At 40.6% G+C, this 57,671-nt stretch carries 53 protein-coding genes and 5 pseudogenes; 37 read left to right on the top strand and 21 right to left on the bottom strand.

Features of this window, described 5'->3' with window-relative positions:
- Nucleotides 1-52: 52 nt before the first annotated feature.
- The 4 genes from V7K89_RS03140 to V7K89_RS03125 all read right to left on the bottom strand — a co-directional run bounded on the left by V7K89_RS03140 (nucleotide 53) and on the right by V7K89_RS03125 (nucleotide 2,471).
- Entirely contained in the window at nucleotides 53-1,099 is a 1,047-nt protein-coding gene (locus tag V7K89_RS03140; protein ID WP_335184400.1) for a zinc-dependent dehydrogenase, read from the bottom strand.
- Between the two features lie 65 nt (nucleotides 1,100-1,164).
- Nucleotides 1,165-1,578, bottom strand: coding sequence for a hypothetical protein (locus V7K89_RS03135; RefSeq protein ID WP_335184288.1), 414 nt, complete (start codon nucleotides 1,576-1,578; stop codon nucleotides 1,165-1,167).
- A gap of 37 nt (nucleotides 1,579-1,615) precedes the next feature.
- Nucleotides 1,616-1,960, bottom strand: coding sequence for a PIN domain-containing protein (locus V7K89_RS03130; RefSeq protein ID WP_335184287.1), 345 nt, complete (start codon nucleotides 1,958-1,960; stop codon nucleotides 1,616-1,618).
- A gap of 49 nt (nucleotides 1,961-2,009) precedes the next feature.
- Complete coding sequence (locus tag V7K89_RS03125) at nucleotides 2,010-2,471, bottom strand: helix-turn-helix domain-containing protein (protein WP_335184286.1); 462 nt, start codon at nucleotides 2,469-2,471, stop codon at nucleotides 2,010-2,012.
- Between the two features lie 519 nt (nucleotides 2,472-2,990).
- On the opposite strand from V7K89_RS03125, the gene V7K89_RS03120 reads away from it, so the two are divergent.
- The gene (locus V7K89_RS03120; RefSeq protein WP_335184285.1) at nucleotides 2,991-3,632 is read left to right on the top strand and encodes an alpha/beta fold hydrolase; all 642 of its coding nucleotides are present in this window, start codon (nucleotides 2,991-2,993) and stop codon (nucleotides 3,630-3,632) included.
- A 97-nt stretch (nucleotides 3,633-3,729) separates the two neighbouring features.
- Nucleotides 3,730-4,308: a hemerythrin HHE cation-binding protein gene (locus V7K89_RS03115; protein ID WP_335184284.1), complete on the top strand. Its 579-nt coding sequence runs from the start codon at nucleotides 3,730-3,732 to the stop codon at nucleotides 4,306-4,308.
- A 232-nt stretch (nucleotides 4,309-4,540) separates the two neighbouring features.
- On the opposite strand, the gene V7K89_RS03110 is transcribed toward V7K89_RS03115, so the two are convergent.
- Together V7K89_RS03110 and V7K89_RS03105 are read right to left on the bottom strand one after the other, a co-directional pair.
- The gene (locus V7K89_RS03110) at nucleotides 4,541-5,974 is read right to left on the bottom strand and encodes an efflux RND transporter periplasmic adaptor subunit (protein WP_335184283.1); all 1,434 of its coding nucleotides are present in this window, start codon (nucleotides 5,972-5,974) and stop codon (nucleotides 4,541-4,543) included.
- Between the two features lie 101 nt (nucleotides 5,975-6,075).
- The gene (locus tag V7K89_RS03105) at nucleotides 6,076-9,315 is read right to left on the bottom strand and encodes an efflux RND transporter permease subunit (RefSeq protein ID WP_335184282.1); all 3,240 of its coding nucleotides are present in this window, start codon (nucleotides 9,313-9,315) and stop codon (nucleotides 6,076-6,078) included.
- Nucleotides 9,316-9,770: 455 nt separating this feature from the next.
- Between V7K89_RS03105 and V7K89_RS03100 the strand changes: the two genes are divergently transcribed.
- On the top strand, nucleotides 9,771-11,516 hold the full coding sequence (locus V7K89_RS03100) for an FAD-dependent oxidoreductase (RefSeq protein WP_335184281.1): 1,746 nt from the start codon (nucleotides 9,771-9,773) through the stop codon (nucleotides 11,514-11,516).
- 107 nt (nucleotides 11,517-11,623) lie between these two features.
- Entirely contained in the window at nucleotides 11,624-11,851 is a 228-nt protein-coding gene (gene patX / locus V7K89_RS03095; protein WP_335184280.1) for a heterocyst-inhibiting protein PatX, read from the top strand.
- 640 nt (nucleotides 11,852-12,491) lie between these two features.
- Here the strand turns inward: patX and V7K89_RS03090 are convergent.
- The gene (locus V7K89_RS03090) at nucleotides 12,492-13,376 is read right to left on the bottom strand and encodes a ferritin-like domain-containing protein (protein ID WP_335184279.1); all 885 of its coding nucleotides are present in this window, start codon (nucleotides 13,374-13,376) and stop codon (nucleotides 12,492-12,494) included.
- Nucleotides 13,377-13,751: 375 nt separating this feature from the next.
- Here V7K89_RS03090 and V7K89_RS03085 point away from each other — a divergent pair, with 375 nt between their 5' ends.
- Nucleotides 13,752-13,952 (top strand): hypothetical protein, encoded by a 201-nt coding sequence (locus tag V7K89_RS03085; RefSeq protein WP_094327996.1) that lies wholly within the window; start codon nucleotides 13,752-13,754, stop codon nucleotides 13,950-13,952.
- A gap of 122 nt (nucleotides 13,953-14,074) precedes the next feature.
- Here V7K89_RS03085 and glnA read toward each other — a convergent pair whose 3' ends face one another.
- The gene (gene glnA / locus V7K89_RS03080; protein WP_335184278.1) at nucleotides 14,075-15,499 is read right to left on the bottom strand and encodes a type I glutamate--ammonia ligase; all 1,425 of its coding nucleotides are present in this window, start codon (nucleotides 15,497-15,499) and stop codon (nucleotides 14,075-14,077) included.
- Between the two features lie 358 nt (nucleotides 15,500-15,857).
- On the opposite strand from glnA, the gene apcB reads away from it, so the two are divergent.
- The 5 genes and pseudogenes from apcB to V7K89_RS03055 all read left to right on the top strand — a co-directional run bounded on the left by apcB (nucleotide 15,858) and on the right by V7K89_RS03055 (nucleotide 18,698).
- The gene (gene apcB, locus V7K89_RS03075; protein ID WP_335184277.1) at nucleotides 15,858-16,367 is read left to right on the top strand and encodes an allophycocyanin subunit beta; all 510 of its coding nucleotides are present in this window, start codon (nucleotides 15,858-15,860) and stop codon (nucleotides 16,365-16,367) included.
- Nucleotides 16,368-16,567: 200 nt separating this feature from the next.
- Nucleotides 16,568-16,977 (top strand): annotated as a pseudogene (locus tag V7K89_RS03070) (XisH family protein).
- Nucleotides 16,974-17,309, top strand: coding sequence for a XisI protein (locus tag V7K89_RS03065; protein WP_335184398.1), 336 nt, complete (start codon nucleotides 16,974-16,976; stop codon nucleotides 17,307-17,309). Before V7K89_RS03070 ends, V7K89_RS03065 begins: the two are co-directional and overlap by 4 nt.
- A 135-nt stretch (nucleotides 17,310-17,444) precedes the next feature.
- Entirely contained in the window at nucleotides 17,445-17,879 is a 435-nt protein-coding gene (locus V7K89_RS03060; RefSeq protein WP_335184274.1) for a DUF29 family protein, read from the top strand.
- Nucleotides 17,880-18,698, top strand: a complete 819-nt coding sequence (locus V7K89_RS03055) for a TlyA family RNA methyltransferase (protein WP_335184273.1) — start codon at nucleotides 17,880-17,882, stop codon at nucleotides 18,696-18,698.
- On the opposite strand, the gene V7K89_RS03050 is transcribed toward V7K89_RS03055, so the two are convergent.
- Nucleotides 18,695-18,952, bottom strand: a complete 258-nt coding sequence (locus V7K89_RS03050) for a Calvin cycle protein CP12 (protein WP_335184272.1) — start codon at nucleotides 18,950-18,952, stop codon at nucleotides 18,695-18,697. The two genes, V7K89_RS03055 and V7K89_RS03050, sit on opposite strands and share 4 nt — an antisense overlap.
- A 541-nt stretch (nucleotides 18,953-19,493) precedes the next feature.
- Between V7K89_RS03050 and V7K89_RS03045 the strand changes: the two genes are divergently transcribed.
- Nucleotides 19,494-20,711, top strand: coding sequence for a DUF3466 family protein (locus V7K89_RS03045; protein ID WP_335184271.1), 1,218 nt, complete (start codon nucleotides 19,494-19,496; stop codon nucleotides 20,709-20,711).
- A 113-nt stretch (nucleotides 20,712-20,824) separates the two neighbouring features.
- Here the strand turns inward: V7K89_RS03045 and V7K89_RS03040 are convergent, their stop codons facing one another.
- Nucleotides 20,825-22,180, bottom strand: a complete 1,356-nt coding sequence (locus V7K89_RS03040; RefSeq protein WP_335184270.1) for a GTP-binding protein — start codon at nucleotides 22,178-22,180, stop codon at nucleotides 20,825-20,827.
- A gap of 284 nt (nucleotides 22,181-22,464) precedes the next feature.
- Here V7K89_RS03040 and V7K89_RS03035 point away from each other — a divergent pair.
- The 11 genes and pseudogenes from V7K89_RS03035 (at nucleotide 22,465) to V7K89_RS02985 (ending at nucleotide 31,253) form a co-directional block, all read left to right on the top strand.
- Nucleotides 22,465-23,186, top strand: a pseudogene (locus V7K89_RS03035) (transposase).
- 726 nt (nucleotides 23,187-23,912) lie between these two features.
- Complete coding sequence (locus V7K89_RS03030; RefSeq protein ID WP_335184269.1) at nucleotides 23,913-26,549, top strand: EAL domain-containing protein; 2,637 nt, start codon at nucleotides 23,913-23,915, stop codon at nucleotides 26,547-26,549.
- 181 nt (nucleotides 26,550-26,730) lie between these two features.
- Entirely contained in the window at nucleotides 26,731-27,651 is a 921-nt protein-coding gene (locus V7K89_RS03025) for a histone deacetylase family protein (RefSeq protein ID WP_335184268.1), read from the top strand.
- 41 nt (nucleotides 27,652-27,692) lie between these two features.
- The gene (locus V7K89_RS03020) at nucleotides 27,693-27,902 is read left to right on the top strand and encodes a hypothetical protein (protein WP_335184267.1); all 210 of its coding nucleotides are present in this window, start codon (nucleotides 27,693-27,695) and stop codon (nucleotides 27,900-27,902) included.
- Nucleotides 27,903-27,908: 6 nt separating this feature from the next.
- Nucleotides 27,909-28,091, top strand: a complete 183-nt coding sequence (locus V7K89_RS03015; protein WP_335184396.1) for an ATP-binding protein — start codon at nucleotides 27,909-27,911, stop codon at nucleotides 28,089-28,091.
- A 231-nt stretch (nucleotides 28,092-28,322) separates the two neighbouring features.
- Nucleotides 28,323-28,460, top strand: a complete 138-nt coding sequence (locus V7K89_RS03010; RefSeq protein ID WP_180277588.1) for a hypothetical protein — start codon at nucleotides 28,323-28,325, stop codon at nucleotides 28,458-28,460.
- A 177-nt stretch (nucleotides 28,461-28,637) separates the two neighbouring features.
- A complete protein-coding gene (locus V7K89_RS03005; protein WP_335184266.1) occupies nucleotides 28,638-29,102 on the top strand; it encodes a tellurite resistance TerB family protein in 465 nt (154 codons plus the stop codon).
- Between the two features lie 254 nt (nucleotides 29,103-29,356).
- Nucleotides 29,357-30,712, top strand: a complete 1,356-nt coding sequence (locus V7K89_RS03000) for a UDP-N-acetylmuramoyl-tripeptide--D-alanyl-D-alanine ligase (protein WP_335184265.1) — start codon at nucleotides 29,357-29,359, stop codon at nucleotides 30,710-30,712.
- Entirely contained in the window at nucleotides 30,709-31,044 is a 336-nt protein-coding gene (locus tag V7K89_RS02995; protein ID WP_335184264.1) for a GNAT family N-acetyltransferase, read from the top strand. The genes V7K89_RS03000 and V7K89_RS02995 overlap by 4 nt, the downstream gene beginning before the upstream one ends.
- Nucleotides 31,044-31,094: pseudogene (locus tag V7K89_RS02990) on the top strand (hypothetical protein); the annotation flags it as partial. The gene V7K89_RS02995 and the pseudogene V7K89_RS02990, both read left to right, overlap by 1 nt.
- Before the next feature lie 39 nt (nucleotides 31,095-31,133).
- On the top strand, nucleotides 31,134-31,253 hold the full coding sequence (locus V7K89_RS02985; RefSeq protein ID WP_335184263.1) for a GNAT family N-acetyltransferase: 120 nt from the start codon (nucleotides 31,134-31,136) through the stop codon (nucleotides 31,251-31,253).
- Nucleotides 31,254-31,297: 44 nt separating this feature from the next.
- Here the strand turns inward: V7K89_RS02985 and V7K89_RS02980 are convergent, their stop codons facing one another.
- Nucleotides 31,298-31,627: a hypothetical protein gene (locus V7K89_RS02980; protein ID WP_335184262.1), complete on the bottom strand. Its 330-nt coding sequence runs from the start codon at nucleotides 31,625-31,627 to the stop codon at nucleotides 31,298-31,300.
- Nucleotides 31,628-31,831: 204 nt separating this feature from the next.
- The gene (locus tag V7K89_RS02975; RefSeq protein ID WP_335184261.1) at nucleotides 31,832-32,233 is read right to left on the bottom strand and encodes a fasciclin domain-containing protein; all 402 of its coding nucleotides are present in this window, start codon (nucleotides 32,231-32,233) and stop codon (nucleotides 31,832-31,834) included.
- A 168-nt stretch (nucleotides 32,234-32,401) separates the two neighbouring features.
- On the opposite strand from V7K89_RS02975, the pseudogene V7K89_RS02970 reads away from it, so the two are divergent.
- Nucleotides 32,402-33,335 (top strand): annotated as a pseudogene (locus V7K89_RS02970) (putative 2-dehydropantoate 2-reductase).
- 48 nt (nucleotides 33,336-33,383) lie between these two features.
- Here the strand turns inward: V7K89_RS02970 and V7K89_RS02965 are convergent.
- Nucleotides 33,384-33,611: a hypothetical protein gene (locus V7K89_RS02965; protein ID WP_335184260.1), complete on the bottom strand. Its 228-nt coding sequence runs from the start codon at nucleotides 33,609-33,611 to the stop codon at nucleotides 33,384-33,386.
- Between the two features lie 745 nt (nucleotides 33,612-34,356).
- Here V7K89_RS02965 and V7K89_RS02960 point away from each other — a divergent pair.
- The 3 genes from V7K89_RS02960 to V7K89_RS02950 all read left to right on the top strand — a co-directional run bounded on the left by V7K89_RS02960 (nucleotide 34,357) and on the right by V7K89_RS02950 (nucleotide 38,382).
- Nucleotides 34,357-36,717: a tetratricopeptide repeat protein gene (locus tag V7K89_RS02960; RefSeq protein WP_335184259.1), complete on the top strand. Its 2,361-nt coding sequence runs from the start codon at nucleotides 34,357-34,359 to the stop codon at nucleotides 36,715-36,717.
- Between the two features lie 174 nt (nucleotides 36,718-36,891).
- A complete protein-coding gene (locus tag V7K89_RS02955; RefSeq protein WP_335184258.1) occupies nucleotides 36,892-37,434 on the top strand; it encodes a Uma2 family endonuclease in 543 nt (180 codons plus the stop codon).
- 201 nt (nucleotides 37,435-37,635) lie between these two features.
- Nucleotides 37,636-38,382 (top strand): DUF561 domain-containing protein, encoded by a 747-nt coding sequence (locus V7K89_RS02950; RefSeq protein WP_335184257.1) that lies wholly within the window; start codon nucleotides 37,636-37,638, stop codon nucleotides 38,380-38,382.
- A 136-nt stretch (nucleotides 38,383-38,518) separates the two neighbouring features.
- Here V7K89_RS02950 and V7K89_RS02945 read toward each other — a convergent pair whose 3' ends face one another.
- On the bottom strand, nucleotides 38,519-39,667 hold the full coding sequence (locus V7K89_RS02945) for a DegT/DnrJ/EryC1/StrS family aminotransferase (protein WP_335184256.1): 1,149 nt from the start codon (nucleotides 39,665-39,667) through the stop codon (nucleotides 38,519-38,521).
- A gap of 328 nt (nucleotides 39,668-39,995) precedes the next feature.
- Here V7K89_RS02945 and V7K89_RS02940 point away from each other — a divergent pair, with 328 nt between their 5' ends.
- From V7K89_RS02940 to V7K89_RS02930, 3 genes are all read left to right on the top strand, one after another.
- Nucleotides 39,996-40,772, top strand: a complete 777-nt coding sequence (locus tag V7K89_RS02940) for an ABC transporter permease (RefSeq protein ID WP_335184255.1) — start codon at nucleotides 39,996-39,998, stop codon at nucleotides 40,770-40,772.
- A 115-nt stretch (nucleotides 40,773-40,887) separates the two neighbouring features.
- Complete coding sequence (locus tag V7K89_RS02935) at nucleotides 40,888-41,031, top strand: hypothetical protein (RefSeq protein ID WP_335184254.1); 144 nt, start codon at nucleotides 40,888-40,890, stop codon at nucleotides 41,029-41,031.
- Nucleotides 41,032-41,391: 360 nt separating this feature from the next.
- A complete protein-coding gene (locus V7K89_RS02930; protein ID WP_335184394.1) occupies nucleotides 41,392-41,610 on the top strand; it encodes a hypothetical protein in 219 nt (72 codons plus the stop codon).
- Between the two features lie 159 nt (nucleotides 41,611-41,769).
- Here V7K89_RS02930 and V7K89_RS02925 read toward each other — a convergent pair.
- The 5 genes and pseudogenes from V7K89_RS02925 to V7K89_RS02905 form a co-directional block, all read right to left on the bottom strand.
- Nucleotides 41,770-42,408, bottom strand: a pseudogene (locus V7K89_RS02925) (Uma2 family endonuclease).
- 348 nt (nucleotides 42,409-42,756) lie between these two features.
- On the bottom strand, nucleotides 42,757-44,598 hold the full coding sequence (gene ftsH3, locus V7K89_RS02920) for an ATP-dependent zinc metalloprotease FtsH3 (RefSeq protein ID WP_335184253.1): 1,842 nt from the start codon (nucleotides 44,596-44,598) through the stop codon (nucleotides 42,757-42,759).
- Between the two features lie 113 nt (nucleotides 44,599-44,711).
- Nucleotides 44,712-45,506 (bottom strand): aminotransferase class IV, encoded by a 795-nt coding sequence (locus V7K89_RS02915; protein WP_335184252.1) that lies wholly within the window; start codon nucleotides 45,504-45,506, stop codon nucleotides 44,712-44,714.
- A 17-nt stretch (nucleotides 45,507-45,523) separates the two neighbouring features.
- Nucleotides 45,524-45,943 (bottom strand): GNAT family N-acetyltransferase, encoded by a 420-nt coding sequence (locus V7K89_RS02910; RefSeq protein WP_335184251.1) that lies wholly within the window; start codon nucleotides 45,941-45,943, stop codon nucleotides 45,524-45,526.
- A 96-nt stretch (nucleotides 45,944-46,039) separates the two neighbouring features.
- Nucleotides 46,040-46,825 (bottom strand): hypothetical protein, encoded by a 786-nt coding sequence (locus V7K89_RS02905; protein WP_335184250.1) that lies wholly within the window; start codon nucleotides 46,823-46,825, stop codon nucleotides 46,040-46,042.
- Nucleotides 46,826-47,354: 529 nt separating this feature from the next.
- Here V7K89_RS02905 and V7K89_RS02900 point away from each other — a divergent pair.
- The 3 genes from V7K89_RS02900 to V7K89_RS02890 all read left to right on the top strand — a co-directional run bounded on the left by V7K89_RS02900 (nucleotide 47,355) and on the right by V7K89_RS02890 (nucleotide 49,730).
- Nucleotides 47,355-47,864 carry a hypothetical protein gene (locus tag V7K89_RS02900; RefSeq protein WP_335184249.1) on the top strand — a complete coding sequence of 170 codons (510 nt, stop codon included), beginning with the start codon at nucleotides 47,355-47,357 and terminating at the stop codon, nucleotides 47,862-47,864.
- A 103-nt stretch (nucleotides 47,865-47,967) separates the two neighbouring features.
- Nucleotides 47,968-48,795 (top strand): hypothetical protein, encoded by an 828-nt coding sequence (locus V7K89_RS02895; protein ID WP_335184248.1) that lies wholly within the window; start codon nucleotides 47,968-47,970, stop codon nucleotides 48,793-48,795.
- Nucleotides 48,792-49,730: a hypothetical protein gene (locus V7K89_RS02890; RefSeq protein ID WP_335184247.1), complete on the top strand. Its 939-nt coding sequence runs from the start codon at nucleotides 48,792-48,794 to the stop codon at nucleotides 49,728-49,730. Before V7K89_RS02895 ends, V7K89_RS02890 begins: the two co-directional genes overlap by 4 nt.
- 112 nt (nucleotides 49,731-49,842) lie before the next feature.
- On the opposite strand, the gene V7K89_RS02885 is transcribed toward V7K89_RS02890, so the two are convergent.
- Nucleotides 49,843-51,060: an acetate kinase gene (locus V7K89_RS02885; protein ID WP_335184246.1), complete on the bottom strand. Its 1,218-nt coding sequence runs from the start codon at nucleotides 51,058-51,060 to the stop codon at nucleotides 49,843-49,845.
- A gap of 327 nt (nucleotides 51,061-51,387) precedes the next feature.
- On the opposite strand from V7K89_RS02885, the gene V7K89_RS02880 reads away from it, so the two are divergent.
- Nucleotides 51,388-52,266, top strand: a complete 879-nt coding sequence (locus V7K89_RS02880; protein WP_335184245.1) for a M48 family metallopeptidase — start codon at nucleotides 51,388-51,390, stop codon at nucleotides 52,264-52,266.
- A gap of 137 nt (nucleotides 52,267-52,403) precedes the next feature.
- Here the strand turns inward: V7K89_RS02880 and cimA are convergent, their stop codons facing one another.
- Nucleotides 52,404-54,065, bottom strand: coding sequence for a citramalate synthase (gene cimA / locus V7K89_RS02875; RefSeq protein WP_335184244.1), 1,662 nt, complete (start codon nucleotides 54,063-54,065; stop codon nucleotides 52,404-52,406).
- A gap of 75 nt (nucleotides 54,066-54,140) precedes the next feature.
- Between cimA and V7K89_RS02870 the strand changes: the two genes are divergently transcribed.
- The 4 genes from V7K89_RS02870 (at nucleotide 54,141) to psb34 (ending at nucleotide 57,468) form a co-directional block, all read left to right on the top strand.
- On the top strand, nucleotides 54,141-54,479 hold the full coding sequence (locus tag V7K89_RS02870; RefSeq protein WP_335184243.1) for a 2Fe-2S iron-sulfur cluster-binding protein: 339 nt from the start codon (nucleotides 54,141-54,143) through the stop codon (nucleotides 54,477-54,479).
- A 17-nt stretch (nucleotides 54,480-54,496) separates the two neighbouring features.
- The gene (locus V7K89_RS02865) at nucleotides 54,497-54,886 is read left to right on the top strand and encodes a hypothetical protein (RefSeq protein ID WP_335184242.1); all 390 of its coding nucleotides are present in this window, start codon (nucleotides 54,497-54,499) and stop codon (nucleotides 54,884-54,886) included.
- 132 nt (nucleotides 54,887-55,018) lie between these two features.
- Nucleotides 55,019-57,046: a glycine oxidase ThiO gene (thiO, locus tag V7K89_RS02860; protein WP_335184241.1), complete on the top strand. Its 2,028-nt coding sequence runs from the start codon at nucleotides 55,019-55,021 to the stop codon at nucleotides 57,044-57,046.
- Nucleotides 57,047-57,288: 242 nt separating this feature from the next.
- Nucleotides 57,289-57,468, top strand: a complete 180-nt coding sequence (gene psb34 / locus V7K89_RS02855; protein WP_334917523.1) for a photosystem II assembly protein Psb34 — start codon at nucleotides 57,289-57,291, stop codon at nucleotides 57,466-57,468.
- Nucleotides 57,469-57,671: the final 203 nt, after the last annotated feature.

The following is a 57,671-nucleotide window of genomic DNA, read 5'->3' as shown; positions in this document are numbered from 1 at the left end:
TTTCAGAACTTTAAACTTATAGTTTTAACATCCCATCTCCCTAATCTTCCTTTTACGGATAAATTAAGATTTTATAAGTATCCGCAGTGGGTGCGATCGCAACTTCCACAGCTGCTGATAAATCTTTTAATGGATAGCGATCACTAATCAATGCTTGTATGTCAATTCGCTGATTAAATACAATATCAGCTGATAGATTCTGAAGCCGATAAGATGAGCTGTAACTGCCGATCAAGTCAATTTCCCGACGGTAGAGAATATTCGGGTTAATCGGAATTTCCACCTCATCAGGGAATTCGGCGAAAAATAGGATTTTCCCACCTTTACGGGTACTATCAAGTGCTTGAAAGAAAGCTTTCTCACTCGGAACAGCCAGCAGTGTAACATCAACACCTAGTCCACCAGTTAAGGCAGAGATTTTGGCAGATAAATCAGGATCGCGAGCATCAAAAGCCCCTTCTGCACCGACACTCAAGGCTTTATCAATTCTAGAGGGTAGTAAATCGGTAGCGATCGCTTTTGCTCCAAAATACTTCACCAACATGATAAACATTAACCCAATTGGCCCAGCACCAGTAACTAACACAGTTTGTCCTGGAGCAATTTGGGCTTTTTTCACAGCTTTCAAGCAGCAGTTAGTTGGTTCGACAAAACTCGCTTCTTCAAAACTTATGTTATCCGGAATAGGAATCAACCCACCATTTTCCACAATATGTCCAGGAACCTTGACATAATCAGCAAAACCGCCGCCACTGGCATTAAAGCCTGCGGTTGTGGAAATGTTTTTGTAGACATCACACATGGAAAAATTATCATTTAGGCAGTAGGCACAATGCATACAAGGGATGTGGTGCATCACTGCTACACGTTGTCCAACTTGCCAACCTTTGACATTATTGCCTAGTGCTGCGATCATACCGGCAGTTTCATGTCCAAAAATGCGCGGCGGTTCATACAGCGGATAACGAATTTTTTTTATATCTGACTGACACAACCCCACAACCCGCACCTGTACCAGAACTTCATCTGGTTCCAGATTTGGAACTGGGATATCTTCGTAAGACAGTTGATTAACGCCTCTAAATACCTGTGCTTTCACGTTAGTTTTTTCCCGCTCAACGATACTAGATGTAACATTAGCAGTCAACGTTAAGCTATTAGATTTTAGATTTGTGATTTTTGGATCTTAGCTTGTTCTAGTTGTGTTTCTAAGCTTTGTTCAAATATTTGGAATGCCTTAATGTCCTGTGATAAAAGACTTCCCTGAATTTTTCCATTTTCAACTCGCAGAATTTCCCCTCGGTTGCCTTTAGCCGTAATTGTTAAAATTCCCGCTTTTTGCCAGAGTCTATACCGCTCACCCTCAAAGTATCGACCACCCTCTGTTGCTATTCTTGCAAACTTACTCTTCAAAGTTGTTTTGGCAATTTGCACGATTACATCAGAATATTCATGGAAGCAAATACTACCAGTAAATTTTGTAACATTATTATTTTTTTCTAAGTTATTTAGTAATTCAACAATACTCAAAGGAGGGTTCTTGAGATCCTCTGATTGCTGTCGAATTACTTCAATCATTTTTCCTGGAAATTGCTCATTAAGATAAACCAAAAAATCATCTGGATGCCCAAGCCTCAATATCCCAAGGCTTTAAAGCCTCTGCTGGAAAGTCATCTAGGTTAGCAGTAACAATTACTTCTGCTTTGGCAACTATAGCAGCAGCAACAACATGGTGATCGCCTGGATGATTTGTCATTGAAGCAACTAGCTGTTCTGGTACTTCCACTATTGCTTCAGGAAAATGTATCTTGAGCATTTCTTGAAAGCGTGCAGCCTTGGCATCTGTCATCTTTCCCTTCTTTACAAGGTTGCGAGTAGCACCTTCTAGAATTTCTTGTGAAAAATGAATTTGGTAAAGTTCTGCCTCAGCAGCACGGAATAAGGTATCACATAGAGGCATAGGGTAGATAACGCAGGAGTCCAGAACAACAGAGAAAGGAAGCATCTTGTTAGTCTAATTTGCTACTCTCCTCATCATAGAACCCCTCATCTTGCAGAAATTGAGTGAATTCCTTCAAACCTTCTCGACGCTTGGTGTCTCGCTGTTGTTTATATTTCATTAAATCATCAAAACGAACCCGACGATGCGAACCCACCTTGATGTAATGAATATCACCCTGTTCTAATAACTTGATCAGGTAGGGACGTGATACGTTCAGATATTCAGCCGCTTGTTGTGTCGTCAATTCCTGTTGTTGAGGAATTATAGATATAGCCTTACCTGATGCCATTGCGTGGACAACTTGAAGTAGTACTTGATAAATCGGTTCAGGAATGGTAATTTTTTCTCCGTTAGCCCCTACCAGTTTTGCCTGGGAACCTTTAACGCTCAGTATGCGCTCCAGTTCGATAGATTGAGCTTCTAATTGTGGAGATATTACAGATTCTGAAAGCACGCTATGCTTAGACATCGTGGTTACTTACTTCCTCCTGTGTTGTAGGACGTTGTGCCGTCACTTCTATTCACTATCTTATAATACACACTACATAAACGAAATATCCGAAAAATAAAATAAAATAAAATAAAATAACTTTAGCCTTTGCGACTATGGAGCAGTGGCTCTCCTTCTCAAAAAAGAGCGCTGATAGGCGGGGAAATTTGTGTGATATAGAGAAATAGTCTTGACAGACTAACAATAATTATTTGCAATAATTTTTATAATACTGTAAGCTTTTCTAAAACATATTGAATATTTTTATCAATAAATTTTTATAAGAGGTTTGAAACACTGGTAAGTCTGGCTGGAAAAATCAGCTGGAATCAGATATAGCAACTTGTGATTATTAGTTACACAAATTCTTAATTAGCAAATTGAGAGTTTATTCTATTTACAGGAAAATCAGGATGTCTAAACTGCCGGATGTTCTTTGGTTAAATACAAGCCCTAGTTTGCAATACTTTGCTCAACCACTACTTCGTGTCCGATCTAGTGACAATCCAAGAGTGGAAATATCGCCAAAGCCAAGATGAAGTAAGTTCACTAGATATTGCTGTTGTTCTGCTTCATGACTACCTCAAATCTTGCAATCGACCTGTTCACCTCATTGGTCATAGTACAGGAGGATTACTAGGGCTACTTTATAGCCGTCGCTATCCAGAAACAGTCAAGTCTTTGACGCTATTAGCCGTGGGTGTTGATGCAGCGGTTGATTGGCAAGCTCATTACTATATTCACCGTCAGTTTTTAAGTCGCCAAAAGCTTTTGACTGATATGGTTTACAACTTATTTGGCTATCAGGATGAACGCACTCTCAAGAGTTTGACACATCTGCTGGAGCAAGACTTAGATTGTTCGCTCTCTCCTCATTCTCTGTTTGAGAGGGTGAGTATAAAGGCAAACAAAGTTGCAGTACCTTTGATGGTTTGTGGTAGCTTAAATGACATTATTGTCGAACCAGAGGCACTGCAAGGATGGCGATCGCACTTAAAGGAGGGCGATCGCCTCTGGTCTTGTTTAGAAGGAGGGCATTTCTTTCACTTTTCCCAGTATCAGCTTGTAGGAGAACAGCTACTTGACTTCTGGAAGTTTATACGTGTGTCAGATTCGCTGTATTCCTGTTTGCGACTTTAGACATAAATAAATGATAATACATCTCAAGAATGATTTGTTGAGCAAAACAAATGTGAGAGGTTAATAGTATCCTAAATTATTTGAGGCAAGTCTAGAAATGGTTGTGGCTTTAGATGATACTAAGCGTAAGGCGATCGCTACAGAGCTAGCAGATTTGAAAGCTATACAAGAGTTGCTAATTTCTAATGAACGAAAAGTACTACCTGCTGTAAGCAACGATCAAGAAATTAGCAAACGCCTAAACGACTTTCTCAAAGATGACCAAGAAAACCTCACAGTGATTGAGGGAGTTATTTCAAAATTTGGTGGTGGTTCAGCCCAGCCTAGAGACACTATCGGGCAGTACATTGAGCAAGTAAACCGGATAATAGATGGAGATGAGCTGACAATATACCAAAAGTTTTCTATTCACGAAAGGATTAAGCACCAAGCCGTAATGACTGGTTTAATTATCCATAAGGCTTCTCAGGTGGTAGGTGATGACGTGAAAGAAGCTATTGGGCCGCTCAACCAAGTGAACTTTCAAAATCGCGCTCATCAAGAACAGTTGAAAGGTGTGTTAGAAGTTTTGGGTACAAGAGAACTTACAGGTCAAGACCCAGATCAAGGAGTTTGGGCGCGGACTCAAGATGCTGTTGCAGCTTTGAGGGGTGTGTTTGAGGGTTTGACAAAGTAAATCTAACTCGACACTGCCTTAATTTCTAGTAAGGTAAGTGTTAATTGAGAAATAATCATAATAATCTCTGTTGATTTCAGGAATGCAATCGCGATCGCATTCAGTTTGAGATAAAAACTGGAATGCGATCGCTTTTTTTAGGAAAATATGCCGGAACTCCGGTGAAATTAAGGTATAGTTCAACTGCTCAAGAACTGCTCACTCAGCGATTGATTATTTTTTTGTCAGTCCCTTAATTCTTAATCTTAGGCTTCGATGCAAGTACCTGAACCGATTTACCATTTTGGAGAGCATCAGTAGGATTAGTAATTAACCTAACATTAGGGCTTAAACCAGAGACTACTTCAACTTCAGTACCATAATCTCTTCCCAGCTCTACTTTTTTGTACTTAACTTTGTTTTCCTTTGTCACAGTAGCTACTTGTATACCATCTGCATTAATCACTAAGGTATTAGCTGGTACTAACAAAGGTGGATTGGCACGTTCAGTCTTAAAAGTCACTTCAGCATACATCCCAGGACGCAACACATTATCTGAATTCTGTACTTCAATTTCAGTTAAAAGCGTATTAGAGGTGGCATCTAAAGCATCAGCAGTACGAATAACTTTACCAGAAAAAGATTTTTTCGGTAGCTCACGAACACGAACAAGCGCAGTTTGTCCAGGGTGAATTGATTGAACAGAAGCTTGAGGAACGTTAATTTTGATATGTAAATTATCTGTCTGAGCAATCTTAAATAACCAGGAATTTCCACTATTATTATTACTACCCGCAGAAATTAAAGCTCCTGCATCTATATTACGAGCAGTAATTACGCCTGCAAAAGGAGCAGCAATTTGTTTGAATGATTGTAAAACTGTTACCCTCTGTAAGTTTGACTGAGTAGCATTTTTACTCGCAACAAAAGCATTAATGTTAGCTTTTTGGGAATTAATAGCTGCAAGAGCAGTATTTATACTTTCTTGGTCTGAATTAACGCGAGCAATTAAAGTATCTACATTAGCTTGACTTGCATTAAAAGCACTTTCACGTTCATCAGCAGCTTGTGTAGTCACTGCTCCTTGCTGTTGAAGTAATTGCCAACGTTGCCAAGTTTGACGTGCTAATTTTAAGTTAGTACGTGCTTCGACTAGTTCTGCCTGTCTAGCTTTGAGGTTAGCTTTTGTTTGAGAAAGATTACTTTGCTTTTGTGCTAAATCTGCTTGAACTTGAGAAATATTGGCCTCAGACTTTGCTAATTCTGCACGAGCTTGCTGTACATCCTGGTCAATTTCAGGCGCATCAATTATAGCTAGTAGCTGCCCCTTATTTACGCGATCGCCAATATCTACTAATTTCTTATGTAAATAGCCACTAGTACGGGCATAAATTGTGGTTTCTTGGCTTGCCTGAATACTGCTAGGTAGGACTAATTCTGTAAAATTAGCCGCCAGTTTGGGTTTAACTACATTAACTAAAGAACCTTTTTTTGTTGTAGATTTAGCGAAAGCATTTAATTCTGATTGCTGTTGAATACGAGGTATAATACCAAATGCTAAAAGCCCAGCAATAACAAAAGTAGTCGTACCAATAATGGTGACAAAACTGAGGTGATTTTTTTGAGATTTTGCCGCAATTGAAGTCAGATCAGAAGGCTCGGTTTGGGTGTTTTCTTGAGTATCCATATATATATTTTCTTTTAGATTTGTTGATTTATAAAAATATAAGTAGCTCTGAGATACCAAACTTATCTAATAAATCGGGGGTCTTATTATTCACGAATCATTTAGCGATTGGCTACAGTTAATTTAATAGTAGAGGATAATTCTTCCTCTAAATTTTGGGGTTGTTTTCGGCGCAAAATACTATAAATTACAGGTACAAAAATTAAAGTTGCCACTGTTGCTGCTAATAATCCACCAATTACAGCACGTCCTAAAGGAGCATTTTGTTCACCACCTTCTCCTAAACCAAGAGACATTGGTAACATCCCCATAATCATAGCTCCAGCAGTCATTAAGACTGGACGCAAACGGGTATAACCAGCAGCTAAAGCCGCAGAAACAGCTTTTTCCCCTGTTAGACGTTGCTCATTAGCAAAGGTAACGAGCAAAATGCTATTGGCAGTAGCAACTCCAATACTCATGATTGCACCCATCAAAGACGGTACACTAAAAGTCGTGTTAGTTACAAATAGTATCCAAACAATTCCTGCTAAAGCATTTGGCAGTGCCATCATGATAATGAATGGATCAATCCAAGATTGAAAATTAACTACTATTAGGCAATAAACTAATCCAATTGCAAATATCAATCCTACTTCTAATCCTAGAAAAGATGAATTCATCGTTTCTACTTGGCCTTTCACTATAATTGAAGTTCCACGCGGTAACTTATGTTGAAATTGCCCAACTATTTTATAAATATCGCTAGCGACACCACCTAAATCACGACCTTGAACATTGGCGTAAATATTAAATACAGGCTGTACATTGTAATGATTAACAACAGCAGGAGCTTTACCACGTTTAACAACACCAAGATTGCTTAAAAGTTGTGATGAGCTAGAACCGTTAGCTACAGGAGTATTCTGAATTTTTTCTAGTGAGTTAAGTTTATACTGGGGAACTTGTACTGCTATTAGATAACTAACTCCTTTAATAGGATCAAGCCAAAAATTGGGTGATGTTTGACCACTAGAACTTAATGATGTGAGTAGGTTATTAGCAACATCTCGTTGAGTTAAACCGCTACGTTGTGCTTGAGAACGATCTACATTAATACGTAGGTCTGGGGCATTAACAACTTGATGCAAATGAACATCAACTGCTCCACGAATTTGAGCTATTTGGGTTTGGATTTGGTTGGCAATTTTGTAGTTATCCCGACGATTCTTAGCTGGGCCTATGACCTGAATATCAATAGGTGCTGGTAAACCGAAATTGAGAATTTGGGTTACTATATCCGCAGGTTGGAAAAAGAAAGTTAATTCAGGAAATTGGGCGGTTAAGTTTTGGCGTAGTTGTTTAACATATTGCCAAGTAGAATGATGTTTACCTTCTTTGAGGCCAACAAGAATTTCTCCATCACCAGGCCCTATGGTTGCTGTGTCGCTAAAAGCAAGGTTTACTCCACCTACAGGTAGACCAATATTGTCAAGAATAATTTCTAATTCTTCCTCAGGAATAACTTGGCGAATCTCATTTTCAACTTGAGTAAAAATCTGTTCTGTCTTCTCAAGTCTAGTTCCCGCAGGAGCGCGGACATGCAAGCGAAACTGACCTGCATCTACTTGAGGGAAAAAGTCTTGACCGACAAAAGGTAGTAAAACTAAGGCGCTTACCCAAAAAGCCCCAAACATCGCAAAAACTATACCACGATGATTTAGAGCTTTGGCTAAAGTATTTCGATAGCTTTGGCGAAACTTTTCAAATTGGCGATTAAACTGCTCATGAATCCGCCAGAAAATATTTTTTTTGGGAAGTTGGGTAGATATATGACCATTACCATTATCAGCTAAATTTTCATGTTCAGTATAAAGATGTAGTTCCTTACCAAGCAGAAATTTTGCCAACATTGGTACTACTGTACGCGAGAGTAGATAAGAGGCAAGCATTGCAAAAACAACCGCCATTCCTAAAGGCATAAACAGCGATTGTGCTACTCCTGTTAAAAAGACAATTGGGATAAAAACAATACAGATTGCCAAAGTCGAAACGAAAGCGGGAATAGCTATTTGTTGTGCGCCATCTAAAATAGCTTGTTGCAAAGGTTTTCCTTGTCCCAAATTACGATGGATATTTTCAATTTCTACTGTGGCATCATCAACTAAAATCCCAACTGCTAGAGATAGACCTCCCAAGGTCATAATATTCAAAGTCTGTCCTATCAATCGCAGAGTAATAATAGAACAAAGAATTGATAAAGGGATTGAAATTGCCACAATTAAAGTGCTACGCCAACTGCCTAAAAATAATAAAATCATTGCGGCAGTTAAACAAGCAGCAATTAATCCCTCGGTTAATACTGCGTGGATGGAAGCTTTAACAAATATCGATTGATCGAATAATATTTCTAAATCTAATTCTTTGGGTAATGTAGCTTGAATTTTCGGTAGTCTTTCTTTGACTCTAGCTACAACATCTAAAGTTGAAGCACTACCATTTTTGAGAATAGTTAATAAGCTAGAACGTTTCCCATCTCGACGGACAATATTGTTCTGCACAGCAAACCCATCATGGACTTGGGCAACATCACGTATATAAATGATCGTGCCGTTAATCTGTTTAATTGGTAAATTGTTTAAGGCTTCTAGGACTTGGGGACTACTATTGAGTCGAACACTATACTCGCGATCGCCTAATTTGGCATTTCCCCCAGGTAAGATAAGATTTTGGGCGCTGATTGCGGTTGTAACATCTGTAGCTGAAAGACCTTTGGCAAATAGTGCCTGTGGGTCAATATCTACCATAATTTGCCGAGGTTTACCTCCATAAGGTAACGGTACAGATGCACCTTGAACAGTCGCTAACTGAGTGCGGAGAAAATTATTGCCATTATCGTAAAGTTCTTGCTCTGATAGTGATGTGCTGCTAACACTTAGCTGGAGAATTGGTACATTAGAGGCATTGTAGCGAATAATTAAAGGAGGTGTAATTCCTGGAGGTAAAACTCGGAGAATTGTTTGAGTATTGGAAGTAAGTTGAGCTACTGCTGCTTCAATTTTTGCTCCTGGCTGGAAAAAAACTTTAATGACACTAACACCATTGAGTGATTGTGATTCGATGTGTTCAATATCATTAACCGTGGTTGTAAAAGAGCGTTCACTGGTCGTAACAATACGCTGTTCCATTTCTTCTGGTGAAACACCACCATAAGACCAAATTACACTGACAATAGGAATATTAATTTCTGGAAAAATGTCCGTTGCCATGCGCGTAATAGTAACTACTCCTAAGACAAAAATAAGTATGGAAGTAATTACAAAGGTGTAGGGGCGACGAAGAGCAAGTTTAACAATCCACATTATTTTTTAGTTTAAATTCTTCTTTTTTCTTTAGTCTGTCAGTGCGATTTACACTAAAGCAAATTATTATTTAAATTTTAGTTATTCATTGCTAATTGCCAAATGAATATTTACTGAACGCTTTCATATGCAATCAGCTAGATTAAAAGATTTAGTAAATCCGGTAACTTGATAGGTTTACAGTATTTTATGTGAAATTATCTTTGCATACAGATGTGTAAAATGCAAGACCCTATACTTCATTAAAATAAATATGTAATATTTCATACATACTTGTGCAAGTACCTTGTCAAGCGAGTTTTGATGGTTTGTAGTGAGAACTTAAGTGCTTACCCATCAATTTAAACTTGACAAAAGCTGATTTTTAGAAGTGAATTATAAACTCAGCTGATAAAAGTAGAGCCAAGGATTAACCGAAATCAGCTAGATAGTTAACCCTGGTAGAGGATTTGGTCATGGTTCATCAGACATACATAGCTGATGTCTTAGTTGTCGGTGGCGGAACTGGAGGGACTGCGGCTGCTATCCAAGCAGCGCGACGGGGAGTCAAAACCATTCTGGTGAGTCAATTTCCTTGGTTGGGAGGAATGCTAACTTCAGCTGGAGTGTCTGCACCCGATGGCAACGAATTAGAAGCCTTTCAAACAGGGTTATGGGGTGCATTTTTGCAGGAATTGCGACAACGACAGCCCGGAGGATTAGATAACAGCTGGGTAAGCTTTTTTAGTTACGATCCCCGAATTGGGGCAGAGATTTTTGCTGATTGGGTGCAGGAATTGCCGAATCTGCACTGGATTTCTGGACAAGTGCCAATGGAGGTTTACCGCCAAGGTGATTCTATTACTGGTGTGCGCTTTGCTGATTTTGCTGTCACAGCCAAAATTATTCTCGACGGTACAGAGTTAGGAGATTTATTAGCTTTAGCTGATATACCTTACCGCTGGGGTTGGGAATTGCAATCGGAGTGGGGAGAAGCCAGCGCCCCAGTGACTTTTAACTCTTTAACCCAGAAATATCCTGTGCAAGCGCCCACTTATGTAGTGATTATGCAAGACTTTGGTGAATCAATTGCACCAGAGATTCCGGTTGCCCCTAACTATAATCCATCACAGTTTACAGGTGCTTGGGATGGCTATGGAGCAGAAACATTTTTAAATTATGGACGTTTGCCTGATGGACTGTTTATGATGAATTGGCCAATCTGTGGCAATGACTACGGCGAAGGGGTAGGGCGGTTGATAGAGTCAGATGTATCCAGAAGTGAATTCATCCAAGAATCTCGCTGGCACAGCCAAAATTTTGCTCATTTTATTCAAAAACAGCTTGGTAGTCGCTATGGTTTAGCAAAAAAAGTATTTCCTCACGCCCCTACAGCTTTTGCACTGCATCCCTATTACCGAGAAAGCCGCCGCTTGGTGGGGCTAACTACTGTCCGAGAACAGGATATTTTGCTGATCGCCAAAGGTAGAGTTGCATCTATATTTAATGATGCAATTGCAGTTGGGAACTACGCCAATGACCATCATTATCCTGGCGTTCAATTCCCACTACAACCAAAATCTATCCGCTGGGGAGGACGTTGGACTGGAACTCCCTTTACAATTCCCTACAGTTGTCTAATTCCAGCCACAACAGATGGTTTTTTGGTCTGTGAAAAGAATATTTCTGTCTCCCACATTGCCAATGGCGCTACCAGATTACAACCTGTGGTTATGGGAATTGGTCAAGCAGCAGGGATGGCAGCGGCAATATGTGTTGAGTTAAACTGCCAGCCAAGAGATTTACCTCTTAGAACGCTACAAACGGCTTTATTAGAAGATAATCGCTCAAAAGCGCTAATTCTTCCTTTGTTTAATCTTCCTCCCAATCATTCGGATTGGTGCTACTGGCAACTGTATTACTTAGATAACCCACAAGCCTATCCAGTTAATGGCGATTGCCCTGACTCTGCTTTTGACAACGCATTAATTCAGGAAAGTACCTGTTTCAAAGGGATTTTTTACCGCTTGGAACAGCAGGAATACAAATTCACTGTCACAGCCCCAGCCGCATATCAAGGGCAAAGTTGGCAGCTTGTGACTTTGCGATCGCATATCGACAAGCAATTACGCGCTTATCCCGACGAACAATTAGTTACATTCTGGGGTCGTCACAATCACTCTGGTAATTGGTTATTAGTCGAACATTTAAACAAAGGATAGGAAGAGTTTATTTTCAGTAAAGCAGAATACTTTTTGATTAATTGTCCGGATATTCATTAAAAAGCTAAGTATCAGTGAAGAGGAGAGTTCCAAAATAGACATCTGCTATGCGTGCTGCCATTTCACTTTTAGTCTCGAGTCTGGTGTTCGGCCCCTTAGTTTTTAATTGCCAAGCAATGGTCAATCACTTATCAATAGGGCTGCCTTCCACGCCTACTTCAGAACAGTGGCTCTCGGCGGCATCTGAACAAGCTTCAGATGATGCGCCACGTCATCGCGGTAGTGGGCGCAGAGAAGTGACACAAAAAGCGCGAAATATTTATGCTGTGGTTTAACTACTGTAGAGTAATGCTTCTTTGCCCAAAGGAACAAAATTACCAGAAAACAGGATGTTATGTTAACATCTGTCACACAGTTTTTCTGGCAAAGATATATACAGTTGACACACGAAAGTCTTCAGCGATCGCTTAGTATTTCAACTGCAAGCTTTGTATATATAGTTGGCCTCAATCATGCCGATCAAAATTCCCTAATAGATTTTTTTTCTCATGCATTCAGTAAGTGGTTATATACATAAGCAAGTGACCAATCTTAGCTCCGACATCTGTTTAACGTCCTTTGCCGAAGCATAAAATCTCTTTCGTTTCATCTCTTGCTTATCTAGCGTATGGATTAGCACAAGTAGTATAGATTTATTGCACTTGTTAACAAATCTACTATTCTTAACCTACTTTTGCCTCCTAGTTCGTTCTCTTCGCAGATGGCTCACGACGATATAAATATTAAGAAGGATCTGCCAGATCATCTTAGTCATTTTAATTATTCTACACCCAAGGCCAGATGCAAAATTTTGCATCTGGTTTTTTTAGATGAATTTTAGTTAAAGAAAGAAGTGGGGAGCAGGGGAGAAGTTCAATAAGTTTTTCCCCTCTGCCCTTATGCCCAATGCCCCATGCCCTTTTAAACCGTTGTTTTCTAGCGATTATTTTCTGTTGCCTGGATGCCGTTGAGGAACATTGGCACAAACTTCTCAATAAACGTCTGTGGATCGCGCTGCCAAGCCTTTTGTGCAGCTTGAATTCTAGTAAATTGCAATTCAGGTGCTAGCAAAGTCTGGGGTAAGCGTTCCATCAAGTATTGGGGACGTTGCCAAAGCGGCATGGTATTTGCCACTTCCACCAAGTTGGCAACTCGCCGTAGTTCTGCACCCAAGGTGATATCCATTCCGGATTCAAATGCCGCTTGTTCAATTGCAGTATATTTTCGCTTGGCTTGCTCGACTTTTTGCTGATGTTCTGGACTTTGACGCGCGAGTTCTCCTAGCCAACGATTACCCCATCGGACGTGTCCTGCTTCCTCTGGGAGAATTTTTTCAATCGTTTCCCGAATTTTGATGTTTTCTTCTGTCTGCGGTGCTTGTTTGAGGGCGTGAATGTGAGCAGAGAAATACTCACAGCCCCGTTTTTCGGTGATGTTAATTGCGGCCAAGGCAGCAATTATGCCGTCCTCTAGGTTGTGTTTTGGGTCATAGGTGTCTTTGTCGAGCAGCCGATCAAATTCATCAATATAGGAAGTTCCGGGGGGAGTTCCTATATCGCCTCCCAAATCAATCAACAAGTCAGTTAGCCACATGGCATGACGAGCTTCATCTGAGATGTGATGAGACAAATCCCGCACCAGTTCCCGTGGCTGTCCATTGAGTTGTTCAATTACCTCAGTTAGGTCTTTGCAACTGCGTTGTTCGCTGTAACGGTAGCGGTTGAGGGTAATCAGATGGATTTCGCGATCGCATACCACCCGTTTTAATATATCTCTCGCACTCAAAACATTCTGAAATTTACGTGGGTAAGTGACTGTCATAAATTATGTAAACTTTTGTAAATCTTTATTTAATAGTAACTTAATTTTTACGAGTGCTGTATTTGTGCCGCTTCACCGAAAAAAAGAGTACGAATTACAAGAATTAATCACTTAAGTTGAACTTAAGTGTAAATAAAAGTAACGAATAAATGTTCAGTCTTGGGTAAAGTGTGTTTTTAAGCTCAGACCAATCTGAAGCTAGATGATTTTAGTTATCAAAAGTGGATTGGAGAGATTTTCCTCCAAAACCGGAAAATTTTAGGCAAACAAAATATGATTTTTTGTAAAAAGTAGCTTATGTTACAGAATTTTTGTTATATTAGTCTTGTAAGGAAAGGAAAATTATATATTCACGAAATAGAGAGGACTATGGTTATGTCTATCGCAGATAAATCTCGTGCGTTAATGGTGCGCGAACATCAGCAAGTCAAGAATCGCCAACAATCAATACTGATGCGGGCGGCACAAGAACTTGGTCTTCCTGAAGAAGCATCTCACTACTGGAACCCGATTCAAGGAAAGGTAGATGCTAATACTCGGATGATTTATGGGCCCAGTCATGCTTCCATGAGCTAAATTTCAGGAATTCTAAGCTGGATTTTTTGAGTGAATGTCTCAACTGACAAGTCTGGAAAAAAAGCCACCCTCTACTTTAGGGTGGCAAAACTCATTACTTTTTAGTTAGATACGACTTTTCATTAAGCATCGTAGTAGAGGTAAAACTCGTAGGGATGAGGACGCAGCTGCAACTGTTTGACTTCGTTACCTAGCTTGTAATCAATCCAATTTTCGATAAAGTCTTCCGTGAAAACGCCTGATTCCGTCAAAAAGGCGTGATCTTTTTCCAGTGCTTGCAACGCCAGTTCTAAAGAACCTGGAGTTGAAGGAACTTTTGCCAGTTCTTCTGGAGAGAGTTCATAGATATTCTTATCTAAGGGTTCACCAGGATGGATTTTGTTCTTAATGCCATCAAGACCAGCACAAAGCATTGCAGCAAATGCCAAATAGGGGTTAGATGTAGCATCTGGACAACGGAATTCCAAACGTTTGGCTTTGGGGTTAGTGCCAGATAGAGGAATACGGATAGAAGCAGAACGGTTCCCTTGGGAGTAAGCCAAGTTAACAGGAGCTTCATAACCGGGTACTAGGCGCTTGTATGAGTTGGTGCTAGGGTTAGTGATTGCCAACAAGGCTGGTGCGTGTTTGAGAAGACCACCAATGTAGTACAACCCCATATCGCTCAAACCAGCATACTTATCACCTGCAAACAGAGGTTGGCCGTCTCTCCAGATGGATTGGTGACAATGCATTCCCGAACCGTTATCGCCAAAAATCGGTTTTGGCATGAAGGTAACGGTTTTACCGTATTTCTTAGCAACATTCTTGATGACATATTTGTAAATCATCAACCAGTCAGCCGCTTGGATCAACTTCCCAAACTTGAAACCAAGTTCGCACTGACCACCAGTAGCAACTTCGTGGTGATGCTTTTCAATGGGTACACCTAATTGTGCCATCGTCAACAGCATTTCTGTACGGATATCTTGGAAAGAATCCGTCGGTGAAACTGGGAAGTAACCTTCTTTGAAGCGTGGTTTATAACCCAAGTTGGGTTTGTTATCTGTACCAGCTTTACCGGAATTCCAAGCACCTTCTTGGGAGTCTATGAAGTAGTAGCCTTCGTTGGCGGTTTGGGCAAATCTAGCACTGTCAAAGATGAAGAACTCAGCTTCAGGACCAAAGAAGGCTGTGTCACCAATACCAGTAGAAACCAGGTAATCTATTGCTTTTTGGGCAATAACGCGTGGGCAACGATTGTACCATTCACCCGTGCGGGGTTCTTTAATACTACAAATTATACTTAGCGTTGGGATTTCCATGAATGGGTCGATCCAAGCAGTGTTAGGGTCGAGTACCATCGTCATGTCCGATTCGTTGATCGCTTTCCAGCCCCGAATGCTGGAACCGTCAAAAGGTACGCCATCAGTGAATGCAGTCTCATCGATTTGGTTTTGATACAGTGTCAGGTGCTGCCAAGTCCCTACTGTATCGATGAATTTGAGATCAATCAGTTGAATTTGTTGGTCTCGGATCAATTCCAAGACTTCTTGTGGTGTTGTCATTGTTACTCCTTCTCTACCAATTTCCTAAAGTAATACCAGAATCTTCCAAAGCATCCTAACCCTGCTGATCTCAATTAGACCGTGACACACCTGAAATATCTTAAATACTAGACATTAACGAATTTTGTAGTTTGTGTTACAGATATCTGGATTATTAGGTTATATTAACCTTTCGGCGATCATCTGTACAAAACTGGAAAGTTCATCACATAGGGGTCAACTTTGGCATAGAATCCTTATGTAGTGGATATATTGTTTTTGTGCCGAATCTATTTTTAATAGCACAAAAATTTACTGGTGCATAAGTGCAGCCAAATAAATATCAAACCATAAATAGCAATGATTGGGAGAAGAAGGAATGCGCGATGCGGTAACAAATTTAATTAAGAATTATGACCTAGCTGGTCGGTATTTTGACCGGAATGCGATCGATAGCCTGAAGTCTTACTTTGATAGTGGTACAGCAAGAGTACAAGCAGCAGCGGCAATCAATTCTAATGCGGCTGCACTTGTCAAGCAGGCTGGTTTACAGTTATTTGAAGAACTGCCAGAATTGATTCGCCCCGGTGGAAATGCTTATACGACTCGTCGTTATGCAGCTTGTCTGCGAGATATGGACTACTATCTGCGCTATGCCACCTATGCGCTGGTTGCTGGAAATACCAATGTATTGGATGAACGAGTGCTACAAGGGCTGCGGGAAACTTATAATTCTTTAGGAGTGCCTATTGGGCCTACAGTTCGCGGTATCCAAATTCTCAAGGATTTGATTAAGGAACAAGTGACAGCAGTCGGTGTGATTAATACTGCTTTTGTAGATGAACCATTCGATCACATCACACGCGAGTTGAGCGAGATAGATATTTAGATTTTAAGTGGCAAGGTATCTGCCCCGACATAAACATAAATAGCGATCGCACTTTGGTTTTATGGAGCGATCGCTTTTTTGTGATCTGTAGACGTTGATAAAAGCTTTATTCAAGCTTTTGCCCGCAAAGGGCAAAATCATAACTCTGTAAAATAAATTTGCTAGATTAAAGCTGTATTTTTGGAGCTATCTTTCGACTAATGCCAGCCAGAGACATCTACCACACCGTAGTCATAAAAGCACTTATCGTAGATGGTTGGACAATAACCAACGATCCCTTGTACCTAGCATACGGGGGTAGAGAACTTTACGTAGATATTGGAGCAGAAAGAGTTACCATTGCTGCTGAGAGAGACGAGCAAAAAATAGCTGTTGAAATCAAAAGTTTTCTGAGTCCTTCTCTCGTGAATGACCTCCAGGAAGCTGTAGGACAGTATGAAGTTATCCTAGCGTCCTTAAAGAACTACAACCAAAACGCCAACTTTATTTAGCAGTTCCCAAGCGTGTTTACGAAGGTATATTTTCCGAACGCTTTGGTCAGCTAATTCTTAATAGTATAGGAATAAACCTAATTGTCTTTGACGAGCAACTAGAAAGGATGATCAGATAGATAAGCTAGCTCGGTATCGTGAAATTATTCGTCAGTTGATATTTGACTATGCTAGTCACAAGCCTGATAACGGTCAAATAGAGACAGAAGCAGTCATTGACTTGGAGCGAGACCACTACGAAGTGTTACACATTGGCTGGGATGGAGTGCGCCGCATACATGATTCAGTAGTACATATAGATATTATTAATGATAAAGTGTGGATTCAAGATGATGGTACTTCTAAGCCAGTAGCAGAGGCATTATTAGAAGCGGGTATTTTGCACAAAGATATTGTCTTGGATTTCCATCCTGCTGAACTACGGCAATACACGGATTTTGCTGTATCTTAATTGATGTCGTGTATTCCAAAAAAAATAATACATTCAAGCAAGTAGCGATCGCTAGATTAAATGCATTAGCTTATGCTATCTGAACCAGAACCATCATAAGCCACAATAAAAGTTGCTGATGTTGAGGCACTGACTATGGAAGAATTATTAACCCTAAAAGACTTACTTGTTAAGGGCGATGTTCAAGGAGCATTGATTATAGTTGAAGAATTAGAGGAAATGAGCCGAAATGACATAATTAAGACGATTCGTAGCTATGCAGTGATTTTATTGTTGCATCTGATTAAACAACAAGCTGAAAATTGCACGACTCGCTCTTGGGAAGTCTCAATTCGGAATTCAGTTCGGGAAATTCAGCGAGAAAATAAGCGGCGCAAAGCTGGAAGCTATTATCTCACGCCAGAAGAATTGTTAGAAATTTTAGCAGAAGCTTATTTAAATGCCATTGATGAGGCTTCTTTAAAAGTAGAAGAAGGTCGTTATGAAGCCCAAGAATTAGAAAAGCTGGTTAATCAAGAAGAAATTATTAATCGTGCTTTGGTTTTAATCTTACCAGGAGAGTCTAGTTAATTGGCTAAACAGCGACTAGATACATTATTAGTAGAGTTAAATTTATGTTCTTCTCGCGCCTTAGCACAGCGGCTAATTCAGGCGGGAGAAGTTACTGTTAATCAGCAGTTAGTTGATAAACCTGGTACTGAAGTTGATATTGCAGCTCAAATCAATATTAAAGAGCGATCGCCTTTTGTTTCTAGAGGCGGTGAAAAACTCTCCAAAGCTTTGTCAGTATTTGCCATTTCCGTAGCCGAGCGCATTTGTCTAGATGGTGGGATTTCTACTGGTGGTTTTACTGATTGTCTTTTGCAAGCTGGAGCAAAACAAGTTTACGGTATTGATGTTGGTTACGGACAAGTTGACTGGCTCTTAAGAAACGATCCGCGGGTGATTTTGCGGGAACGCACCAATTTACGGCAACTAAGACCAGATGAGTTATATGGCGAAAATGACCCGATTCCTGATTTGGCGGTGGTCGATGTATCGTTTATTTCTTTAACTAAAATTCTACCTGCTTTGTGGCAACTAACTCAAGCTAACCGAGAAGCTGTGTTGTTAGTCAAGCCACAATTTGAAGTCGGCAAATCCCGTGTGGGTAAAAAAGGTGTTGTGCGTGATCCAAACGACCAAGCTGATGCCATTTTCCAGGTGTTGCAAGCCGCCCATGAATTAGGGTGGAAATACAAAGGCTTAACTTGGTCGCCGATCACTGGCCCTGCTGGGAATATCGAATATCTGTTGTGGTTGGCAATAGAAAGTGAAACACCACCACTTGATTTACAGGCAATTAAGCAAATAACGCAATCAGCAACAACTGATTTACGGAAGAGTTAAAGGTCATATATTAGACACTCTACAGAACCTGGACGGCGATCGCAGTAATTTTCCAAAGAGGTTTTCTTTGATTTTGCTTGGTGTTGGTGGGCTTTCTCAGCTTGCAATTCTTCTACAATGTCCCAAGCTACGGCACAACCAGCAGAATTGCTGCCATTTAGATCGCAAGTTGTCCGGGCTTCAGTAATGGCGTTAACAATGGCTTCTTCAAGATTTGCCGCCCCAGCAGTTTCAAATTTTAAGGTAGTTGTCATGATACTTTCACCTTTAATTTACAGACAGAGATATTAACTGCGAGCTTTTAATGACCTCAATAAGCTCACACTTCTAGTTTAGATAGGCTTCCTACAAGAAGTAGTGGTAAACACCGCCATCTTTTTAGAAAAATTGAGTGTGATTACCCTCTTGTCATCTTTAGATTCAAAAAGGTATGGGAATTCTACTAGTTGCGATCACTAGTAAAGATGGTCATGTTCTCAATCTTGCATCCCAAATTGGGAATGTCAGTCAATTGTCAGAAGATATTGATAGAAGTTGATAAATACTTATAAACGGTAAGAAAGGCGAAACAATTTTTATTTATTCTCAACACTTGTGTTTGTAGTAATTCAAGACTCCCAAAATAACTAATTAATCGTATAAATAAATACTCAACTTATGAGGTTGTACTGTCTCTAAGCATAGCTGCTTAGAGACAGTACCAATACGAATATTCCTTAAAAAAAGTATATTTTTTTAATTACTCAAATAGAGTAAATACTGATAAAACATATAAAAGTAAAGTTTTAATAAAATATGTTGAAGTATACTCTGGGCACTACTGGTATCGGGCTGATCGCCTTAATTATCGGAGAAGTTACAACTCCCCAGCAGGCTGCTGCTATATCTTTGTACTCTATTACCGATCTTGGTTCCTTAAACCCTACTGCTACTGGCTTTGATGCTTTCAGTGCGGCATACGACATTAACAATGCTGGTCAAGTGGTTGGTAATTCAATTCTTCCTAGTACTGATGTTTTCCGCTCTAACGCCTTTCGCACGGCTCCTAACAGTGCAATTAATCCACTGACTGACGACTTAGGTACTTTAGGTGGTAACTCAAGCACTAGCTATGCAATCAATGACTTTGGTCAAGTGGTCGGTGAGTCAAAGAAGTCTGTATATGGATCTGATTATGCTTTTCTCTGGAGTGATGCTACTGGAATGCAAAATCTAGGAACCCTTGGGGGAGAATTCAGCTTCGCTTATGGCATCAATAACTTAGGACAGGTCGTTGGCTCGGCAGAAACGAAGGAAGGAGAATTCCACGCCTTTTTCTATAGTGGGAGTGGAGAATTACAAGACCTGACCACCCTTGAGGGATCAAGCTCTGCAAGGGATATTAACGATTCAGGACAAATAGTTGGCTCTATACAAAGTCAGTCAGGACAAAATCACCCTTTCCTCTACAGTGAGAGTGGAGGATTACAGGACTTAGGCACACTTGGAGGTGAGGAAGGTATAGCTTTTGCTATCAATAACTTCGGACAGGTTGTTGGTAGCGCAGACACTGGAGCAACTTTTGAACCAGACGATCCAAAAGAATGCCCTTGTAATGTTAGGCACGCTTTCCTCTACAGTGGAAGTGGAACACTACAAGACTTAGGTACACTTGGGGGACCAAATAGTGAGGCTACTAATATTAATGATTTTGGTCAAATAGTTGGTAATGCAGGCTCTCCCTTCTTCTATAGTGACGGTAAAATGACTAATTTAAACGATCTCATTCCTGCTAATTCTGGTTGGCTTCTTGGAAGCGCAGATGGGATCAACAACTCTGGACAAATTGTGGGTACTGGTACTATTCAAGACCCTAAACGTAATTATCCTGTTCATGCTTTTCTTTTGACACCTGTTTTGAAACCGACTTCTGTTCCTGAACCCTCAATCATATTGGGTTCATTGACGGCTAGTGCTTTTATAGTCTTAGGCAAAAAATCTAAGCAGCAAGGCAAAGTAAAAGGTGTAGTCTAAGCTGACAACTTCGACTATTTTATAACTGCCGTGTTAGCAAGTTTAATACGGTAGTTTTTACTTTCTGGTTAATTTGAGTTAATAGAAATTTTTCGGAACACAACTCGAAAATCTCAATACTTTATATTTAACTCTTGTCGCAGACGATACATAATTGTGTTTTTGTCAACTTGAGAGAGAATCTTTTGAATGACACTGCTAGCGCCCAATTGTCCCCAAGTGCAGCCTTTTTCAAGATAGACTTGGGCAGCTTTGCCAACAGAATATGCACCATAACCGGCAATACCAGCTTGAGCGATCGCACTGCCAGCAAAAGCAGTAATATTGCTGGGATTGTCACCACTAGTTATTGCGGTCGTACTTTTACCTAAACCCAAAAGAAAACTACTACCTAATTCTCCAAGTAGCAAGCCACCAGAACTAAATATAATCGTTTTTAAAATTTTCCCGGCTTCATAGCTAGTCATCGGCAAACCATATAATCTAGCGAGAGCGCGAATTAAAGCCAAATCGGCAACAGTTCCGCCAAGGATATCCAAAAAGGCGATGGGATTGAGCATTACTGCCAAAGCTTTGTATTTGGTAAATTGCCAAATAATTTCTTCGGCTTCTTTTTCGCGTAAATCGATAGTTTTTTGAGCGATCGCGGCTTCTGCATCTCGTGCTTGGATCAGTGCATTTAAAGCCAAAAGCGATCGCCCTTCCCGATTAAGAATATTCAGAACTGTCTCTTTGAGTTCGTCTACTTGCGGTGGTGGTGTTTCCCATTCATAACTGACACGCCCATCAGCCCATTCAACCCGCACTTCCATTGCTGCTGGTTCCGCCGCCACCATCACAATTTCATCTGGGAGTAGAGGCTTGGTCTGGGGATTCCCAGCACCCAGTTGTTGCAAATTTTGGTAAATCACTGCGCGATCGGTATCTGGGTATAAATCTATCTTGTTAAATACTAAAATCAGGGGTTTTTGTGATTGTCGCAATTCCAGCAGTGCTTGATACTCAGTACGCGTGATATCACCAGAGACGACAAACAAAATCAAATCTGCCTGATGCACTACTTCTCGTGCCATCTCCGCCCGTGACTCACCCGCAATTTCATCTAATCCGGGGGTATCAATTAACTCTACTAATACCTTACCACCGGGTTGCCACCGCACGGAACGCGGCCATTGGGTGACACCGTTTAAGGGCCCAGTTTGTAGAATTTTGTCTCCCAATAAGGCATTTAAAACTGCTGACTTTCCCCGACTCACCAAACCAAAGACGGCAATTCTAATGACGTTTGAATCCAGCTTGTTGAGTGTAGCTCTTAAAGCTTCTAACTCTGGTTTCACCAAACCTAGCAATTCTGGGTTAGATGAAAGCTGTTCTGACTTGCGAAGATATCCATACCAAGAAAGCGCTTGTCTGAGACTGGCGCGGGCACGATTTAAGTGAGTTTCTTGCAGATTACGATAAACCGACATAATATCAACACTTCAGCCTTCACTCTCTCTAAAATGCTCATCCAATGCTCAAAACACTTACTTTCAGTATTTAAACGTAAATAATAGGTATGAGTTCGTACTGCTTAACCATGCTTAATTAATTTTCACTTTCTCAACCCCATTATCAGGGGAAGGAAAAGTTAAACATACCTCTCTATTATCCCTAAGTTGTTGAACTAATATTCTATATATAGTAATCCTATTTGATTTTTGAAAAAGATTACGAGAAAATACGGCTATGTGTATAAGTGTAAGAGTAGACAATACTGAAACAGTATCTACAAACTGTATCACTCCCGGTGAGAGTAGCAACTGCGATCGCAGAACTACAAGAATTTATCGCAGCTTGTCGCGATGCCCGTGAGGCAAGAAAAGCCTTAGCGGTGAAGTTGGTTGTGCCTTGATTACTTGTACGAGGAGATCCAAAGAATTTTAGATGTGTCTTTAGGCTCGATTATTGGTTGGAAGCAAGCTTATGAGCAGGATGGAATGAATGGACTAAAGTTAAACCACAAAGGACGAAAAAGCCACTTGAGTAACGAACAGCCAGAAGAAGTGTTGAGTTGGTTACAAACCAAGGGCTATTGGGAGCTTGGGGAACTGGAATATAAATACTATTGATTACCTGCAATATCTAATAACTGAGTCTGGCGACCAACGATTGCTGATTTTCTGGGATGGTGCCACTTACCACCGTTCCAAACAAATCCAAAGCTTTTTAGACAAATTTAACCAAGGTTTACCACCAGAACAATGGCAAATTCACTACGTTCATTTTGTTCCTAATTGTCCACAGCAAAATCCTATTGAAGATATCTGGTTATAAGCTAAAACATGGGTTCGACGTTTTTGTGCCTTGATTCCTTCCTTCTCACATCTGAAATGGATGTTTAAGTGGTTTATTCGACACACTACCTTTAATTTTATCGCTCTTGGGATGTACGGGTTTTTTTCACGCAATCAAATAGGAATCCTATATATATAAGACATGAAAAGTTCCTAATTTTATGAGGTTGAAAATTAGGTTTTTTCTAAATTTTAAGTAAAGATGTGACTAATGGATAACTAGCTTTTAAAGAGAGAGGCTAAGCCAACATCTATACCTAGCTCAAAGACGGATTGGCTCCGACTTTGTTCAGTTTTAGTTAGGATTGAAATTTCCTCATATAACTCTCTTCTCTACAAGAGGCTGCGCTAACTTGACGCTACGCCTAACTTGCTTCCCTGTAAGTACAATTTTGAAATTTTAATTTTGAATTGTTGATCTGGGTATCCTAAGAAAGACAAGGTTAGATGATGATATAGACAAAGGAGCAAAGTTTATAACTTATGTATGAGTAGAGAAAACAACTAGTATCGCAAGGCGGAAGTCAAAAGTCAAAAGTATTATGTAATGGGCTTTTTAGGGATTTTAAGTGGTTGCTCTATTTACGCCGTGGCGTACTAGAATTTCTATTAAAAAAAACTGATTGAACAATTAGCCAACTCATTCCATAAAAAGAAGAGTGCTTGCGGTCAATCATGAAGGTAAAAGCTGGTCTACACCCTTATACGAATTTTGCGCTGTAGTGGGCTACGCCTACGCAGATGGTTAAGAACTTTTATGAAGCAAATTTTTCCATAAGTGCAGCTTGAAATTCTGGACTTATAAGAGCAGTCTTTTTTAGACTAAGACATAAATATTAATTATATGAGAAATTGAGGAACAGCCATGCAAGGAAATGAGCGGGAAAAAATACGCCATCTGTTGGTCATCCAAGACCTGGAAGGACGGCGAACTGTCCCCTTACGAGAGACTACTTATTCTCTGGGGCGGCATCCTGCAAACACTATTGTCTTGGCTTCCCGGTCAGTATCAATGCAACATGCAATTTTATTGCGAGTAACTGTTCCAGAAACTGACCAATATGGCTTTCAGATTATTGATGGCAACTATAAGGGGAAAGCAAGTACTAATGGCTTATTTGTAAATGGTAATAAATGCTTTTCTCATAATCTTAGGCATGGAGATATCATTGCTTTTGGCAGTAATAAAGCTCAGGCTAAATATTATGCTATTTCCAACATTTCCGAACAAGTATTTTCTGAATCTTTTGATGTTGAAGACTTATCTGGTTTCTTATCAGAGCAAGCCAGTCCTGCCAATCCTTTTCAAACCTTGGCTGTCGATCCGGGCTTTGAAGCAGCTAGTGAGTCTGCCCTAGCTCGCCTAGCATCCTTCCCTGAACTCATTCCCAATCCAATTATTGAGATGGATTTCGAGGGAAGAATTACTTATCTCAATCCAGCCGCAGCGATCAAGTTTCCCAATCTTAGGGAAGTTGGGACAGAACACCCAATCTTAACGGAACTCTTAATTGGAGTTAAGAATCTAGAAAACAATTCTTTTGTGCGAGAGGTGGAAGTAGGTACAGAAGTTTTTGAACAATCTGTTCTTTATCTTCCTGAAAGTGATTTAATTAGAACTTTTATTATTAGGGATATTACAGAGCAAAAGCAAGCTACAGCCGAATTGCGCCAGCGCGATCGCTTGTTACAAGCAGTTGCAGAAGCTGCCAATTATTTACTAGGAGAAATGAATTACGAAACTGGTATCGATCAAGCTCTCGCTGTACTGGGCGAAGCAGCCAAAGCAGATCGTGCCTATCTCTTTGAGAACCATCCCCATCCTGTTACAGAGGAAATAGCAGTCAGCCTACGGTTTGAATGGACACAATCTTGTATTAAATCTACCCATCATCATTGGCAGAATCACCTTTATCAAGCTCCTGGATTAGCCCGTTGGTACACAGTTCTCTCTAGCGGTCAGTCCATTAGCGGAATCACTCAAAAATTTCCGGTCGCCGAACAAGAATTCCTGATTCGAGATGGCATTAAATCCCTTCTGTTGGTGCCTCTTCGCTTGGATAATGATTTCTGGGGGTATCTTGGCTTAGCAGACTGTACCTTTGAGCGTCATTGGTCAAAGCACGAAGAATCTACTCTTTTGACGATGGCCGCTAGTATCATTGGTGCATGGCAACGTCAACAAGTAGAAGAAAAGATTCGCTATCAAGCCCTCCATGACTTGCTGACAGGGTTGCCCAATCGCTTACTATTTAATGAGCTGCTTAGTAAAACTCTGCCCAACGCCACTCGAAATGACGAAAGTTTAGCTGTAATTTTCCTCGATCTGGATCGCTTCAAGGTCATTAATGATACTCTGGGGCACACTCTGGGAGACCAATTGTTACAAAGCGTCTCTCAAAGATTAAAAGACTCACTTAGAGGCGGAGATACTGTAGCTCGTTGGGGAGGCGATGAGTTTACTATTCTACTCCCACAAGTTAATGATATTAAAGAGGTAACTTTGGTGGCGCAGAGAATCTTACAAGCCTTTGAGGATGCTTTTCATCTCCAAGAGCATGAACTTTATGTGACTGCTAGCCTCGGTATTGCTTTACTTGATAATAATAGCCCCGACGCGGAAACACTAATCCAGCACGCAGATGCCGCTTTGTACTACGCCAAGGACAAAGGACGGAATAACTACCAATTCTATAGTGTTTCCCTGAGTGCTAAAAATCCTGAACTCCTGACTTTAGAAAAGAGCTTGCGCTATGCCTTAGAACGCAATGAATTTACGCTGTACTATCAGCCTCGTGTGAACATTGCTACAGGAGAAATTACTAGTATGGAGGCTCTGTTGCGTTGGCAGCATCCAGAGATGGGATTGGTCGCTCCCAGTGTGTTCATTCCCCTGGTCGAAGAAAGTGGATTAATTGTCCCTATCGGCGAATGGACGCTACAGACTGCTTGTAGCCAAAATAAAGCATGGCAAGATGCTGGATTGCCACCGATTACGATCGCTGTTAATCTTTCTCTCAAGCAGTTCCGCCAACCCAAATTGGTAGAGACTATAGCCAAGGTTTTAGAACAAACACGTCTGGAGCCGCGCTTTTTAGAACTGGAAATTATGGAAACCACAGCGATTGAGGACTTGGATTTTACCACAAAGGTGTTAGAGGAGCTACAGCAGATGGGTGTTCATATCTCCATTGATGACTTTGGTACAGGTCATTCCTCGCTCTCACGTCTACAACTTTTGCCACTCCACAATCTGAAAATAGATAAATCTTTCATTCAATATTTGACGCAGGATACCAAAGTAGCTCACATTATCCAGGCCATAGTTACCTTGGGACACAACTTGGGATTAAAGTTAACAGCCGAAGGGGTAGAGAAGGAAGAAGAATTGGAATTCTTGAAATCTATCAACTGCGAGGAGGTACAAGGCTTTTTATTCTACCGCCCACTTTCTGAACACAAAGCAACAGAAGTCCTCGAAAGTATACGACCAACGATCTAGTACCGCAAGGCGGAAGTCAAAAATCACTCATTCAAAAGTCAAAAGTTTTATGGAATAAGCTCTAAAGAGCTTTTCAATGGTCTGCTTGTTTACGTTGTGTTGTACTAGTACAAGGGAAAACTGTTTGTACCAGTAAGGATACAATAAAATTCATTGTCCTGCTGCCGACCTTTTTCGTCCTATGCTGCCAGTCATTTATTCCGAGGAATTTTTAGATCACAAGACTGGAAAATACCATCCCGAAAAACCAGAACGTTTGAGTGCGATCGCCAATGCCCTAAAAGCAGCTACATTTGCAGAGCAAATTACCTGGCGATCGCCTACACCAGCATCAGAACAGCCATCACTGATGTCTTCGTTGGTTAGAGCACATAGCCCAGCCTACATCAAAAAACTGTGGCAAATCGCTTCTAGTGGCGGCGGCCCTTTGGATGGAGATACGCTAGTTTCCCCGCGCAGTTATGATGTGGCATTGTTGGCAGTGAGTGCATGGTTAGATGGAGTTGAGGTTGTGTTGGAGTCGGCTAATCCAGCTTTTGTACTAGCGCGTCCCCCAGGACACCACGCTGAAAGTGATGCAGGGATGGGCTTTTGTCTATTTTCTAATGCCGCCATCGCTGCTTTATTTGCTCTAGAACAACCTGGAATTAACCGTGTCGCCATCCTTGATTGGGATGTGCATCATGGTAATGGTACTCAGGCGATCGTTGAAACTGAAGCACGTATCGCCTACTGTTCCCTACATCAGTACCCATGCTATCCCGGTACTGGAAGATCGACGGAACGCGGCTTTCATAATAATGTATTAAATTTACCAGTACGCCCTGGTAGTGATATTGCTGTATATCAGCCACTATTTGAAAAACAAGTTGTACCGTTTTTAGCTAACTTTCAGGCAGATTTGCTGATTGTGAGTGCTGGTTATGATGGCAATGCCGCAGATCCTTTAGCAAGTATCAATTTGCAGCCAGAAGACTACGCTTTATTTACTGATTATTGTCTGGGGATAACTCGTAAAATTCTGTTTGGCTTAGAAGGTGGTTATGACTTTGATACTCTTTCTCAATCAGTTATAGCGACGATTGAACACTGTTTACTTTAAGCTTGTCTTGTTTATCCCATTTCACAAAATACCCGATATAGATGCCTATGATCGCAGTTACCAAGGGTAATAGCCTCAATCCTCTGCGAAGATTTGGGAACACTGAATACAGACGCAGTTATAGCCGACATACAGTTATGAAAATTTTTCACAAACTGGTTGCAAGCTTTGTTGGTGTTTCCTTATTAACGAGTGTAGTTAGTGCAGTTGCGCTCGCCGACAATGGTTATGCGATACCAGAAATAGTATGATCGCGCATTTTTGATCCTTTTTTCACCACAAAACCCATCGGCAAAGATACTGGTATGGGCTTATCCATCAGCTACAAAATAGTCATGGAAAAACATCATGGCAAGATATGGTGTGATTCTACACTAAGAGAGGGCAGCAAATTTGTGATTGAAATACCAGTTCATCAATCTGAACCAATACCGAGTTGAGACTTTAGGGAAGCAGAGGAAGAAGAACTATTGATTATTGACCAATGCCCAATGCTCCATGCCCTTTTTATAAACTTCATAGAATCTTCAAAAAGAAAAATTTTCAGCAGGGTTCTGAAAGAGCTAAAGTTTTGTTAAGATGCAATTGCTAGCAGTTTCTCAGCGGAATTTACCTGTCGGGGTGTGGAGAAATAAAAAGCACAAGCAGCACAAATTTCAAAAGGTGAAGCAATGACCACCTATATTTTTTTCGATGAAGCCCTACAAATGCTGACCAATGCCTATTTGATATCAGTAGTACTGTTAATGGCAGCTTCTGGTATAGGTTTGGCAGTAATTGAGACAATAGAAAAGACAGGAGAACGCTAAGTTTACAGATGGCAGTGTAGTTCCTGCCAAAAACCTTTGGATACAAGTGTTCGCCGTGAATAAATCCTGGGAACACTAAAGGATGAAAGTCTTATAGCGTTATAGTTTTACCTGTAAATCTACCAAACATACAGGTAACAGTAACGCTATTGGGACTCTAACCAAGGAGCTACTACAATGGGTCTATTCGACGCTGTGTTGGGTACAGAAAGCCAAACCCAAGCAGCACTCAATCCAGCGGAAGCTTTTGCTGTCATTATATTGACGGCAACGGCTTCAGACGGTTATCTTTCTGTTGAGCAAGCAAATTCTATCATTTCTGTGCTATCTCGGATGAAACTTTTTAAAAGTTATCCCAATGAAATGATGAACAGGCTGTTTGACAAAATTTTGGGCATTCTTCAGAGTGATGACTTTAATGCTTTATTTAATGCAGCAAAAGATTCTCTATCTCAAGACTTACGGGAAGCAGCCTTTGCTGCAGCCACTGATTTAGTCCTAGCTGAAAATATTATACCTGAAGAAGGTATTATACCTGAAGAAGAAAAAAACTTCTTAAATGATTTATATCAAGCTTTAGGGGTTTCGCGTGAGATAGCAATACAAATTATAGAAGTAGTCTTGATTAAAAATCGCGCATAGGATAATCGAACATAACTTGTTATGCCCATTGTCCTTAGCTGATTATAACTGTATAAGTAGCTTATAAACAAAGCGTGGCACGGAAGTTGAGCTTCTTTGCCACTATTTTTTGCTGTTCTTTGATTATTTCTTTGCAATAATTCAATATCGTTTAGAGATATTGCATTACAACGTCTCTATTAAATTATCTCATTTCAACAATATTATGTCATAATTCGATTTTATGATTTTGAACTTTAAATTGTAAATTGTTTATGCATTGTTCTGCCACCCTAACCCAACTGGTTGAAGTTATTTTTGCCCATTCTGTAAACTTATCTGAAACTGCTTTAACACAAGTAACTAGCGGTATCCAAACGGATAGCCGTACCTTGAAGCCGGGTGAAGTATTTGTCGCTTTCCGAGGCGATAAGTTTGATGGACATGAATTTGTGCCAGCTGCGATCGCAAAGGGTGCAATAGCTGCAATCGTAGATTTTGAATACAAAAATCCGGGATTCCCTGTATTACAGGTAAAAGATACTCTCAAGGCATATCAAAAACTTGGTAGATGGTGGCGCGATCACTTTAATATTCCTGTAATTGGTGTAACTGGTTCAGTGGGTAAAACTACAACCAAAGAATTGATCGCCGCAGTTTTGGGAACAAAGGGACGAGTTCACAAAACTTATGGAAATTACAATAACGAAATTGGTGTCCCGAAAACTCTCCTAGAACTTGGCGCCGAAAATGACTATGCCGTAATTGAAATGGCAATGCGGGGTAGGGGACAAATTGCCGAACTGACGCAAATAGCACATCCAACAATTGGAGTGATTACCAATGTGGGGACGGCACATATTGAGTTACTGGGTTCCGAAAAAGCGATCGCTGAAGCAAAATGTGAGTTGTTAGCCGAAATGCCTGCTGATAGTGTGGCAATTCTCAACCATGACAATCCTTTATTAATGGCCACAGCAGCGAAAGTTTGGCACGGAAAAGTTTTGACTTACGGCTTTTCTGGTGGGGATATTCAAGGGCAGTTAATTGATAACGATACTATGGAAGTAGCAGGAATCCAACTACCTCTACCTTTACTAGGTCGTCATAATGCCACTAATTTCTTGGCAGCTTTAGCGGTGGCAAAGGTGTTAGGGATCGATTGGGCATCCTTAAAAGCAGGTGTAATGGTGGATATGCCCACAGGGCGATCGCAGCGATTTACCTTACCCAATGATGTGGTAATCTTAGATGAAACTTATAATGCTGCACCAGAAGCTATGATTGCAGCGTTGCAATTATTGGCAGACACACCTGGAAAGCGAAAAATTGCCGTATTGGGTGCAATGAAAGAATTGGGAGAGCGATCGCAGCAGTTGCACCAGCGAGTGGGAGAAACAGTGCAAAAGTTGAATTTAGACAGCTTGTTGGTTTTGGTAGATGGACAAGATACCAAAGCGATCGCTCTTAGTGCCAAGGGTATCCCATCGGAGTGCTTTGCAACTCATGCCGAGTTGGTGGCTAGGTTGAAGACATTTGTGCAAGCAGGCGATCGTCTATTATTCAAGGCCGCCCATTCTGTAGCACTGGATCGGGTAGTCAATCAGTTACGTGCAGAATTTACCAAATGATACCACTAGAAACCCAACGTCTCATACTGCGAGACTTTGTAGAATCAGATTGGCCAGCAGTTCATCAATATGCTGCTGATGCTGAAGTTGTGCATTACTTGACTTTTGGCCCTAATACTGAAGAAGATAGCAAAAACTTTTTGCAAAGAGAGATTTTATTGCAAGGTGAAGAACCTCGTCAGCATTTTGCCTTGGCAGTAACTTTAAAATCCCGAAAGCAATTGATTGGTATCTGTCGCATATCCGTTCAGGATACTGTTAATAAAATGGCTCTATTGGATACTCTTTTGCTAAGGAATTCTGGGGACAAGGATATGCAACTGAAGCTTTAAAAGCAGTTGTATCATTTGGTTTTCAGGAGTTAGGCTTACATCGCATCTTTGCCACTTGTCATCCAGAAAACATTGCCTCCGCACGAGTTATGCAAAAAATTGGAATGCAACGAGAAGGATATTTGCGAGAACACCATTGGATTAAGGGAGAATGGCGAGACTCTTGGCTATATGCCATCCTTGAGCATGAATGGAGAGGCGTCAAATGATGGATGATTTTCGGAAAATATTACCTATAGACGCCCGATAGACTTCAGTTGGAAAGACTAGGACTGTTACTGTAGCGTCTTTGAAAAAGAATTGCTGCGAAATTAGTCACTAAACAGGTGATTGCTAGCCACATCAAGATATAAGTAGGAACCATCACCACGCCAATCATGAACCAAGTATATACGTGCAATATCATTACAGAAGCGAAAAAGCCGGCAATTCCAGCAGATTGCCACACTTGATACGATGGGCGACGTAAGGCTACTAGGCTCATCGTTAAAATTGTGACAATCAAGTTTGCTGGTACAAGAAACGCACAAATACTTATACAGTTGCCACGAGAGAACTCTATTAAGGTGTTAAAATCGAGCATTAATTTTCCTGGGATAGATGTTGGCTTTTTAAGAACTTATATTTATTTTAAAATAACTAAATTTACATTAACAGATGAGTGAGTAATCACATTGCAAACATAACATAAATTAAAATATTGAATTGCGTTTTGATACTACTCAATAGTTAGTTAATTATAAAGATTTTGGATAATGTAGGGTGGAAAACACCCACCCTAGCTGAATTAACCCGGTAAAATCACTGTATCGATAACGTGTACCATACCATTGTCAGCTTCAATATCTGCTGCTAAAACTGTGGCATTTTTTACTTCAAAACCATCAGAAGAATCAATTTTAATCGGTGAACCTTCTACAGAATTAACCGTACCGAGTTGTGCCAAATCAGTTTGTAGCAGCTTTCCTGGAACGACATGATACTTTAAAATCCGCGTTAGCTGGGGAATGTTTTGTAACAGAGTTTGGATAGTTCCCGCTGGTAACTTGGCAAAAGCATCGTCATTTGGTGCAAAGACAGTGAATGGCCCAGGACTTTTTAATGTTTCTACTAAACCAGCAGCCTGCACAGCCGCCACCAGTGTTTTAAACGACTCAGACGTAACTGCAATATCAACAATGTCAGCCATATATTTTACCTAAATCTCTGCAAAAGATTTTAAAGGATAATAAACCTATTTTAAGTTTTATTAAACAAAATAAATTTAAAATTAGGTGTTGAATAAACTATACCTAGACGCGTACTCCCGTCAGACATCACCTTATGATCTTTCTAGGAAAATTCCGTTATAGAAAAAATGTCCGATCGCACGTATGCCATTCTGGGAACTGGAGCATTAGGTGGATTCTATGGCGCTAGACTGCAAAAAGCTGGGTTGGATGTCCACTTTTTGCTCAAGAGTGATTATTAACAGGTAAAGAAATATGGTTTAGTGGTATCCAAAGACGGTGACTTTAACCTTCCCAAAGTCCACGCCTACAACGACGTAGAAAAAATGCCACAATGCGACGTAGTGGTAGTGGCACTGAAGACGATGCAAAACCATTTACTACCAAAGATGTTGCCACCTGTAGTTAAATGACAATGGGGTGGTGTTGGTATTACAGAATGGACTTGGTGTAGAAGAGGCAGTTGCTAAAATTGTTAGTAATGTAACTGTTATCGGTGGATTATGCTTTTTATGTTCTAACAAAGTGGGGCCAGGGCATATACACCACCTAGACTACGGGGAAATTACCTTCAGTGAATATACTCCTAATTATTAGCCTAGTGGGACAACTCAGAGGATGCAGCAAATTACTGATGACTTTGAAAGCACTGGTATTTTAATTGAATTAGCTGAAGATTTACTACTAGCACGTTGGAAAAAGTTGGTGTGGAATATCCCGTACAATGGGCTTTCTGTGATTCTCAACGCTAGAACAGATGAATTAATGGCGCATGAGTACACTAGCAAGTTAGTTGAACAGTTGATGTATGAAGTAGCGGTGGGGGCGAAAAGTTATGGGCGGATTATTAGCGATCGCTTCATTCAAACAATGCTCGATTATACTGTCAAAATGACACCTTACCGCCCCAGTATGAAAATTGACTACGACGAACACTGTCCCTTGGAGATAGAAGCAATTTTTGGCAACCCATTACGGAAAGCCCAAGCAGCAGGTGTGAATTTAGTGCAGATTAGCTGTTTATACCACCAGTTGAAGTTTTTAGATGCTAAGGGAAGATAAGAGAGGCAATTATTAATCCTAACTTTTAACTTGCCACTCCCCCAATTTTTAACGTAAGGATTCAAAAATGATTGCTGTTGTCATTAAACACAACAGGATAATTCCCAGTGGAAACAAAAACTGTTGTAAAAGGTACAGCAATATAGGTATCATTTGTAAGATACCCAAACCACTAGATAAAACGTAAGCGATCGCAATGCCAAACAGTACCAACAAAAAATATTTCAAGGATTTAGAGGCAAAACGAAATAAAAGCGTATCCTGATTTGTGTCCATAGTTGTACTCGCGAAATTAGTTAAATTTTTATTGGTGAATATTCTTTTTTATTATCTCAATTCTCTTTAAAAACAAGGCTATAGAGAATCAACAGTATTCGTTTTACAATTGGATAATTGCCTTGTTGGTTGAATGATTCAAAGACTGTTGCAGCTTTTGTAGATTGTTTTGCTTTTCATAATTAACTAATAGTTGGAATGAAATAAACAAGCTCAATAACAGGAGTAAAAACGAGCCGAATCTTGAAGAATACTTATTTATTCCTCGCTCAATACCACATTTGAGGCAGACATATCTATTAGGATTATGTGTATCTTGGGCAAAAGGGCACTGATTCTGATTGCAATCATGATGACAATCTTTGTTTAACATCATTGAACCTCCTGTAAAGTGAAGATTTACACACTTAGTTGTAAATACGCTCTACAGAATCTAGTTAGTTAATACCCACTGCCTGTTTAGTAAACACCACTTTTATAAGTAATTAATATGGAACAGTAATATCTGTGATTTACTAAGCTTGCAGTAGTAGCGCTCTCTAAATCTCTCCTCAACCACCTTTTATTGGCGCTTAACTTAACTTTGCCTGTATTACTTACAAGAGTAATACAACTTCAAACGCTGTGCAGTCAGATAAAGTAAGTTTCCTACTGAGTAGGAAAAAGTATTTTGTAGTATGGCGGGTAGGAAGAAGTAGTAAAAATATCGTTATAATGAATTACAAATGATACATCAAGTTCGCAAATGGGTGCAGAAGAAGCCTTAGAGTTTGTAGATAACTTGGTTTTTCTCAAGACGGGAGAACACTTAGATAAAACTCAAAGGATTATCTTGCGTCATTTGTGGGAGGATGAAAGGCGGACTTACCAAGATATTGCCAACAGGCGTGGTTATACAGAAGCGCATTTAAAATCAGTTGGCGCAGAACTTTGGCATTTACTATCAAAAGTGCTGGGAGTGAAAGTCTCCAAATCTACCTTCCAAGGTGTGGTTCAGGGATTTAGAACAACCCAACAGTCGGCAAAAACAAGTCATATTCCCAATTTAGAGGGCAATGACACCAAACCTCAGGATTTAGATTCTAACTTTGTAGGGCGCGATCGCCAAATAGCCGAACTCCACACCTTAGTCAGTCAGGGAGAAAAAGTTATTCTCATCCAAGGTGAAGGTGGTGTTGGCAAAACCAGATTAGCACGCAAATATTTTAAAAGTCAAAAATTTAATTTTGTACTAGAACTGTGGATGGCCACAGAAATTCAAAATCTTACTCCTGTAGAGAGTGTGGTTGAAGAATGGCTACGGCGATACTTTAACGAAGAACCAGCAGGTGACTTTGGTATTAGCTTAGAACGACTACGGCGCAAACTCCGAGAACAAACTTCTAAAATTGGGGTATTTATTGATAATCTAGAAACTGCTCTCGATAAAAATGGCAAGTTCCTAGAAGATCGTCGCCCTTATGTTGAGTTATTGAGAGTATTAGCAGATTCGGATGTACATTCAGTTACTTTAGTAACAAGTCGTGAGCGTTTGCGGGAGTCTAGTGTAGAGGTTCATCTCTATCCACTCGAAGGTTTAAATGATCAAGCATGGCGACAGTTTTTCAGCCGTCACCATATTATCAATTGTGATTCTACTATTCTCAGTGAAATGTGCAGAGCTTATGGAGGCAATGCCAAAGCAATGCAAATTCTGCGAGGAGCAATATTGACAGATTTTTCTGGTGATATACACGCCTATTGGCAGGAAAACTGTACATATTTATTAATAGAAAGAGAGTTAAAAGATTTAGTTGCCAGTCAATTTACCCGTCTCCAAGCGAATGACTTAGAAGCCTATCGCCTCTTGTGTCGTTTAGGATGCTATCGTTATCAAGATATTACTTCCGTGCCGATTGAAGGAGTTTTATGTTTGCTTTGGGATGTACCAGAACAACAACGTAGACGGGTGATTAAAGCTCTACAAGATTTGTTCTTAATAGAAGCAAAAAAAGGACAATATTGGCTGCATCCGGTAATTCGTGATGAAGCAATTAGTCGGTTAAGATTAGTCAGTGAAGAATGGGAATTAGTAAACCGAAAAGCTGCAGAATTTTGGATGCAGAGAGTTGCAGCTATCAAAAATATTACAGATGCTTTAACTGCTTTAGAAGCTTATTATCACTATGTAGAAATTAGTGATTTTGAGCAAGCAGGCGATGTAATTTTACAAGGAAGAGGTAACAAGTGGGGTGCAGGACTACCTTTAGGTTCTTCCTTTTACCAGTTGGGGCTGCTCCAGAAAAATTTCTCCGTAATTAAGCGAATAATAGATGATGTAAAATGCCAAAAAAGATTGATTAAACTTTACATTATTCTTGGATATACATATCGAATTATCGGTTGCGTTAGAGAAGCTATAGAGTGCTATGATAAATCAGGAGAAATATTAGAAGAGTTAGATGAAAAGTTAACGAAAATCTCTATTCTATTTAATACAGGACTTTGCAAGCTTGAATTATGGGAAATAGAAGCGGCCGAAGATTGTTTTAATTCTGTTTGCAACCTTACTGAAAAAAATAGTAATCTTGATGATTACATGGCATACTCTCAATGCTGTTTGGCTTTAATAAAATCATTCTCTGGTAGCAGAGAAGATGCTTTTCATCTTGCTGAACAGGCCTTTTATGCTATGTCATCATCAACTAGAGTAACTTTATGGGGAATCGGACATAGTCTAGTGAGTCTCTGCTTAACTTATAAGAATTTAGGTAATCTTAAAAAATCCTTTGAGTTTTGCCAACGAGCTATATTTCATGCTGAAGAAAACAACTTTACCCAAATCAAAGCTAAAGCTATAAGTTCTCTAGCTGAACTTTTTCGAGAACAGGGAGAATTTATTAGAGCAATTTTTAATCATTCAGAAGCAATAAAAATTCTTAATAAAATTGGTGCTAAATCAGACCTAGCTGAGGCTTATTATCAGTTGGCATTGACTAATAAAAAAATGGGTGAAATTGAGCAGAGTAGGGAAAGTTTTTTGAAGGCGATCGCACTTTTTAACGAAATGCAAGCACCCAGGCAAGTTGAGAAAGTACAAACAGCAATGGAGTGTTTTGAAAAATAAGCAATAATATTCGATTTTACTGCTTATTCCTGTTTTTTCACGATACAGCAGAACATAGGAAGTCTTTGGAGTGACAGGTTTGGCGATGACTGGAAAATTCATCGGGCGATCGCTCCTAGAGAGGTCTGTTGTCTCCATAATATAGATACAGGGCGTGTGATAATTAGAGGTTTTATGTCCCTAACGCTTGAAGACTTGGAAAAACTGCAGCAACAGCATCCTGACTATCGCATGGAATTAGTTAAGGGTAATATTATTGTCATGAGTCCATCAGGATACGAATCAGATGAGGTCGCAGCCGCGATGATTGCCAAGTTACATAACTGGGTTAGACCGCGCAAACTGGGACGAACAGCAGCTTCTAGCGCTGGTTTCAGGTTGCCTAATTCTGATTTACGCGCCCCGGACGCCTCATTTGTTTTAGCCGAACGCTTGCGTCGCAGTCCCAAGTCTTTTGCTCAATTGGCTCCTGATTTGACTGTAGAGGTGAAGTCCCCTAGCGATAATTTAGAGGATCTGAGAGCTAAAATTCAAGAATTTCTGAGTTTGGGAACTACGGTAGGAATTTTGCTCAATCCAGATGAGCGGATTGTTGAAGTTTACAACTTTGGACAAGAGCCAATAATACTTCGTGATGGCGATATTTTAACAGTTCCCGAACTGCTCCCAGGATGGGAAGTACCAATTGCAGATTTGTGGCCTCTAGAGTTTGATTAGGATAGTGGTAAAAGACCCTACAGACTTAGATAGATAGAACTAGAAGTTTATGCGATCGCTTTCAGTACAGATGGCAAAACTTTGATTAGGGGCGATCAGGATAAAATTATCAATATTTGGCAACTCCCATAGTGATTTAGTCTCTCATCAACTGAGGGACGGTAGAATATACCTAATTTTCTTAGCTTCAAAAGCCAAACTATGACGATGCATTCCACACTCCAACGTGCATTTACTAACCGCCGCGTTCTAAAAGTGATTAGCGGCTTGAATAACTTCGACGCCTCTAATGTTGCTGCTACTGTCAAAGCTGCTGATTTTGGCGGTGCTACTTTTGTTGATATTGCCGCCGATCCAGCTTTAGTCCAGCTAGCTAAAAGTTTGACAGAATTACCTGTTTGTGTATCCGCAATAGAGCCAGATAAATTTCTGCAAGCAGTGGCAGCTGGTGCTGACTTAATTGAAATTGGGAATTTTGATTCCTTCTATACTCAAGGGCGCCGCTTTGAGGCTGTGGAAGTACTAGCGCTGACTAAGCAAACCCGCGCTCTTCTCCCAGAAATCACCCTATCTGTCACCGTTCCCCACATCCTGGAACTAGATCAACAAGTACAGTTAGCAGAAGAACTGGTGAAAGCTGGAGCAGATATTATCCAAACCGAAGGCGGTACTAGCAGTAACCCAGTTCACCCCGGAACTTTAGGATTAATTGAAAAAGCTGCTCCCACCTTGGCAGCAGCTTTTGAGATTTCGCGTGTGGTGTCAGTGCCAGTATTGTGTGCATCAGGCATTTCTAGCGTTACTGCACCGTTAGCGATCGCCGCTGGTGCTGCTGGTGTTGGTGTTGGTTCCGCCATCAACCAACTCAATAGCGAAGTCGCAATGATTGCTGCTGTGCGCGGCTTAGTAGAAGTCTTAGCGACTGCAAGAGTGCTGACTGATAAGTAGGGCATTGGGAAGAGACTTGGGGACAAGGAGAATTGGGGACAAGGGGAAGGGAAAGACTTATTGCAAGTTCTAACTTTAGATCACCTTGTCACCTTGTCCCCTTATCCCCCCTTGCCTCCCCTGCTCTCCAGTCCCCTCACCCCAAACAATCCTTCAACGCATAAATCACCTGGTCTTGCTGCTGTTGTGTCAGTTCTGGGAACATAGGCAAGGATATAACCTCATGGCAAGCTTGCTCTGCTATTGGTAAGTCCCCAATTTTATAGCCCAGACTTTGATAAACTGGCTGCAAATGTAAAGGATGGGGGTAGTAAATCATTGAACTCACGCCCTGTTCTTGCAATTGACTACGCACCCAATCTCGATATTTGGCGCTAGAACCATTGCGCCCTTCGCCGGATATGCGAATAGTGTATTGATTCCATACCCCAATACCCCCAGGTAATTCTTGGGGTGGGACAATCCCCGGAATTTGGCTAAGGTACTGGTAGTAATAATTGGCGATATCTCGGCGGCGATCGTTCCAAATATCTAAATAACGTAGCTTAATCTGCAAAATAGCTGCTTGGAGAGCATCCAAGCGGCTATTTACACCGATTTCTTCGTGTAAATATCGAATCTTACTACCATGATCTCGTAGTATTCGCAGTTTAGTGGCGATCGCTGGGTCATTAGTCGTTATTGCTCCACCATCGCCGCAACCACCAAGATTTTTGGTAGGGTAGAAACTAAAGCAACCAATATGTCCAATACTTCCTACTTTTTCATCAGCCCAAATTGCCCCTGTAGACTGAGCGCAATCTTCAATGATTGACAAATTGTGAGACTGAGCGATCGCCATTAATGATGTCATATCCACAGGTTGTCCAAATAGGTGAACCGGGATAATCGCTTTAGTGTTGGGTGTAATCGCCGCTGCGACTTGCTCTATATCTAAATTAAACGTAGTCGTGTCAATATCAACGAAAACAGGCTTTGCACCCACGGCGCTAATCACTTCAGATGTCGCAATAAAGGTAAAAGGCGTTGTAATCACTTCATCGCCTGCACCAACGTCCAAGACTCGTAACGCTAAGTAGAGCGCATCAGTACCAGAATTACAAGCCACACATTCAGTAACAGTATTATAAGCGGCAAACTGTTGTTCAAAGCCTTCGACTAAGGGGCCGCCGATATAGCGACCAGAAGCCAAAACCTCTAAGACAGCTACACTTACTTCTGCTTCGATGCTGGTGTATTGCTGCTTGATATCAAAGGCAGGGATGGGATTTACACTTTGGATCATGAGTTCTCATTTTATCGGGAGATACAAAGGATGCACTTCGAGAGTCAATTTTTTGCTGATTGAATTATTAATCAAAGAGGAGCTACTAAAAGACTATCGCCCAAGATACGCATCTATTAGGGTTTTTACTTAAATTGTGGTGCGGTAAACCACTGCACATTTAATTTACAGATAGTAGGCATACTAGGTGTTTGCCATGTTAAGGTCGTACCATTTGGAATTTTGAATTGATGAAAGTGATATATATCAACCAAGATCCAACATATCTGGTCAAAGTTCCTCTTGTGTGGGCTGCTTTGAGAATAAAATACCAGGAGATAGAGAACCCATGCAGAATCTGATCGAGCTGGATTTCGGGGATTTAGCTATTGGTGTGGGATTGATGGCGATCGCCATTGGTTTATCTGCTTGGGAAAAATTAGGATTAGAGTTGAACCTAGCCCTTGCTACTGGAAGAACCATCTTACAACTTCTTGTCTTGGGATACATTTTAGATTTCATCTTGGCTTTAGACAATGTTTGGGCAGTTTTAGCGCTATTAGCAATAATGCTGACAATTACGGCGATTGTCGCACGAAATCGCATTACTCCAAAAATTCCTCATCTGTTGCCTTTGGTGTGGGGTGCAATTTTAATTAGTACTGCGGTGACAGTGTTTTACATCAACTTCTTGATCGTTCAACCAGAAAGATGGTACGAACCACAGTATATAATTCCCCTAGCAGGGATAGTCTTGGGTAATGCTACCAATGCAGCTGCGATCGCAGGCGATCGTCTTGTCAGCACGATTAATTCCAGCCATCTCGAAATAGAAACCCATTTAAGCTTAGGTGCAACTCCAGAGCAAGCAGTTAGCCAGTATCGCAAAGACGCCATTAAAGCCGGATTGATTCCTACTCTCAATCAAATGATACTCATAGGTATGATCGCAATACCAGGAATTACCACCGGACAGTTATTAGCTGGTGTCAAACCTCTAGATGCTGTATCCTATGAAATTTTAATTATGTTCATGGTTGCTTTTGCTAACTTGTTGACAACAGTTTTAGTCACGAAGGGGTTGTGTCGTCAATTTTTTAATTCTGCTGCGCAGTTGGTCAGATGAAGAGTGCTGTTAGCAGTATCAGGGCGTTGAGCAGTGCTGAGTAGAGTAAAGGGATTAATCTACTCCAGAATAAGTATTTCATTTCCTTGTAGGGACGCATAGCTAGCTGTCATACATGTCAACTTCAGCTAAAACTTCTTTAAAACCTCGTTTACAGCCTCTGGCTGGAAATGCTACTCCTAGCGGTGCTGCGAGTTTAAGAAGCGGAGTGCTAAAAACTGCTTCTCAACTGGCTTTCACGTTAAATCGACACCAATGATAGCTATCTCTACACAAATGAAATATGAAAATATTTTGGAAACGCATCTATCCCATGAAGTATTTTATACAAAGCATAAATAAATATTTATATGGTTATTTAAAAATAATGTAATCTCGGTATTCAAACCCGATGCTATAAAGCTGAAAACTCAACGCATTGCCGTTTATCGGAGGTAACAGAATAAAAAAAGAATGTCATGATTATGAAATCTACCTTTGTGTACTGAAGTCAAGTGACTGAAATATTTATTAATATTATTAATAGAAGTGTAAATTCAGCGTCAGGAGTCAGAAAAAATTTCCAATGGCAGGTATTTCACACCAATCACTAGATTTTTCACCAACCGAACAGAAGATTATGAAAGATCAAAAACGATCGGACTCTAAAGAATTCGTCGGAAATCTCAAGAATGGGATTTGGCTATTTGGCCTCTCATCCTGGGTATTTGGCATTACCGATCGCAGTATCGCTTCATTTGCAGACGGCTATCTATCTGCTTTGGATTTGACGCAACTATTTACAGCAGCTACGTTCTTTATGGCGTGGCTATTTTTGAAACCGACATCCAGAGTTTAAGTTGAGTATTCAGTCATTGTTTAGGCTAGTCTGATTGAGATTTAGAAAGTTATCTATTTGATCGCTATAAGGGGTGTGCCACAGAATCCATAGATTTTTTTGCATTGATTGCAATCAAGGTAATTCGTAAAATCTCCGAATTACCCTAATTTCTAGTTTTCACAAGAGAGAATCAGGATCGACACCAAGTTCGCGCAACTTTTGTGCCAGCATTTGGGCACGTTCTTCCGGCGTTTGTAAACGTCGTTCTTGCTCGTTATACCAGTAAAGCCACTCTCGCGTGATCCCGTGATATATTCCTCGTTCTATGCCAATTCCCAAACCTACCTCTGGTAGCCAAACAGGATTTCCACAGAGTAATTGATACTCGTTATTGACTAATTTATAGACCTCTAAGTGTTGCTTGCGGCGGCGAGTAGGATTATAAACGACATAGTACAAGACTTTGAGCTTTGCGTACTCGTTTTTCTTAGTAGTGTATTCTCCGCGATAAGTCTGAGATACTACTTCCAGTACCAATATAGGAACTTTTTCTTCTTCCCAAATTGCATAACTTAAACGGAGGTTTTCATCAAAAAATCGTTCGACTCCCAGGCTTAAAAATCCATCCGGCACAATCGCTGGTAGATTGGGGTCATAGTAAATAGCCATATCAGCCCCGAAAAACCAGTCCATTCGATCTGCTCATGCCATCGCCAGTACGTTTTTAAGTAAACTAAGAATCAAATCTTGTAGTTCATTATCCACAAGGATATCGTCAGAGTCGGGCAAGCAAGCTAATGGATTGTACTCTAACATGATGGGTTTGGGGATTTTTTACAATCCAGACTTCTTAGATTGTATCTTTTGCCTTGTAAAGTCAAAGTTATAGCTGCTTTGATTTTGGTGTATCTAAAAAAATTTTTCTAATTTTCCGGAATTGATTATGTTCAGGTGGTAGTCTCTATCAGATTAGCGATTTATACTGAAACTCTATAACGAACCTCTGGGGAATATAACCCGATTACGGATTAAAAGCCCGGTCTTCATGGCCGGGCTTTTGCCAAGAAATAAAAAAATTGGGGTAACTCTGGAAAATCCCAGAATTACCCCGAATTTTTAAAAGTTACGAGCTAAAAATTGTTTTCACTCATCACTTCTGATTAATTAGGCAAATGCAGCGGTTGTCACATCGTTATTCGAGAGAATTTCTTGCAACTCTTCAGCGTCTACTGTTTCTTTATCAACTAACATTTGCGCTAGCTGATCTAGAATGTGGCGGTTGCTCACTAACACTTCTTTAGCGCGTGTATAGGCTACATCTACAAGTTTGCGGACTTCTTCATCAATGGCGGCGGCGGTTTCTTCAGAAAAATCACGCTCTGACATGATATCGCGTCCGAGGAACATATTACCTTGTTGACGACCAAGGGCAACAGGGCCTAAGCGATCGCTCATCCCAAATCGGGTAATCATCTGACGCGCAACCCGGGCTACCTGTTGTAAGTCATTAGAAGCACCAGTGGTAACTTCTTCTTCACCAAAGATTAATTCTTCAGCAAGCCGACCACCCAAAGCCACAGCCATCTGATTTTCCAGATAAGCGCGGCTGTATAAACCAGTGTCCATCCGGTCTTCACTAGGAGTAAACCAAGTTAAACCACCTGCGCGACCGCGAGGGATAATGCTAATTTTTTGTACTGGGTCATAGTCTGGCATCAAAGCACCAACTAAAGCGTGACCCGCTTCGTGATATGCCACCAAGGTTTTGCGCTTTTCGCTCATTACCCGGTCTTTCTTCTCTGGCCCAGCTAATACGCGATCGATCGCGTCATTGATTTCGTCCATCGAAATTTCAGTCAAATTCCGGCGTGCTGCCAGAATTGCGGCTTCATTCAACAGATTGGATAAATCAGCGCCAGTAAATCCAGGGGTACGACGGGCAATTTTATCCAAATCTACATCTTTCGCCAAGGTCTTGCCACGGGCGTGAACCTTGAGGATTTCGCTGCGTCCGGCATAGTCGGGACGGTCTACCACAACTTGACGGTCAAAGCGACCAGGACGCAATAGGGCTGCATCTAGGACATCAGGACGGTTGGTAGCAGCAATAATGATGATACCTGTGTTACCTTCAAAGCCGTCCATTTCTGTGAGCAACTGGTTGAGGGTTTGTTCCCGCTCATCGTTACCACCACCTAAACCTGCACCCCGTTGACGACCTACAGCGTCAATTTCATCGATGAAGACGATACAAGGAGCGTTGGTCTTAGCTTGTTCAAATAAATCGCGGACGCGGGATGCACCCACACCTACGAACATTTCCACAAATTCTGAACCGGAGATCGAGAAGAAGGGTACACCAGCTTCACCAGCTACCGCACGAGCTAGGAGGGTTTTACCTGTACCAGGAGGGCCAACTAACAACACACCTTTAGGAATTTTTGCACCAACAGCAGTAAAGCGATCGGCGTTTTTCAGAAAGTCTACGACTTCATTTAATTCCAACTTGGCTTGGTCAATACCAGCGACATCGCCAAATGTCACCTGGGTTTGTGGTTCCATTTGCACTCTGGCTTTGGATTTGCCAAAGTTCATCGCTTGGCTACCTGGGCCACTTTGAGCGCGACGTAGCAGGAAGAATAAGCCAACCAAAAGCAATACAGGGAAAAATAAGCTGCTCAGTGCCTTAAACCAAAATCCTTCGTCAGTTTGTGGCAAAACAGAAATATCAACGCCTTTAGTAGTCAGAGTATTAATCAAATCTGGATCGTTGACTAAAGTAACAATCCGTTTAGCTGGGTCATATTTGGGTGTTACCAGTGCTGTAGAGCGATCTGCACTCAAACTGACTTTTTCAACTCTGCCTTGCTGAACTTCTTGAATAAAGCGACTATATCGCCATGTCTCTCTGCTTTGGGGTTGTTTGTCAAAAAATGCTGTTCCCAGCGCAATGACGACAATAAACAGCAGCGCGTACAGCCCTGCATTTCTCCATCTTTTATTCACTAAGGTCTATCCTCCGGTATTTTTCGCACCATCGCCTAGCATCTGCGATCGCAAAGGTGATTATTAAGAATTATGTTAACTTATCTTAAGATATAACAAATTTGGCGTGAATGTCATGCTAAAAAAAGCTCCCTTATTAGCTGAAAACTATCATGGTAGGGATTATATTCTAGCGACCCTGAAGGCAGATGAACTGTATGAATGGGAATAATTTCTACCACACTATTAGTGTAGGCGATCGCTTCAAATCTCTTGACTAACTCGACGCTCCAAGTTTCTTCTCGCACTGGCTGCTGGTGATTTTGCAACCAGTTTACAAGTTGCAATCTCATAATTCCCGGTAAAATTCCGGCCTTTATTGGTGGCGTGTACCAAGTGCGATCGCACCATCCCCAAAGGCTGCCTGTACTGGTTTCTAACCAATTTCCTTGAGGATCGATTAATATTGCTTCTTGGGCATCTAAGCTAGTTTTTGCCAACCAAGCACTCAAATAGTTTCCAGTTTTATGAGAGGGGAGAGAGCGAGAAAATTCAGGACTAGCAACGGCACACACAACACCAGTATTTTGTTTTTCTGTTAAATCTTGCGGTAAGAATCTACCAGTTATCCATTCCCGTCCATCGGGAAAAAGGGTAATTCTGAGAACAGGGAAGTGTAGGAGAAGAGTTTGAGCGCCTTGACGCAGACGATTCCAATCGGGTTGCTGCCACCCAAAAGTTTGTAGCGAGAAAAGTAGGCGATCGCAATGTGCTTGCCAATTAGTTAAATTACTATCTAAGGAGTTCTGATAAACCCGCAATGTGGTAAAAACAGTTGCCCCATAAAGTAAACCTGGATCGTTAATGTTTAATTCTATGGTTTGAGAGTGAATTAATTTGCCGTCATACCAAAAAATATTATTTGTCACAACCAAATTGCTTATCACTACAACTCCATTGAAAAATGATGACTTGTAATGCTCATACGCTGCATGAGATAAAACCTGTGGGCTGCAAATCGCTGAACACCAGAATCCAGACTCAGGTATTTACAATCATGATTTCTGGCATATTCAATTAGCCACTGAAATAACTGTTGACCGTAGCTATGCGATCGCTGCAACTCATCAACAACTAAATCATCAATGTATAAAAACTTTCCCGATGCTAAACAATTAGAAATGCGAAATCCAGCCACTGCCACAGCTTGCTTTTCTACTTCCAAAAATGCAAGTTGATATCCTTCTTTCATTTGATATCGAACTTGTTTTACAAACTTAGCCTGCTCAAGGTGAGGGCGCAACTGGGAAATAACAGGAAAACATTCTAATATTTGAAAGTCAGATTCTGCCAATTGTATTGACATAAGTATTACTTTACTCAATCATCCGTAAGAAATTTGAAAAATTTGGGTGAATATCATTCTATACAAAACTTGCAACAACCTGTTATGAATAATAATTTAATCTTTAGGAGGAAATATAATTTTCTGAGTACCTTCAGGAGTTGTAACTATTTTTCCTCCCAAGGCTTTGATTTCCTTAATTGCGCGTTTTTGAGTTCTTTCATCAGCATTATTACTTAAAACCATTGACCATGTAGAAATTTGAGCGTATTTACTATTAGGATTTCGACTCAAAAATTCCGCAGTTCTTTGGGAAGTATTCGCTATAAGCTGACTTTCTGGATCTGAAAATTTACTTGCCCAGTTTGCCGCCGTTGCAAAAGAATGTTGGGCAGCTTGAGCATTGCCTAAAAATAATAACTCATCAACTCCTTTCAAACGCCATATATAATAAGACTTTTCGGGTACTGACGGAGATATTGATTTTAAGCCTTTCTCTGACAATGCGATCGCCCGTTCTGGCATACCAGCATACAATGAAGTACTAATCGAAAGACTACGATACGCTGCTAAAAATCGTGGATCGTGTTCTAGAATCACTTCAAAATATTCTGGACTTAAACTGTAACCTGTTTTATCTCGAATTTCATCATCTCCAAAATATTGAAGAAAATTGAGATAAACCAAATCTGCAATGAAGTTTTTATAACCAAAGCTAGGTATTTTCTCAAGAAAACTCAGCCGGATATTTTCAGATTTTATTTCTTTTTTTAGAGTTTCTAAAGAGGCAGATTGTTTTCTGTTTATTATTTTTTGCAATTGAGGTAATTGAATCAAGCCAACTCCTAAAATACATATACAAATTACAACAGGTGTAGCAAAAGCCTGACGAGATAACAACATATTTTTTTGTCTTTATCATCATAGTTATATTATTGTATACATAGTGTTATAAAAAAAGTCAGCCCTACTTGTGCGTCTACACTTTGCTAAACCAAATAAAAAACAGGTTTGCTAAAATAAATTACTTCTAATGTTAGTATAAAATCATACCAACACTAAAGATTTCTGAGATATACTTTATATTTCTTTGTTTAAAAGTAATATCTAATTTCTATAGATTGGAACGAAGCGCCTAAAAGCTAATTAATTAAATCTTTCATAATCACAGCCACTAAAAACAGCGGAGAAATCTTACGCATTGCTAGACTCATTGCAAACCGTGCCTCCAAAATCTAACATGAGATTATTCTTTTTCTAAAGTAAATTTTACTTTAGAAAAACCATAACTTGATTTTAGTAAAAATTTCTAAAATTATTAAGTTGTTTTGACTTTAGTTACTTTTTTTGAGTAAAAGCCTTAAAAATTTTGACATAACCTAAAACTGCATCTTACTTTATATTTAAATCTGTCTGTAATCTCTAAAACCTCATGGTGAATAATACTTTTAACGAAATCACAGTAACTAATAGTCAAGCCCTAGAAAATGTGGAAAGCAATAGTCAATCTAGCAAACCAAGTAGTGAATTTAAAATAAAAGTTAAAAAGCTGAATAGTAAGGGAGAAGGATTCAATATTGATGAAATAATTGATGCTATTCAAATAGCAATAGTTGAAGTTATAGAGCTAGAAATTACCACTTGGGTTCCAGAATCATCTACTCAGTTAAAACAACTAAAAGAGCAGCAAATTGCTCAACCAGATAATCGAATGCACACTACAATTAATCTAATTGATGGTGATATACTTAATGAAGTTGGTAGTCAATTTGTTGGTAGTGGTCCATATACAGAACTTCGCGAATTTCATCTAACTCAAATCAAAGAAAGTCGGGATATTATGCAAAAAAACATTGAAAGTTTGCAAAAGCTATATGGATTGTTTATTGAAATTATGAAATCTCGTAAAACTTCACAACAATCGCTATCCCGTCCCCAGTAGTTGATATTTATTAATTGATATTAATCCCAAAATACCTACATAATTTCAGCTTATCCCTACCTATAGGTTAGTTTGCTTTAAAAAAATCAAGGAAATTATGACTATGCTCAAAATTCAAGAACAAGCTAAAGATTTGCTAGAAAAAGTAGTCTCATCTGTACATGAATTAGTTGATGATATTACAGCTTTAGAAATAAATACAATGGTTGTGGAGCAAATTACTGGCGCAAAGTTTAATGCTTGGCAAGCGTATGAAGAGATTTATTCAATAAATGACAAAGACTACTTTGATATTAAAAGAATTCCAAATCCAGACGACTTACTAGAACCAGAAAAAACTCAAGCTCAAGAACTACGCAAGCGTTATACAAGTCTATTTTCACAACTTGAAAGGGAATATTTTTACATTCTCCTTGAACAAAGTAATGATAGTAGCGAGCCAGATCCCCGAATAATCCAATATCAAGAGCGTCTTAAATATCAGGTGGAACATAAAGCAAATATTCTTCCAACTGATGAGGTATACATAAAGTTAGCTCGACCAATATTGCCTAATCCAACTCCGGTTGCAGAGCGAGAAGATAATAATCAAAAAAATTTGTGGCAAAGGTGGCAAGAGATTGAAAAACTTTTGAATAATGATAAATTTATTCGGACACTGCGGAAAATGTCTGAGCTGAAAGCTGCACTTAATAGCGATAACATTACTAGTGTAGATATTGATGTTATTTATGCTCAAACTGTTATGCAGTTAGATGGAGATATTATCAGTCGTTATAATAAAAAGCTATTTCAATTATCTGAAGGTGATAGAGATTTAATTCTAAAAATACATAATGAAGGGATAGTTGCTGGAGAGAAACAGTGGCGTGGAACACTAGATTTTCTGATTGGTATTGTACAAAGTATCGCAAAGTTATCCCGACAATGAACGCTGATAAAATATATACAAATTGTGAAGCTGATATTCAACTATCTTTCTTTGTGCAAATACCTCAAGGTACTCCTATTGAAATTGAAATAAAGGTTGAGCCAGGACAGTATACTTTTTATTTAAATAAGGCAGTTTTAAAAAAAATTGAGGAAGCGCGAAAAATAGGCTGCTCTGTGTATATCCCACCAAAATTAAGAGCTTATCTTTTGTACTATAACTGCTTTAGTGATAATACTATGCAATACCAGAAATTAGCAGTTGTTAAAAAAAACTTTAAAAGTTTAAAATTTTTTGATGACACTTTTATAGTAAGTTTTATCAAATTATTTTGGAATAAATTATTACAAAAAAAATTAAATTTACAGTATGGACTTACTTTTAATTTGTGTTATAGAGAAGATACATCAGCTTTATATTTGTGGAAAGAAGAAGATATTGTTTTACAAAGTAGTATTTTATTTTATGGCGACATAATTCACAAAGTCCAGAATAAATTTATCCAAAATTCTGAGTGTTTAAATATTGTTTATGTATATTATTGGCTGATTGAAAAAATCCTCAGCTATCTTCAAACTAAATTAAATCTATTAGCTTGGGAACTAGCTTCGCTTTTCCCTGCTGCTTTTCTCGTTTGGAAATTACATTTAGCACTTTCATTATCAATATTTGTTGGGCTAGTAACATCTTTTATATTTGCTACTATTCGCCATTGGCTTGTTAATCAACTTCCAAGATGGACTTCTATTAATTCTCAATATCGCAATTGGCTGGCATGGGGACTAAGTTGTGTAACTTCTAGTATTTTTATGTTTACTCCCACTGATTTATTATTCTTACTATTTTTGTCACTAATTGGGCCGTTATTAGAATGGATTTTTAGTTTTATAGTAGGGCAAATTAGTAAAGGCTTTATGCGTTGGTTACTAGCTTGAAAGTCAGGTGTTAGGCATTGAAAAAGATATTGTTTCGTGAAAGACTTTTTTAAGACAAAGATTAAGTTAGCTGAAATATTAAAACAATTTTACCCAAATTAAATCAGACTTTCTAATTACGTTTCAACAACTGCCAACACTGTTGAGCGATCGCCCAATCTTCTTGAGTATGAATAACTAATATCCGTACTGCTGAATCAGGTGTAGCAATATCCTCATCCACAGGCTGCTGTTGATTTTTCTCAAGGTCTATTTTCAGTCCGATAAAACCAAAAGCTTCACAGGTGGCTTGGCGAATTTCTGCAGAGTGTTCACCCACACCTGCTGTAAACACTAAAGCATCTAATCCGCCTAAACTAGTCAGCATTGCGCCGATACCAGAACGCAAGCGATGCACGTAGATATCCCACGCCAGTTGAGCACGGGAATTATCTTGAGAGATCGCTTCTCTGACTTCACGCAGATCGCTAGATACACCGGAAATTCCCTTTAACCCAGAAGCTTTATTTAATAACTCATCCAACTTTTCGATAGAGTAATTGCAGTGTCGCAACAGATAAATCAGAATCCCCGGATCGACTGAACCAGAACGACTACCCATCATTAATCCTTCTACGGGTGTGAATCCCATAGTGGTATCAATACTGCGACCATTTTTAATCGCTGCTAAAGAGCAACCATTGCCCAGATGGCAGATAATTAACCGCTCAGATGCAACATCTCGACCGAGAATTTGGACAGCACGTTGAGAACAGTATTGATGACTGATACCATGAAACCCGTAGCGACGAATACCTTGCTCTACCCACTGATATGGTCCGGGATAGATTGCTGCTGCATCGGGTAAAGTCGCATGAAATCCGGTATCAAAAACTGCTACTTGGGTGACATCTTTTAAGATTTGTTCAATTGCTTCTATGCCTTCCAAAGCAACTGGATTATGTTCTGGAGCAATGTTAGATAGATTAGCGATCGCCTTTTTGACATCTTCCGTAATTACCACACTATCTCGATAATCCTCTCCACCATGTACTATCCGATGTCCCACTACATCGATTTCTGACAAGCGATCGATTACCTTGGTTGCATCACGATCAAGTGTATTGAGCATATAGGTAAGGTGCGCCTGTGGAGAATCACCAGAAATTGATTTTTGCAGCGTTCCACCCGTAACAGTTTTCACCTCAATTTCTGCTACACCCCGATCTTGAGCCCAGTTGATTTTCCCTTCCCAAAAGGGTTGGGGTGCTTGGGTAGGCATTTCATCTGCAATTTCATACAGACAACTCTTTTGGCTGCTCGATCCAGCATTCAGTACCAATATTTTCATAATGACAATATAAAAACATAACCTCCTTTGATCGTGTCACTAAATCTCGCCTTATTTAGTACAGTTTTGTGTAAAAGCGTAGCGTTTTTAATGCAGGGGAACGCATTAACAATGCAAGCCAACGTATTGGCATTGCAGGGTATTGCCTTTCTTTAATTCGCTATGAATTAATTGAAATCCTGTACTTAGTTTTCTCAAAGACGGATAAGAGTTTTAAGAGTATGCAAGAAAGAAAACCCCCTACTGAAATCGTTATACTAACTGTGGGAGGCTGTTTATCTATCCAGCCAGATTCCATAATTGTGTTTTTTTATAGCTTGCTGCACTATGTCCTTCTTCAAAACCCCGCTAATTGGTTTAAAAGCTGACTCATTTCGTCATCCATTAGACCTGGAAGCTACCAGAGCGCTCAAGCAGATACCAGGCATAGATATGTTGGTGCGAAATTGGCTCGGGCCAATGGCAGAGCAAGTTTTCTATGTGGAAAATATTGCCTCCAGTATTTTGGTGGGTGAAAAGCAACTGCCTGATTTATACAAACTGTTGTTAGATGCCTGTAAAACCCTGGATATAGATCCTCCCCAATTGTACGTCCGGCAACATCCGGCTCCCAATGCCTATACTTTTGCTGTCCGGGGCAAGCAGCCTTTTGTGGTGCTACACACTTCCCTGATTGATATCCTTACACCAGAGGAAATACAAGCAGTAATCGCCCACGAGTTGGGACATCTCAAGTGCGACCATAGCGTTTACTTGACACCTGTAAATTTACTAATATTAGCTGCGGCGATTGTGCCCAATGTCGGTACTTTCGTTGCTCAAGCCATACAGGCGCAACTTTTGGAATGGGTACGTTGTGCTGAGTTTACCTGCGATCGCGCCGCATTACTAGCAACTCAAGACCCGAAAGTTGTCATGTCCGTGTTGATGAAGTTGGCAGGCGGTTCTCCCACCTTAGCGCCTCAACTGAATCTCGATGCTTTTGTTGCCCAAGCCCGCGCTTACGATGACATCAGCAAGACAGAACTGGGTGAAATGGTCAAAGCTGCTCGTACAGCTCAATTAACCCATCCAGTGCCAGTACTGCGGGCGCGAGAAATTGACCGCTGGGCAAGCAGCACAGAATATCAAACTCTGTTGCAAAGTCATGGATTGAAGTCTACTAATAATGAAGTTGCACCTAAAGGTGGATGGCGCAATTGGTAGAGCTACTATTCACAAACGCTTTTTCGCTACATCAGCACAAAAGTGTTAATAGATATTAAGAAGCGATCGCCAAAATGCGATCGCTTCCCTTTTTCATCAAAAAACGCAGACTTTAATTACACTAAATATCACTTTTGTCAACTAGAAGCTTTTAAAGCTGCTTCTGCTTGGGAATGTAACAACAAACCGTATTCTAAACCCTCTACCACCGCTTGATAGGAAGCCGCCAAAATATTAGTGGAAACTCCTACTGTCGTCCAGCGTTGACGACCATTGCCTGATTCTACCAGCACACGGGTTTTCGCCGCAGTGCCCGTATGTCCGTTGAGAATCCGTACTTTGTAATCTGTCAAATCAAAGGTTGCAATTTGGGGATAAAAGTTCACCAAAGCCTTGCGTAAAGCTGCATCTAAAGCGGCAACGGGCCCGTTACCTTCCGCCGCCTCCAAAATATTTTTCCCATCAACAGCGACTTTAACTGTAGCTAAGGCATTGCTAGTTTCTTTCCCCTCAATCAAGTCACAGTGGACTTGAAAACCTTTGACTTCAAAAAACTTTCGGCGACCTCCCAAAGCTTCGTGCATCAACAGTACAAAACTGGCCTCTGCGGCTTCAAATTGAAATCCTTCGCTCTCCAAATCTTTGAGGCGCTGGAGAATTTCTCTAGCCTCTGCCTTTTGTTGATCCAATTCAATCCCAAAACTCCGGGCTTTGGCTAAAACATTGCTCAGTCCAGACTGTTCCGAAATCACGATGCGGCGACGATTCCCGACTTGTTCTGGCTGAATGTGTTCGTAAGTCAGGGGATTACGTTCCACTGCTGATACATGAATACCGCCCTTGTGGGCAAAAGCCGAACGTCCCACAAAAGGAGCGTGTTCATCTGGCGCAAGGTTGACTACCTCACTCACAAAACGACTAGCTTCTGTAAGTTGTGTAAGCTGGTCTTCTGTGATACAACTGTAACCCGCCTTCAGTTGTAAATTAGGAATTAACGAACAGAGGTTAGCATTACCGCAACGTTCACCATAACCATTTATTGTGCCCTGTACCATCTTTGCCCCTGCCATCACGGCGGCTATGGCATTAGCAACTGCCATTTCCGAATCATTATGAGTATGAATTCCAATTTGGGGAATTGTCCTTTGTCCTTTGTCCTCAGTCATTGATTCTTGACGAATGACGAATGACAAATGACTAATGACATCTTGAACAATTTGGCTAATTTCGTGGGGTAAAGTGCCACCATTGGTATCACAGAGGACTAGCCATTCCGCACCAGCGGCGATCGCAGTCTCTAATGTCTGTAAAGCATAATCTCGATTGTGCTTATAGCCATCAAACCAATGTTCGGCATCGTAGATAATTCGGCGACTCTGAGAACGGAGGTACTCAATTGTGTCGCGAATCATCGCCAAATTTTCTTCTAATGTCGTCTTGAGTCCTGTTGTCACGTGTAAATCCCAAGACTTACCAAAAATTGTTACCCAGCGAGTTCCCGCAGCCAAAATATCCTGTAACATCGGTTCGGTGGCGGCAGTGGAGTTGGGGCGTCGAGTCGAACAAAAAGCAACAATTTCTGCCTGTTTAAGCGGATCTTCTTGGAGTTGCCAGAAAAATTGTACATCCTTGGGATTAGCACCAGGCCAACCACCTTCTATGAAGGGAATTCCCAATTGATCGAGTCTACGGGCAATGCGTAACTTATCTTCTATCGATACAGATAGACCCTCGCGCTGAGTGCCATCCCGTAATGTAGTGTCGTAAAGCCAAAGTTGAGGTGAAGAATTTGTGGTCATAAAACTGGGACCGGCGAGACAACTTTCGAGGCAATGTGTCAATATACAACAAAAAGCCAGTTTGGCAATTTAAAAATGCCTAAAGTACTAGCTGAAGGTAAAACAATTGATTGCGAGCATGGAAGCAATCTCCGAACAATTTTGCTGCAAAATAGTATTGCTCTCTACAATAACGGTGCTAAGGTGATAAACTGTCGGGGCATTGGCAGTTGTGGAACCTGCGCGGTTAAGGTAGAGGGCGAAGTGTCAGCAGCGAATTGGCGTGATCAAGCACGGCGTTCGCTTCCTCCCCATTCTCCTACAACAGACTTACGTAAGAAAAGTCAAACTCAAGTTTTAGGCGATGTGAAAGTGACAAAGTTTGATGGATTTTGGGGACAAGGTTCTCGAATAGTGTGGACACCAAAAGGTTAAAAAGGAGTTAAGACAAGATGGGTAGATGGACACCCTTAATTTTAATGGCTGGAGGTTTAGCCATTCTGCTTGGTACATTACTAGGCATCAACTTTCCAATGGGCGTACAAACTGCCAACGCTCCTAGTGATAAGAAATCAGAAGTCCTGCCAGCTAATATTAATGTTAATGGCAGTGGTGGCAGCAATAATGAAGAAACTGCAACACAAGGAAATGAAACAACTCAAACAAACGAAAATAGGCGCGGTATTGTAGCCCCAAGACCTGACAACAGGAGTAATGTTGCCCAGAATTCTGGCGATGACTCAACTGACAGTACAACAGACGGCAATACAGATTCTTCACAAACAAGCACACCATCTAGCGATACAAATCAGAGTAACGAACCAATTCGCGCCTTGTGGTAACGATTAGATCCGTCTTCAGACCCCTCTTTAGTTACAAGTTATAAGTTATAAGTTATGAGTTATGAGTTATGAGTTATTAGTTATGTACTAATGATAAATGGCTAATGACAGATGACTAATGACTAATGACTAATGATTAGTGAGACTGTGATTATTGGTGGCGGCATTATTGGTTTAGCGATCGCCATTGAACTAAAATTGCGCGGGACAAATGTCACCGTGTTTTGTCGTGACTTCCAGGCTGCCGCTACCCACGCCGCTGCCGGGATGTTGGCACCAGATGCGGAAAACATCCCGAATGGGGCAATGCGTTCCTTGTGTTGGCGATCGCGTGCTTTATATCCCGACTGGACGCGCAAATTAGAAGAACTGACAGGCTTAAATACTGGCTACCGTGCTTGTGGTATCCTTGCACCCCTCTTTGAAGAAGCAGGGGGGCAGGGGGGACTCGGGGCCCCCTCTGGGGATAGGAGGGAAAGGGGAGCAGAGGAGCAGAGGAGCAGAGTGGAAAGTCTTTCCTCTTCATCTCCCTTATCTCCGGCTTACTGGTTAAACAAAGAGGCAATTCATCAATATCAGCCAGGATTGGGAGCAGAGGTAGTTGGTGGCTGGTGGTATCCTGAAGATGCACAAGTTGATAATCAAGCTTTAGCTCACGTATTGCGGACGGCAGCTGAGTCTGTTGGTGTTGAACTTAAAGACGGTATTATAGTAGAAGCATTTTTACAGCAGCAAGGACAAGTAGTTGGCGTGCAAACCAACACTGGTATAATTCGCGCCGCGCACTATGTTTTAGCTTCAGGTGCTTGGTCAAATGAATTGTTACCGCTACCTGTGCTACCCAGAAAAGGACAAATGCTGAGTGTGCGGATACCAGAAGTTTCGCCGGAATTGCCCTTGAAGCGGGTTTTATTTGGGCAGGATATTTATATCGTACCAAGACGTGATCGCCTGGTTATTGGCGCAACAAGTGAAGACGTTGGCTTTATCTCCAACAACACCCCAGAAGGTATTCAAAAATTACTACAAGCTGCTATCCGGCTGTATCCCCAATTAAAGCATTATCCCATTCAGGAATTTTGGTGGGGATTTCGCCCAACTACCCCTGATGAATTGCCCATCCTTGGTACCAGCCACTGTCAAAATTTAACCCTTGCTACGGGTCATTACCGCAACGGAATTCTACTTGCGCCCGTAACCGCCGCATTGATTGCCGATTTGATCTTAGAACAAAAGTCTCACCCCTTACTTGCTGATTTTCACTATTCGCGCTTTCAGTCCAAATCATCTACCTCCACCCCAATGCTGACTCACTCTGCCAATTTCTCTAACGGGCATCACTCTGCTATATCCCCACTTCCCACTCAAGACTCCCCATTGATTATCGCTGGCAAAACCTTCCAATCCCGCTTGATGACGGGAACTGGTAAGTATCGCAGCATTGAGGAAATGCTGCAAAGCGTCGCTGCTAGCGAATGCCAGATTGTCACCGTAGCAGTACGACGGGTACAAACTAAGGCTCCTGGACATGAAGGTTTAGCTGAAGCCTTAGATTGGAAAAAAATCTGGATGTTACCCAATACCGCAGGTTGTCAAACTGCTGAAGAGGCAATTCGGGTAGCGCGTTTAGGGCGAGAAATGGCGAAATTGTTGGGGCAGGAAGATAATAACTTTGTTAAGTTAGAAGTAATACCTGACCTTAAGTATTTACTTCCAGACCCGATTGGGACATTGCAAGCAGCAGAACAACTAGTTAAAGAAGGCTTTGCAGTATTACCCTACATCAACGCTGACCCCATGTTAGCCAAGCGCTTAGAAGAGGTAGGTTGTGCGACAGTAATGCCTTTGGCATCGCCAATTGGTTCTGGACAAGGGCTGAAAACAACTGCCAATATCCAAATTATCATCGAAAATGCAGGTGTGCCTGTGGTGGTAGATGCTGGTATTGGTTCACCTTCAGAAGCCGCTCAGGCAATGGAATTGGGAGCAGATGCCTTGTTAATTAATAGTGCGATCGCTCTTTCTCCAAAACCAGCAGCAATGGCTCGTGCCATGAATTTGGCAGCAGTCGCCGGTCGTCTAGCATACCTTGCCGGCAGAATGCCTATTAAAGATTACGCCAGTCCTAGTTCACCTCTAACTGGGACGATTACTAGTTAAGGGGCATAGGGCATGGGGAATAAACAGACAGAACAGATAAAGGGACAAGGTGACAAGGGGAACAAAAGGGAATTATTGAACAAGTCTCTTTTTTATCTCCCCCTCTTCGTTGTCTACTTGTCTCTTCCCCATCCCCAATGCCCAATGCCTAATGCTCAATGTAACGATTTATCTAGCAGTTTAAGACCAGATTTAGCATTTATGTAACATTAAATTAACGATAAAGATAAAGGAATTCATTCATGCCCTATACCAATGAAGAAGGCGGCCTTCTGAATAATTTTGCCCGGGAACCAAAGGTTTATCAAGCAGAACCTCTCACAGAAGGGCAAAAGCGAACTTATATCCTACTAGTAATTGCCGCTACAGCTTTGGTTGCCGGCTTGATTCTAGTCGCCTTCTTTGTTTCTAAGAGCAGTTGATCGTAAAGCATTTTAAGAAAACTTCATCTTATTTATAGTTTTTCAGGTTCCGATTTTAAGAGGGGCCTGCTTTTTTATTTTTTGTTAAAATTGAACTATGAACTAAAGTATATATAGCAACCGCCAGGTTGGTTAGGACACTAAACTCAGAACATACTCCATTGCCGCTCGCAAGGTAGGGAAGTACTCCAGTTGCTTGCGGA

The organism is Nostoc sp., from assembly GCF_036917515.1.
In the GTDB taxonomy this organism is placed as follows: Bacteria; Cyanobacteriota; Cyanobacteriia; order Cyanobacteriales; family Nostocaceae; genus Nostoc.
The sequence above is the reverse complement of the archived record's forward strand: the minus strand, read 5'-3'. Positions and strand labels throughout refer to the sequence as shown.

What these genes read in the sequence shown, in the direction of transcription:
- V7K89_RS03005 (WP_335184266.1), top strand. Translation starts at nt 28,638, where the DNA reads ATGGGTCTATTCGACGCTGTGTTGGGTACAGAAAGCCAAACCCAAGCA.
- V7K89_RS02865 (WP_335184242.1), top strand. Translation starts at nt 54,497, where the DNA reads ATGGGTAGATGGACACCCTTAATTTTAATGGCTGGAGGTTTAGCCATT.
- V7K89_RS03090 (WP_335184279.1), bottom strand. Translation starts at nt 13,376, where the DNA reads ATGACAGTCACTTACCCACGTAAATTTCAGAATGTTTTGAGTGCGAGA.
- V7K89_RS02965 (WP_335184260.1), bottom strand. Translation starts at nt 33,611, where the DNA reads ATGGACACAAATCAGGATACGCTTTTATTTCGTTTTGCCTCTAAATCC.
- V7K89_RS03085 (WP_094327996.1), top strand. Translation starts at nt 13,752, where the DNA reads ATGTCTATCGCAGATAAATCTCGTGCGTTAATGGTGCGCGAACATCAG.
- V7K89_RS02995 (WP_335184264.1), top strand. Translation starts at nt 30,709, where the DNA reads ATGATACCACTAGAAACCCAACGTCTCATACTGCGAGACTTTGTAGAA.
- V7K89_RS02910 (WP_335184251.1), bottom strand. Translation starts at nt 45,943, where the DNA reads ATGTCAATACAATTGGCAGAATCTGACTTTCAAATATTAGAATGTTTT.
- V7K89_RS03110 (WP_335184283.1), bottom strand. Translation starts at nt 5,974, where the DNA reads ATGGATACTCAAGAAAACACCCAAACCGAGCCTTCTGATCTGACTTCA.
- V7K89_RS02960 (WP_335184259.1), top strand. Translation starts at nt 34,357, where the DNA reads ATGGGTGCAGAAGAAGCCTTAGAGTTTGTAGATAACTTGGTTTTTCTC.
- V7K89_RS02955 (WP_335184258.1), top strand. Translation starts at nt 36,892, where the DNA reads ATGTCCCTAACGCTTGAAGACTTGGAAAAACTGCAGCAACAGCATCCT.
- V7K89_RS02985 (WP_335184263.1), top strand. Translation starts at nt 31,134, where the DNA reads ATGCAAAAAATTGGAATGCAACGAGAAGGATATTTGCGAGAACACCAT.
- V7K89_RS03000 (WP_335184265.1), top strand. Translation starts at nt 29,357, where the DNA reads ATGCATTGTTCTGCCACCCTAACCCAACTGGTTGAAGTTATTTTTGCC.
- V7K89_RS02880 (WP_335184245.1), top strand. Translation starts at nt 51,388, where the DNA reads ATGTCCTTCTTCAAAACCCCGCTAATTGGTTTAAAAGCTGACTCATTT.
- V7K89_RS03125 (WP_335184286.1), bottom strand. Translation starts at nt 2,471, where the DNA reads ATGTCTAAGCATAGCGTGCTTTCAGAATCTGTAATATCTCCACAATTA.
- V7K89_RS02890 (WP_335184247.1), top strand. Translation starts at nt 48,792, where the DNA reads ATGAACGCTGATAAAATATATACAAATTGTGAAGCTGATATTCAACTA.
- V7K89_RS03060 (WP_335184274.1), top strand. Translation starts at nt 17,445, where the DNA reads ATGGAAGAATTATTAACCCTAAAAGACTTACTTGTTAAGGGCGATGTT.
- V7K89_RS03130 (WP_335184287.1), bottom strand. Translation starts at nt 1,960, where the DNA reads ATGCCTCTATGTGATACCTTATTCCGTGCTGCTGAGGCAGAACTTTAC.
- V7K89_RS03010 (WP_180277588.1), top strand. Translation starts at nt 28,323, where the DNA reads ATGACCACCTATATTTTTTTCGATGAAGCCCTACAAATGCTGACCAAT.
- V7K89_RS02950 (WP_335184257.1), top strand. Translation starts at nt 37,636, where the DNA reads ATGACGATGCATTCCACACTCCAACGTGCATTTACTAACCGCCGCGTT.
- V7K89_RS03025 (WP_335184268.1), top strand. Translation starts at nt 26,731, where the DNA reads ATGCTGCCAGTCATTTATTCCGAGGAATTTTTAGATCACAAGACTGGA.
- V7K89_RS02975 (WP_335184261.1), bottom strand. Translation starts at nt 32,233, where the DNA reads ATGGCTGACATTGTTGATATTGCAGTTACGTCTGAGTCGTTTAAAACA.
- psb34 (WP_334917523.1), top strand. Translation starts at nt 57,289, where the DNA reads ATGCCCTATACCAATGAAGAAGGCGGCCTTCTGAATAATTTTGCCCGG.
- V7K89_RS02900 (WP_335184249.1), top strand. Translation starts at nt 47,355, where the DNA reads ATGGTGAATAATACTTTTAACGAAATCACAGTAACTAATAGTCAAGCC.
- apcB (WP_335184277.1), top strand. Translation starts at nt 15,858, where the DNA reads ATGCGCGATGCGGTAACAAATTTAATTAAGAATTATGACCTAGCTGGT.
- V7K89_RS03040 (WP_335184270.1), bottom strand. Translation starts at nt 22,180, where the DNA reads ATGTCGGTTTATCGTAATCTGCAAGAAACTCACTTAAATCGTGCCCGC.
- V7K89_RS03100 (WP_335184281.1), top strand. Translation starts at nt 9,771, where the DNA reads ATGGTTCATCAGACATACATAGCTGATGTCTTAGTTGTCGGTGGCGGA.
- V7K89_RS03135 (WP_335184288.1), bottom strand. Translation starts at nt 1,578, where the DNA reads ATGATTGAAGTAATTCGACAGCAATCAGAGGATCTCAAGAACCCTCCT.
- V7K89_RS02945 (WP_335184256.1), bottom strand. Translation starts at nt 39,667, where the DNA reads ATGATCCAAAGTGTAAATCCCATCCCTGCCTTTGATATCAAGCAGCAA.
- cimA (WP_335184244.1), bottom strand. Translation starts at nt 54,065, where the DNA reads ATGACCACAAATTCTTCACCTCAACTTTGGCTTTACGACACTACATTA.
- glnA (WP_335184278.1), bottom strand. Translation starts at nt 15,499, where the DNA reads ATGACAACACCACAAGAAGTCTTGGAATTGATCCGAGACCAACAAATT.
- V7K89_RS02885 (WP_335184246.1), bottom strand. Translation starts at nt 51,060, where the DNA reads ATGAAAATATTGGTACTGAATGCTGGATCGAGCAGCCAAAAGAGTTGT.
- V7K89_RS03030 (WP_335184269.1), top strand. Translation starts at nt 23,913, where the DNA reads ATGCAAGGAAATGAGCGGGAAAAAATACGCCATCTGTTGGTCATCCAA.
- V7K89_RS02870 (WP_335184243.1), top strand. Translation starts at nt 54,141, where the DNA reads ATGCCTAAAGTACTAGCTGAAGGTAAAACAATTGATTGCGAGCATGGA.
- V7K89_RS03115 (WP_335184284.1), top strand. Translation starts at nt 3,730, where the DNA reads ATGGTTGTGGCTTTAGATGATACTAAGCGTAAGGCGATCGCTACAGAG.
- thiO (WP_335184241.1), top strand. Translation starts at nt 55,019, where the DNA reads ATGATTAGTGAGACTGTGATTATTGGTGGCGGCATTATTGGTTTAGCG.
- V7K89_RS02930 (WP_335184394.1), top strand. Translation starts at nt 41,392, where the DNA reads ATGAAAGATCAAAAACGATCGGACTCTAAAGAATTCGTCGGAAATCTC.
- V7K89_RS03050 (WP_335184272.1), bottom strand. Translation starts at nt 18,952, where the DNA reads ATGACAACTACCTTAAAATTTGAAACTGCTGGGGCGGCAAATCTTGAA.
- V7K89_RS03105 (WP_335184282.1), bottom strand. Translation starts at nt 9,315, where the DNA reads ATGTGGATTGTTAAACTTGCTCTTCGTCGCCCCTACACCTTTGTAATT.
- V7K89_RS02980 (WP_335184262.1), bottom strand. Translation starts at nt 31,627, where the DNA reads ATGCTCGATTTTAACACCTTAATAGAGTTCTCTCGTGGCAACTGTATA.
- V7K89_RS02935 (WP_335184254.1), top strand. Translation starts at nt 40,888, where the DNA reads ATGTCAACTTCAGCTAAAACTTCTTTAAAACCTCGTTTACAGCCTCTG.
- V7K89_RS02905 (WP_335184250.1), bottom strand. Translation starts at nt 46,825, where the DNA reads ATGTTGTTATCTCGTCAGGCTTTTGCTACACCTGTTGTAATTTGTATA.
- V7K89_RS03020 (WP_335184267.1), top strand. Translation starts at nt 27,693, where the DNA reads ATGCCTATGATCGCAGTTACCAAGGGTAATAGCCTCAATCCTCTGCGA.
- V7K89_RS02895 (WP_335184248.1), top strand. Translation starts at nt 47,968, where the DNA reads ATGCTCAAAATTCAAGAACAAGCTAAAGATTTGCTAGAAAAAGTAGTC.
- patX (WP_335184280.1), top strand. Translation starts at nt 11,624, where the DNA reads ATGCGTGCTGCCATTTCACTTTTAGTCTCGAGTCTGGTGTTCGGCCCC.
- V7K89_RS02940 (WP_335184255.1), top strand. Translation starts at nt 39,996, where the DNA reads ATGCAGAATCTGATCGAGCTGGATTTCGGGGATTTAGCTATTGGTGTG.
- V7K89_RS03045 (WP_335184271.1), top strand. Translation starts at nt 19,494, where the DNA reads ATGTTGAAGTATACTCTGGGCACTACTGGTATCGGGCTGATCGCCTTA.